60 protein-coding genes and 2 pseudogenes (2 of these 62 only partly in view) are annotated in these 55,892 nt (G+C 67.1%); 40 read left to right on the plus strand and 22 right to left on the minus strand.

The features are described 5' to 3' along the window. The 6 genes from ACZ42Y_RS06375 to ACZ42Y_RS06400 all read left to right on the plus strand — a co-directional run. On the plus strand, positions 1-64 hold the end of the coding sequence (locus ACZ42Y_RS06375; RefSeq protein ID WP_464735301.1) for an ABC transporter permease. 935 nt of this gene lie to the left of the window's left edge; only the last 64 of its 999 coding nucleotides appear in the window; its start codon lies off the left edge, out of view; it ends in the stop codon at positions 62-64. A gap of 33 nt (positions 65-97) precedes the next feature. Continuing rightward, the gene (locus tag ACZ42Y_RS06380) at positions 98-1,324 is read left to right on the plus strand and encodes an ABC transporter permease (RefSeq protein WP_070807824.1); all 1,227 of its coding nucleotides are present in this window, start codon (positions 98-100) and stop codon (positions 1,322-1,324) included. After that, positions 1,308-2,351: an ABC transporter ATP-binding protein gene (locus ACZ42Y_RS06385; RefSeq protein ID WP_464735302.1), complete on the plus strand. Its 1,044-nt coding sequence runs from the start codon at positions 1,308-1,310 to the stop codon at positions 2,349-2,351. The genes ACZ42Y_RS06380 and ACZ42Y_RS06385 overlap by 17 nt, the downstream gene beginning before the upstream one ends. A 71-nt stretch (positions 2,352-2,422) precedes the next feature. Further along, entirely contained in the window at positions 2,423-3,403 is a 981-nt protein-coding gene (locus ACZ42Y_RS06390; RefSeq protein WP_464735790.1) for an ABC transporter ATP-binding protein, read from the plus strand. Positions 3,404-3,777: 374 nt separating this feature from the next. Beyond that, positions 3,778-4,134, plus strand: a complete 357-nt coding sequence (locus tag ACZ42Y_RS06395) for a 6-pyruvoyl trahydropterin synthase family protein (protein ID WP_236698195.1) — start codon at positions 3,778-3,780, stop codon at positions 4,132-4,134. Then, a complete protein-coding gene (locus tag ACZ42Y_RS06400) occupies positions 4,085-4,798 on the plus strand; it encodes a 7-carboxy-7-deazaguanine synthase QueE (protein WP_168371280.1) in 714 nt (237 codons plus the stop codon). The genes ACZ42Y_RS06395 and ACZ42Y_RS06400 overlap by 50 nt, the downstream gene beginning before the upstream one ends. Here the strand turns inward: ACZ42Y_RS06400 and ACZ42Y_RS06405 are convergent. Together ACZ42Y_RS06405 and ACZ42Y_RS06410 are read right to left on the minus strand one after the other, a co-directional pair. Further along, complete coding sequence (locus ACZ42Y_RS06405; RefSeq protein ID WP_464735791.1) at positions 4,784-5,137, minus strand: prephenate dehydratase; 354 nt, start codon at positions 5,135-5,137, stop codon at positions 4,784-4,786. The genes ACZ42Y_RS06400 and ACZ42Y_RS06405 overlap by 15 nt on opposite strands. Positions 5,138-5,140: 3 nt before the next feature. Further along, positions 5,141-5,547: pseudogene (locus tag ACZ42Y_RS06410) on the minus strand (prephenate dehydratase domain-containing protein); the annotation flags it as partial. A gap of 168 nt (positions 5,548-5,715) precedes the next feature. On the opposite strand from ACZ42Y_RS06410, the gene ACZ42Y_RS06415 reads away from it, so the two are divergent. Then, entirely contained in the window at positions 5,716-6,780 is a 1,065-nt protein-coding gene (locus tag ACZ42Y_RS06415; RefSeq protein ID WP_464735303.1) for an NAD(P)/FAD-dependent oxidoreductase, read from the plus strand. Positions 6,781-6,788: 8 nt separating this feature from the next. Here ACZ42Y_RS06415 and gcvH read toward each other — a convergent pair whose 3' ends face one another. Then, positions 6,789-7,211, minus strand: coding sequence for a glycine cleavage system protein GcvH (gcvH, locus tag ACZ42Y_RS06420; RefSeq protein ID WP_058370759.1), 423 nt, complete (start codon positions 7,209-7,211; stop codon positions 6,789-6,791). A 159-nt stretch (positions 7,212-7,370) separates the two neighbouring features. On the opposite strand from gcvH, the gene ndhC reads away from it, so the two are divergent. Further along, positions 7,371-7,748 (plus strand): NADH-quinone oxidoreductase subunit A, encoded by a 378-nt coding sequence (gene ndhC / locus ACZ42Y_RS06425; RefSeq protein ID WP_464735304.1) that lies wholly within the window; start codon positions 7,371-7,373, stop codon positions 7,746-7,748. 3 nt (positions 7,749-7,751) lie between these two features. Next, positions 7,752-8,396, plus strand: a complete 645-nt coding sequence (locus ACZ42Y_RS06430) for an NADH-quinone oxidoreductase subunit B (RefSeq protein WP_236698130.1) — start codon at positions 7,752-7,754, stop codon at positions 8,394-8,396. Between the two features lie 15 nt (positions 8,397-8,411). On the opposite strand, the gene ACZ42Y_RS06435 is transcribed toward ACZ42Y_RS06430, so the two are convergent. After that, a complete protein-coding gene (locus ACZ42Y_RS06435; RefSeq protein WP_058370756.1) occupies positions 8,412-8,948 on the minus strand; it encodes an NADH-quinone oxidoreductase subunit C in 537 nt (178 codons plus the stop codon). A 254-nt stretch (positions 8,949-9,202) separates the two neighbouring features. Between ACZ42Y_RS06435 and ACZ42Y_RS06440 the strand changes: the two genes are divergently transcribed. The 8 genes from ACZ42Y_RS06440 to ACZ42Y_RS06475 all read left to right on the plus strand — a co-directional run bounded on the left by ACZ42Y_RS06440 (position 9,203) and on the right by ACZ42Y_RS06475 (position 17,987). Next, positions 9,203-10,435 carry an NADH-quinone oxidoreductase subunit D gene (locus ACZ42Y_RS06440; RefSeq protein WP_464735305.1) on the plus strand — a complete coding sequence of 411 codons (1,233 nt, stop codon included), beginning with the start codon at positions 9,203-9,205 and terminating at the stop codon, positions 10,433-10,435. 21 nt (positions 10,436-10,456) lie between these two features. Further along, positions 10,457-11,473, plus strand: coding sequence for an NADH-quinone oxidoreductase subunit NuoH (nuoH, locus tag ACZ42Y_RS06445; protein ID WP_070807823.1), 1,017 nt, complete (start codon positions 10,457-10,459; stop codon positions 11,471-11,473). A 6-nt stretch (positions 11,474-11,479) separates the two neighbouring features. Further along, complete coding sequence (locus ACZ42Y_RS06450; protein WP_058370754.1) at positions 11,480-12,013, plus strand: 4Fe-4S binding protein; 534 nt, start codon at positions 11,480-11,482, stop codon at positions 12,011-12,013. After that, on the plus strand, positions 11,997-12,512 hold the full coding sequence (locus tag ACZ42Y_RS06455) for an NADH-quinone oxidoreductase subunit J family protein (protein WP_464735306.1): 516 nt from the start codon (positions 11,997-11,999) through the stop codon (positions 12,510-12,512). The genes ACZ42Y_RS06450 and ACZ42Y_RS06455 overlap by 17 nt, the downstream gene beginning before the upstream one ends. 103 nt (positions 12,513-12,615) lie before the next feature. Continuing rightward, positions 12,616-12,930, plus strand: coding sequence for an NADH-quinone oxidoreductase subunit NuoK (locus ACZ42Y_RS06460; RefSeq protein ID WP_058370752.1), 315 nt, complete (start codon positions 12,616-12,618; stop codon positions 12,928-12,930). Between the two features lie 8 nt (positions 12,931-12,938). Then, complete coding sequence (locus ACZ42Y_RS06465) at positions 12,939-14,447, plus strand: complex I subunit 5 family protein (RefSeq protein WP_070807897.1); 1,509 nt, start codon at positions 12,939-12,941, stop codon at positions 14,445-14,447. A 22-nt stretch (positions 14,448-14,469) separates the two neighbouring features. After that, entirely contained in the window at positions 14,470-16,542 is a 2,073-nt protein-coding gene (locus ACZ42Y_RS06470; RefSeq protein ID WP_058370750.1) for an NADH-quinone oxidoreductase subunit 5 family protein, read from the plus strand. A 5-nt stretch (positions 16,543-16,547) separates the two neighbouring features. Next, positions 16,548-17,987 (plus strand): NADH-quinone oxidoreductase subunit N, encoded by a 1,440-nt coding sequence (locus ACZ42Y_RS06475; protein WP_464735307.1) that lies wholly within the window; start codon positions 16,548-16,550, stop codon positions 17,985-17,987. On the opposite strand, the pseudogene ACZ42Y_RS06480 reads toward ACZ42Y_RS06475, so the two are convergent. The 4 genes and pseudogenes from ACZ42Y_RS06480 to ACZ42Y_RS06495 all read right to left on the minus strand — a co-directional run. Continuing rightward, a pseudogene (locus tag ACZ42Y_RS06480) lies at positions 17,958-18,686 on the minus strand (energy-coupling factor ABC transporter ATP-binding protein); the annotation flags it as partial. The gene ACZ42Y_RS06475 and the pseudogene ACZ42Y_RS06480 overlap by 30 nt on opposite strands. Positions 18,687-18,756: 70 nt before the next feature. Then, positions 18,757-19,542 carry a CbiQ family ECF transporter T component gene (locus ACZ42Y_RS06485; RefSeq protein WP_083494494.1) on the minus strand — a complete coding sequence of 262 codons (786 nt, stop codon included), beginning with the start codon at positions 19,540-19,542 and terminating at the stop codon, positions 18,757-18,759. After that, the gene (locus ACZ42Y_RS06490; protein ID WP_236698128.1) at positions 19,539-19,832 is read right to left on the minus strand and encodes a PDGLE domain-containing protein; all 294 of its coding nucleotides are present in this window, start codon (positions 19,830-19,832) and stop codon (positions 19,539-19,541) included. The genes ACZ42Y_RS06485 and ACZ42Y_RS06490 overlap by 4 nt, the downstream gene beginning before the upstream one ends. 14 nt (positions 19,833-19,846) lie before the next feature. Beyond that, entirely contained in the window at positions 19,847-20,512 is a 666-nt protein-coding gene (locus tag ACZ42Y_RS06495) for an energy-coupling factor ABC transporter permease (protein ID WP_058370746.1), read from the minus strand. A gap of 108 nt (positions 20,513-20,620) precedes the next feature. On the opposite strand from ACZ42Y_RS06495, the gene ACZ42Y_RS06500 reads away from it, so the two are divergent. After that, positions 20,621-21,235 (plus strand): TTX_0299 family putative ATP pyrophosphatase, encoded by a 615-nt coding sequence (locus tag ACZ42Y_RS06500; RefSeq protein ID WP_464735792.1) that lies wholly within the window; start codon positions 20,621-20,623, stop codon positions 21,233-21,235. A 4-nt stretch (positions 21,236-21,239) separates the two neighbouring features. Beyond that, complete coding sequence (locus ACZ42Y_RS06505) at positions 21,240-22,019, plus strand: asparagine synthase C-terminal domain-containing protein (protein ID WP_464735308.1); 780 nt, start codon at positions 21,240-21,242, stop codon at positions 22,017-22,019. On the opposite strand, the gene ACZ42Y_RS06510 is transcribed toward ACZ42Y_RS06505, so the two are convergent. From ACZ42Y_RS06510 to cobT, 6 genes are read right to left on the minus strand one after another with little or no spacing between them, the layout of a single operon-like run. Continuing rightward, on the minus strand, positions 22,016-22,966 hold the full coding sequence (locus ACZ42Y_RS06510) for a cobalamin biosynthesis protein (RefSeq protein ID WP_464735309.1): 951 nt from the start codon (positions 22,964-22,966) through the stop codon (positions 22,016-22,018). The two genes, ACZ42Y_RS06505 and ACZ42Y_RS06510, sit on opposite strands and share 4 nt — an antisense overlap. 15 nt (positions 22,967-22,981) lie before the next feature. Next, positions 22,982-23,764: an adenosylcobinamide-GDP ribazoletransferase gene (locus ACZ42Y_RS06515; protein ID WP_464735310.1), complete on the minus strand. Its 783-nt coding sequence runs from the start codon at positions 23,762-23,764 to the stop codon at positions 22,982-22,984. Continuing rightward, entirely contained in the window at positions 23,703-24,779 is a 1,077-nt protein-coding gene (locus ACZ42Y_RS06520; protein WP_464735311.1) for a pyridoxal phosphate-dependent aminotransferase, read from the minus strand. The genes ACZ42Y_RS06515 and ACZ42Y_RS06520 overlap by 62 nt, the downstream gene beginning before the upstream one ends. Further along, a complete protein-coding gene (locus ACZ42Y_RS06525) occupies positions 24,761-25,294 on the minus strand; it encodes an NTP transferase domain-containing protein (RefSeq protein WP_168371278.1) in 534 nt (177 codons plus the stop codon). The genes ACZ42Y_RS06520 and ACZ42Y_RS06525 overlap by 19 nt, the downstream gene beginning before the upstream one ends. Before the next feature lie 17 nt (positions 25,295-25,311). After that, positions 25,312-26,394, minus strand: a complete 1,083-nt coding sequence (gene cbiS, locus ACZ42Y_RS06530) for a bifunctional adenosylcobinamide hydrolase/alpha-ribazole phosphatase CbiS (protein ID WP_058370740.1) — start codon at positions 26,392-26,394, stop codon at positions 25,312-25,314. After that, positions 26,369-27,463 carry a nicotinate mononucleotide-dependent phosphoribosyltransferase CobT gene (gene cobT, locus ACZ42Y_RS06535; RefSeq protein WP_236698126.1) on the minus strand — a complete coding sequence of 365 codons (1,095 nt, stop codon included), beginning with the start codon at positions 27,461-27,463 and terminating at the stop codon, positions 26,369-26,371. Before cobT ends, cbiS begins: the two co-directional genes overlap by 26 nt. Before the next feature lie 295 nt (positions 27,464-27,758). Here cobT and ACZ42Y_RS06540 point away from each other — a divergent pair, with 295 nt between their 5' ends. From ACZ42Y_RS06540 to ACZ42Y_RS06560, 5 genes are all read left to right on the plus strand, one after another. Next, positions 27,759-28,619: a hypothetical protein gene (locus ACZ42Y_RS06540; RefSeq protein WP_464735793.1), complete on the plus strand. Its 861-nt coding sequence runs from the start codon at positions 27,759-27,761 to the stop codon at positions 28,617-28,619. A gap of 234 nt (positions 28,620-28,853) precedes the next feature. Then, positions 28,854-29,273 (plus strand): hypothetical protein, encoded by a 420-nt coding sequence (locus ACZ42Y_RS06545; RefSeq protein ID WP_058370737.1) that lies wholly within the window; start codon positions 28,854-28,856, stop codon positions 29,271-29,273. Positions 29,274-29,397: 124 nt separating this feature from the next. After that, entirely contained in the window at positions 29,398-30,498 is a 1,101-nt protein-coding gene (gene amrS / locus ACZ42Y_RS06550; protein WP_168371277.1) for an AmmeMemoRadiSam system radical SAM enzyme, read from the plus strand. 71 nt (positions 30,499-30,569) lie between these two features. Then, positions 30,570-31,160, plus strand: coding sequence for a helix-turn-helix domain-containing protein (locus ACZ42Y_RS06555; protein WP_083494492.1), 591 nt, complete (start codon positions 30,570-30,572; stop codon positions 31,158-31,160). A 98-nt stretch (positions 31,161-31,258) separates the two neighbouring features. After that, on the plus strand, positions 31,259-32,041 hold the full coding sequence (locus ACZ42Y_RS06560) for a hypothetical protein (RefSeq protein WP_058370735.1): 783 nt from the start codon (positions 31,259-31,261) through the stop codon (positions 32,039-32,041). On the opposite strand, the gene ACZ42Y_RS06565 is transcribed toward ACZ42Y_RS06560, so the two are convergent. Both ACZ42Y_RS06565 and ACZ42Y_RS06570 read right to left on the minus strand, forming a co-directional pair. Beyond that, a complete protein-coding gene (locus tag ACZ42Y_RS06565; RefSeq protein WP_464735312.1) occupies positions 32,030-33,418 on the minus strand; it encodes a DUF711 family protein in 1,389 nt (462 codons plus the stop codon). The genes ACZ42Y_RS06560 and ACZ42Y_RS06565 overlap by 12 nt on opposite strands. Before the next feature lie 16 nt (positions 33,419-33,434). Then, on the minus strand, positions 33,435-33,740 hold the full coding sequence (locus ACZ42Y_RS06570; RefSeq protein WP_058370733.1) for an ACT domain-containing protein: 306 nt from the start codon (positions 33,738-33,740) through the stop codon (positions 33,435-33,437). Positions 33,741-33,842: 102 nt separating this feature from the next. On the opposite strand from ACZ42Y_RS06570, the gene cobB reads away from it, so the two are divergent. The 3 genes from cobB (at position 33,843) to ACZ42Y_RS06585 (ending at position 35,696) form a co-directional block, all read left to right on the plus strand. After that, a complete protein-coding gene (gene cobB / locus ACZ42Y_RS06575; protein ID WP_058370732.1) occupies positions 33,843-34,607 on the plus strand; it encodes an NAD-dependent protein deacetylase in 765 nt (254 codons plus the stop codon). Positions 34,608-34,797: 190 nt separating this feature from the next. Then, a complete protein-coding gene (locus tag ACZ42Y_RS06580; RefSeq protein ID WP_464735313.1) occupies positions 34,798-35,217 on the plus strand; it encodes an HIT family protein in 420 nt (139 codons plus the stop codon). Positions 35,218-35,288: 71 nt separating this feature from the next. Continuing rightward, positions 35,289-35,696 (plus strand): hypothetical protein, encoded by a 408-nt coding sequence (locus tag ACZ42Y_RS06585; RefSeq protein ID WP_058370730.1) that lies wholly within the window; start codon positions 35,289-35,291, stop codon positions 35,694-35,696. A gap of 3 nt (positions 35,697-35,699) precedes the next feature. Here ACZ42Y_RS06585 and ACZ42Y_RS06590 read toward each other — a convergent pair whose 3' ends face one another. Beyond that, the gene (locus tag ACZ42Y_RS06590; protein WP_168371276.1) at positions 35,700-35,855 is read right to left on the minus strand and encodes a hypothetical protein; all 156 of its coding nucleotides are present in this window, start codon (positions 35,853-35,855) and stop codon (positions 35,700-35,702) included. Positions 35,856-36,083: 228 nt separating this feature from the next. On the opposite strand from ACZ42Y_RS06590, the gene rbcL reads away from it, so the two are divergent. Both rbcL and ACZ42Y_RS06600 read left to right on the plus strand, forming a co-directional pair. Then, complete coding sequence (gene rbcL / locus ACZ42Y_RS06595; RefSeq protein WP_058371389.1) at positions 36,084-37,400, plus strand: type III ribulose-bisphosphate carboxylase; 1,317 nt, start codon at positions 36,084-36,086, stop codon at positions 37,398-37,400. 68 nt (positions 37,401-37,468) lie between these two features. After that, complete coding sequence (locus ACZ42Y_RS06600) at positions 37,469-39,925, plus strand: C25 family cysteine peptidase (RefSeq protein WP_464735314.1); 2,457 nt, start codon at positions 37,469-37,471, stop codon at positions 39,923-39,925. 9 nt (positions 39,926-39,934) lie between these two features. Here ACZ42Y_RS06600 and ACZ42Y_RS06605 read toward each other — a convergent pair whose 3' ends face one another. The 5 genes from ACZ42Y_RS06605 to ACZ42Y_RS06625 all read right to left on the minus strand — a co-directional run bounded on the left by ACZ42Y_RS06605 (position 39,935) and on the right by ACZ42Y_RS06625 (position 45,058). After that, positions 39,935-41,497, minus strand: coding sequence for a hypothetical protein (locus ACZ42Y_RS06605; protein ID WP_464735315.1), 1,563 nt, complete (start codon positions 41,495-41,497; stop codon positions 39,935-39,937). A 19-nt stretch (positions 41,498-41,516) separates the two neighbouring features. Next, complete coding sequence (locus ACZ42Y_RS06610) at positions 41,517-42,197, minus strand: hypothetical protein (protein WP_464735316.1); 681 nt, start codon at positions 42,195-42,197, stop codon at positions 41,517-41,519. After that, a complete protein-coding gene (locus ACZ42Y_RS06615; RefSeq protein ID WP_464735317.1) occupies positions 42,190-43,377 on the minus strand; it encodes a S24/S26 family peptidase in 1,188 nt (395 codons plus the stop codon). The genes ACZ42Y_RS06610 and ACZ42Y_RS06615 overlap by 8 nt, the downstream gene beginning before the upstream one ends. Before the next feature lie 139 nt (positions 43,378-43,516). Next, the gene (locus ACZ42Y_RS06620; RefSeq protein ID WP_464735318.1) at positions 43,517-44,233 is read right to left on the minus strand and encodes a hypothetical protein; all 717 of its coding nucleotides are present in this window, start codon (positions 44,231-44,233) and stop codon (positions 43,517-43,519) included. A 372-nt stretch (positions 44,234-44,605) separates the two neighbouring features. Then, positions 44,606-45,058 carry a helix-turn-helix domain-containing protein gene (locus tag ACZ42Y_RS06625; RefSeq protein WP_464735319.1) on the minus strand — a complete coding sequence of 151 codons (453 nt, stop codon included), beginning with the start codon at positions 45,056-45,058 and terminating at the stop codon, positions 44,606-44,608. A 579-nt stretch (positions 45,059-45,637) separates the two neighbouring features. Between ACZ42Y_RS06625 and ACZ42Y_RS06630 the strand changes: the two genes are divergently transcribed. The 11 genes from ACZ42Y_RS06630 to ACZ42Y_RS06680 form a co-directional block, all read left to right on the plus strand. Beyond that, entirely contained in the window at positions 45,638-46,384 is a 747-nt protein-coding gene (locus ACZ42Y_RS06630) for a phosphoglycolate phosphatase (protein WP_464735320.1), read from the plus strand. 226 nt (positions 46,385-46,610) lie between these two features. Further along, positions 46,611-47,888, plus strand: a complete 1,278-nt coding sequence (locus ACZ42Y_RS06635; protein ID WP_058370721.1) for an ArsR family transcriptional regulator — start codon at positions 46,611-46,613, stop codon at positions 47,886-47,888. Continuing rightward, positions 47,881-48,384: an exosortase/archaeosortase family protein gene (locus ACZ42Y_RS06640; protein WP_464735321.1), complete on the plus strand. Its 504-nt coding sequence runs from the start codon at positions 47,881-47,883 to the stop codon at positions 48,382-48,384. Before ACZ42Y_RS06635 ends, ACZ42Y_RS06640 begins: the two co-directional genes overlap by 8 nt. Next, positions 48,381-49,838 carry a glycosyltransferase family 2 protein gene (locus ACZ42Y_RS06645; protein ID WP_058370719.1) on the plus strand — a complete coding sequence of 486 codons (1,458 nt, stop codon included), beginning with the start codon at positions 48,381-48,383 and terminating at the stop codon, positions 49,836-49,838. Before ACZ42Y_RS06640 ends, ACZ42Y_RS06645 begins: the two co-directional genes overlap by 4 nt. A gap of 79 nt (positions 49,839-49,917) precedes the next feature. Then, a complete protein-coding gene (locus tag ACZ42Y_RS06650; RefSeq protein WP_464735322.1) occupies positions 49,918-50,076 on the plus strand; it encodes a hypothetical protein in 159 nt (52 codons plus the stop codon). 35 nt (positions 50,077-50,111) lie between these two features. Next, complete coding sequence (locus ACZ42Y_RS06655; protein WP_464735323.1) at positions 50,112-51,368, plus strand: DprA-like winged helix domain-containing protein; 1,257 nt, start codon at positions 50,112-50,114, stop codon at positions 51,366-51,368. Between the two features lie 152 nt (positions 51,369-51,520). After that, positions 51,521-51,814: a hypothetical protein gene (locus ACZ42Y_RS06660; protein WP_168371270.1), complete on the plus strand. Its 294-nt coding sequence runs from the start codon at positions 51,521-51,523 to the stop codon at positions 51,812-51,814. After that, positions 51,784-52,167, plus strand: a complete 384-nt coding sequence (locus ACZ42Y_RS06665) for a hypothetical protein (protein ID WP_168371269.1) — start codon at positions 51,784-51,786, stop codon at positions 52,165-52,167. The genes ACZ42Y_RS06660 and ACZ42Y_RS06665 overlap by 31 nt, the downstream gene beginning before the upstream one ends. 33 nt (positions 52,168-52,200) lie before the next feature. Beyond that, positions 52,201-52,608: a DUF120 domain-containing protein gene (locus tag ACZ42Y_RS06670; RefSeq protein WP_058370716.1), complete on the plus strand. Its 408-nt coding sequence runs from the start codon at positions 52,201-52,203 to the stop codon at positions 52,606-52,608. Continuing rightward, positions 52,605-53,390, plus strand: a complete 786-nt coding sequence (mobA, locus tag ACZ42Y_RS06675; RefSeq protein ID WP_464735324.1) for a molybdenum cofactor guanylyltransferase — start codon at positions 52,605-52,607, stop codon at positions 53,388-53,390. Before ACZ42Y_RS06670 ends, mobA begins: the two co-directional genes overlap by 4 nt. A 228-nt stretch (positions 53,391-53,618) precedes the next feature. Continuing rightward, positions 53,619-55,892, plus strand: the 5' portion of a protein-coding gene (locus ACZ42Y_RS06680; RefSeq protein ID WP_464735325.1) for a molybdopterin-dependent oxidoreductase. 1,521 nt of this gene lie beyond the right edge of the window; the window shows 2,274 of its 3,795 coding nt (coding positions 1-2,274); it begins with the start codon at positions 53,619-53,621; its stop codon lies beyond the right edge, outside the window.

The following is a 55,892-nucleotide window of genomic DNA, read 5'->3' on the forward strand; positions in this document are numbered from 1 at the left end:
CACCTCGGTCAACCTCGTGGTGGACGTGCTCTACGCGGTGATAGACCCGAGGGTAAGGTATTGACGAGGGGCTCCTCCGGGAGGGGTGCATCAGGGCTTGGCGGCGGAGGAGGTGTATGAGAAGAAGCTCCTGGACCACATGTCCGACCTGATGCTGGCCGGGCTGGCCGCGGTGGCCGACAGGATCCGCCCGGGCTGGAGCACGAGGAACCGGGGGAGGCTGGAAGAGTGGAGGCTGATGCTCTACACGCTGAACCGCTCCCCCCTCGGGCTCCTCGGCCTGCTCCTAGCCGCGGTATTCGTCGTGCTCGCCCTGCTCGGCCCCAGCATAGCGCCCCTAGGGTATGACACCCAGCTCTTCCTCTGCGACAGCCACGCGAGGCTCGCGCCGCCGGGCACGGTGGTGCACATACCCGATAACGCGTTCTGCCGGAGCCTCGGGCTCCACCCGGGCAACTTCACCATGCTCCTGGGCGGCGACGACTACGGTAGAGACCTCTGGAGCAGGATCCTCTACGGCGCCCGCACCAGCTTCATAGTCGCGGTCATAGTCATGGCTGTGGGCCCCTGGATAGGGATAGCGCTGGGCCTGGTGGCCGGCTACTACGGCGGCGTGGTGGACGAGGCTGTAATGAGGCTCACCGACATATTCCTCGCGTTCCCCGGCATGATACTGGCTATAGCGTTCTCCGCCGTGCTGCCCTACAGGATCCAGGACCTGCTCCAGGCCCACCCGCACCTGGCGGACTTCCTCCGCATGCTCTTCGCGGTCAAGCCCAAGGACGAGCCGGCTCTGGCCAGCCTGCTCTCGGTGATAATCGCGCTCTGGCTGGTCTGGTGGCCCGGCTACGCGAGGCTCGCCAGGGGCATGGTGCTGAGCACGAAGGAGAACACGTACGTCGAGGCGGCTAGGGCGCTGGGCGTGCCGACTAGGAGGATACTCTTCAGCCACATACTCCCCAACATAGCCGGGCCCCTGCTGGTGTTCCTAACGATAGACTTCGGCGGCGTGATACTGACGGAGGCCGGGCTCAGCTTCCTGGGCCTCGGCGCGGTGCCGCCGCTGGCGGACTGGGGCAGGATAATCTACGACGGCTCCCAGTACTTCCCCGACAGCTGGTGGCTGGTGTTCTTCCCGGGCCTGATGATATTCCTCACGGTGTTCGGCTTCAACCTGCTGGGCGACGCTCTACGGGACATAATGGACCCGAGGGTGAGGCGGAGCATAGAGTTCAAGGTGAAGAGGAGGGCTGGGGCCGCGAGCCCGGTCGGGGAGGCGGAGGCCGTAGCCGAGGAGTGGACCCGAGGTGAGGAGGGTGGCTGAGCGGAGGAGGCTCGACTGCAGGGACCCGATTATACTGGTGAGGGGGCTCCGCGTCAACTTCTACACCTACGCCGGCGTAGTTAAGGCTATCGACGGGGTGAGCTTCTGCATAGAGAGGGGTGAGACCTACTGCCTGGTCGGGGAGACCGGCTGCGGTAAGAGCGTGACCAGCCGCGCCCTCACCAGGCTCATAAAGCCGCCGGGGAGGATAGAGGGGGGCGAGATAATCTACTACCCCGAGCCCGGCAAGCCCGTGAACATCATGGAGCTAGGCGAGGAGGAGCTGCAGAGGATAAGGGGCAGGGAGATAGCCTACGTGTTCCAGGACCCTGGCGCCGCGCTTGACCCTCTCTACACGGTCGGCTACCAGGTCTCCGAGACCATGCTAGTCCACGGCATAATTAGGAGGATAAAGGACGGGTTCCAGAGGGCCGTGGAGCTGCTGAGGAAGACGCTGATCACCGACCCGGAGAAGAGGGTCCGGTCCTACCCCCACGAGCTCAGCGGCGGCATGAAGCAGAGGAGCGTGATAAGCATAAGCCTCTCCACTAAGCCGAAGCTCCTAGTGGCGGACGAGCCCACAACGGCCCTCGACACGACGGTGCAGGCGGAGATAATGGACCTGCTCCGCAGACTCAAGAAGGAGGAGGGGCTGACGCTCCTCCTAATAACCCACAACATGGGCCTAGTGGCGGAGATGTGCGACCGTGTAGCGGTAATGTACGCGGGCCAGATAGTGGAGGAGGCCCCCGTCGACGAGATATTCAAGAACCCGCTGCACCCCTACACCAGGGCGCTGCTGAGGGCCATACCAGACCCCACTAGGAGCGTTGAGAAGCTCGAGTCGATACCCGGCACCGTGCCCAACCTGGTGAACCCGCCTCCGGGCTGCAGGTTCCACCCACGCTGCCCCGAGGCTATGCCGGTCTGCACGCGGCGGCCCCCCGTGCTCAGGATGGGGGACCGCCACTACGTGGCATGCTGGCTCTACGCGGGCAAGGGCAGGAGCGGGGGTGGCGGGGCGTGAGCGCCGGCGAGGCAGGGCTCGCGGCCAGGGAGGACCCGGGCTATAGGGAGGCCCTACGGGAGCTGGGCAGGCTGTTCCCCGGCGAGGAGCCGCTGGTGGTAGCCCATCACCTGGCCAAGTACTTCCCCGTGAAGGGGCTCTTCTTCACCAGGGGCTGGGTGAGGGCGGTAGACGATGTATCCTTCATAGTGCCCCGCGGCAAGACGATGGGCCTTGTGGGGGAGAGCGGGAGCGGGAAGACCACCACGGGCCGGCTGGTGCTCAGGCTGATAGAGCCTACGAGGGGCACCGTGTTCTTCGAGGGCCGCGACGTGTTCAAGCTGAAGGGGAGGGAGCTGAAGTGGTTCCGCAGGCAGGCGCAGATAGTGTTCCAGGACCCCTATAGCAGCCTCAACCCCCGGATGACCGTCTACGATATCCTCACCGAGCCCCTCCGGGTCCACGGTATAGAGGTTGACGACCCATACAGCTACGTGGTGAAGCTGCTCGAGGAGGTGGGGCTGAACGAGAGCCACGTCTACCGCTACCCCCACGAGTTCAGCGGCGGGCAGCGCCAGAGGATAGCAATAGCCAGGGTGATGGTGCTCAAGCCCAAGTTCATAGTGCTCGATGAGCCCACCAGCGCGCTCGACGTCTCGGTGCAGGCCCAGATACTCAACATGCTGAAGGAGCTGCAGGCGAAGTACGGGCTGACCTACCTCTTCATAAGCCACGACCTGGGGGTTATACGCTACATGAGCAACTACATAGCCGTCATGTACCTGGGCAAGATCGTTGAGCTGGGGCCGGCGGAGGAGGTGTTCGAGAAGCCCCTGCACCCCTACACGGAGATGCTGCTCTCCGCCATACCTGTCCCTGACCCGGAGAGGGCTAGGAGCAGGAAGCGGGTGAGGATCGAGGGGGAGCCGCCGAGCCCCATCAACCCGCCGCCGGGCTGCAGGTTCCACCCCAGGTGCTGGAAGCGCCTCGACCACTGCAGCCGCGAGGAGCCGCCGCTGGTCGAGGCCGAGAAGGGCCACTATGTCGCGTGCTGGCTCTACGCCCGCCGCTAGCCCCTGAGGGGGCCGAGGAGAGGGAGTCTACACGAGATCCCGGGGGCGCCTCGCCTGGCCTGTAGGCCCTCCGGGGCCGGAGCCCGCGGCGGCTGGAGGGCTACTAGCCCCGGAGCCCCGGGAGCCCGAGCGAGCGGCATACAAGGGGGGCCAGGGGCCTAAGAGTCGTCAGGGAGGGCCCTAGGGGCCGGGAGTGAAGAGCGGGCTACCAGCCCGGGCAGGCCCGGGGCCGATGCCGGGGAGAACCTCGGGGGCGACCCGGCCGGGGCCCCTCCAGGCGCCGGGCTTATCAACCAGGGGCGCGGCGCCCCTCCCCCGCGAGGAACCGGGGCCAACGCGGAGGCCTGGCAAGCAGCTGCGGGGTGCCCGGCTTGGTGTTCAGGGTTAAGGCGTGCACGATGTTCTCAGCGGCCCACCGGATAGAGGGCCACCCCCGCTGCGGGCGGGTGCATGGGCACAACTATAGGGTCTGCATAGTGCTCCGGGAGGACAGGCCCATGGGGATAGACCTGGACGAGCTGGAGAAGTGGCTGCGCGAGAACGTCTACAGCAAGTTCGACCACCGGTACCTCAACAGTGTTCTCGCCGAGGGCGGCGGGGAGCTGCCGGTGGTGACCAGCGAGGATCTCGCCGTCCTGGTGGCCCGCGGCCTAGAGGAGAGGTTCCCCGGGAGGGTGGAGCTTGTCGAGGTCTGCGAGACAGAGGATCTCTGCGCAAGCTACCAGCCCTAGGCTCCGCGTCTCCGAGCTCTTCCTGAGCCTCCAGGGGGAGGGCCCCTTCACGGGCATGAGGGCCCTCTTCATAAGGCTCGCCGGCTGCAATCTCCGCTGCCCCTTCTGCGACACCAAGTACAGCCTCGACCCCAGGGCCGGCAGGCCGGTGGAGCTGGAGGAGGTGCTGGCTAGGGTGGAGGAGCTGAAGCCCAGCCTGGTGGTCGCGACGGGAGGGGAGCCGCTGCTCCAGCGCCGGGCTCTCAACGCGCTGGCGGAGCGGCTCCACGAGCGGGGCTACACGCTGCAGCTTGAGACCAACGGGACGCTGCCGGCCCCGGAGGCGGGGGAGCCCCTCTACAGGGCCTACCACGTGGTCTCCCCGAAGGACGTGCCCGTGGCGGTGCCGGGGGCCAGGACGCACCCTAGCTGGGTGAGCTACGCCAGGGAGACTGGCAGGGCCTGGTTCAAGTTCCTCGTCTCCGGCGAGGAGCACGTGAAGGCTGTGGAGAGGTACGTCGAGGAGAACGGCATCCCCCGGGAGAGGGTCTACCTGATGCCCCTGACGTCCGAGGACATGGGGCCGGAGGAGCTGCTGGAGGCCCACCGCCGGGTGGCCGGGCTGGCCCTCGGCAGCGGGTTCAACTTCAGCCCACGGCTCCACCTTCTCCTAGGCCTCCGCTAGGGGGCCGCGGAGCACCGGGTAGCTGCCCAGGACGCGGAGGAAGAGGCTCCTCTCCCGGGCCTCCTCCAGGGCCTCCGCCACCCTCTCATCGAGCCTGCTGCCCTCCATGTCTATGTAGAAGTTGTAGTGCCAAGGCTTGCCGTGGATGGGCCTGGAGTAGATCATCTTCAGGTTCACCCCGTGGCTGGCGAAGGGCTCGAGCAGCCTGTAGAGGCTGCCAGGCTCATCCGGCACCGCTGTTATGATGCTCGTCCTCTCCCCCCTCTCCGGCTGGTCCCTCCACGCCAGCGCTATGAACCTGGTGTAGTTGGGGCCGTCCTCGACGCTCTCGGCGAGCACCTCCAGGCCGTGGGCCGCCGCTGCCCGGTGGCTGCAGACGCACAGCGCCCCCTCCTCCGCGGCGCGGCGGCCCACGGCCTGGAGGTGCTCGAGACCGCCACCCTCTCCACGCCGGGGGCGAGCCTGTCGAGGCTCCTGGCCGCCTCCCGCAGCGCGTGAGGGTGCCCGTAGAGCCTCGGAGCGCCCCGCCGGCCGGCTAGGACGAGGCTTATCCTGGCCTCGAGCGCGGCGTAGACGTGGAGCATCGTGGAGGCCAGGTTGTCGAGCGTCTCGCCCACGGGCCCCTCGAGGCTGTTCTCCACGGGGACGACGCCGTAGTCGGCCTCGTAGCCCTCTACAGCCCTGAAGACCTCGGTTATGCTCCTGCACGCAATGTACTCGGCGCCGGGGAAGAGCCCCTCGGCAGCCATGTGGGTGAAGCTGTGCTCCGGGCCTAGGAAGGCGACGCGAACAATAGCGCCCCACCGGGGGCCCACCACGGGCCCCGGGGAGGTTATACTCCTGACGGCGCGGGGCCCGGGCGTCGGAAGCCGTTTAGCCAGCGAGACGGCGTCCTCCAGCAAGCCCCGGGGGAGGCTATGGCGCAGAGTACTGGGGGAAGGGAGGGCTCCGGGTCCCCGGAGCCGGAGAGGCACGACATAATAGTGATAGGGGCGGGCATGGCTGGGCTCACGGCCGCCCTCTACCTGGCTAGGCAGGGTGTCGACGTGCTCGTGGTCAGCAAGGACCTCGGGGGCCAGCTGCTCCAGGCCACGGTCATAGAGAACTACCCGGGTATCGAGGCTATAAAGGGCGTAGACCTGGCCATGAAGGTGGAGAAGCAGGCCAGGACCTTTGGGGCCAAGTTCAGGTACGGGGAGCTTATAACTAGGATAGAGAGGCTTGAGGACGGCAGCTTCCTCCTCGAGAGCGCTAGGGGCAGCCGCTACCAGGCCGAGGCGGTCATCCTAGCCTTCGGCAAGACCCCGAAGAGGATGAACGTCCCCGGGGAGGACGAGTACGATGGCCGCGGGGTGAGCTACTGCACTATCTGCGACGGGCCCCTCTACCGGGGCAAGAACACGGCGGTGGTGGGGATAGGCGACCAGGGGCTCGAGGCCGTGGCGCTCCTCGCCGGGCTCTGCCCCCGCGTATACTACGTGACCCCCACCAAGCTCTTCGGCGACCCCGACCTGGTGGCCAGGGTGCGCAGCGCCGAGAACGTGACCATACTGGAGAAGCATGAGCCTGTCCGCGTCCTAGGCGACGGCAGGAGGGTCACCGGGCTCGTGGTGCGGGACAAGGAGACCGGCGAGGAGAAGACCCTGGAGGTGGAGGGCGTGTTCGTGGAGCTGGGCTACGAGGCCAAGACGGAGTTCGTGAAGCACCTAGTAGACCTTAACGAGAACGGGGAGATAGTCACCGACTGCATGGGGGCAACCAGGACGCCGGGCCTCTTCGCGGCCGGCGACGTGACCCATATACCCTTCAAGCAGGCCGTGATCTCGGCTGGCGATGGAGCCAAGGCCGCGCTGGCCGCGTTCAACTATCTGCAGAAGAGGCGGGGCAGGAACGTGGAGATAAAGGGCGACTGGAAGAAAACCGGCCGCGTTAAGCCGAAGGTACAGCTCCGCGTGGGCCTCAAGAAGAGGAAGGAGCAGTAGGAGAGGGCCTAGTGGCCCTCCTCCTCCCTGCGTATCTTTTCCGCGTACTGCTCCGGCGTAAGCAGCTTCTCGAGCTCGCTCTCATCGCTTATCCTTATCTTGAACATCCAGCCCTCCCCGTAGGGATCCTTGTTGACAAGCTCGGGCTCGTCGTAGAGCCTCTCGTTAACCTCGACAACCTCCCCGGAGACGGGGGCGTAGATGTCGGCGGCGGCCTTCACCGACTCTATGCTCCCCACCGCCTCGCCCGCCTTCACCCTGGAGCCCGGCTCCGGCAGCTCCACGCCCACTATGTCGCGCAGCTTCTTCTGCGCATAGTCGGTTATCCCTACCACTACAACGCCGTCCTCCCTCTTAGCCCACTCATCGGTCCTCGTGTAGAGCCTGTCCCGGAGCACTATGTAGTTGCCCACACGTATCTCCTCGGCCAAGCCGGGGCACCTCGCGTGGCCGCGCTCCAGGCAATGCCCAGCCTGGGGAGGATAAAGAGGGCCCTGGCCCCGGGGGCAGGGCTATAACGCTGCCCCCGCCGCCCTAGAGGGGCCGGCGCCGCGGGGCCGAGCGGGGGAGCTGGAGGGGCGTGGATAGGGTTGGCCGCGGGCTATGCCGACGCTATAGTGTCTATAGCAGCTGTCCTCGTGCTCGTACCCGCCAGCATTATCCTCGCCTACCTGCTCCTCTCCCGGGCCACGCGGGGCCCGGAGCACGTCTTCAAGAGGCTCCGTTTCGAGGCCGGCAACCCGCCCGGCGGGGAGGCTAGGGTTCCGACGCTCTACCAGTACCTGGGCTACATACTCATATTCATAGCGCTTGACCCCGTGTTCATGCTGCTCTTCGTCCTCCCGGCGGCAGGGGGGAGGGGGTACCAGGTGGCTTTCCTCGTCCTAGCCTCGGTGGCGGCAATACTCCCGCCCATAGTGTACGCCGTAAGATATGCCAGGAGGCGGGAGTACTGGGGCCTGCCCTAGGGGGTGGAGAGCCGCATGTACCAGTACCGGGATTGGAGGCGCGGCCTCATACTGGTGGGGAACCTCGAGGAGGCTGCTGAGAAGGCGGCGCGCTGGCTGGTGGAGAAGACCCCTATCAAGACTCTCCGGGACTGGGCTACCAGCTTCAGCCTCTGGCCGGTGCACCTCACCACCAGCTGCTGCGGCGCCGAGTTCGCCGCCCTCTACGCGCCCAAGTACGACGCTGAGAGGCTGGGTAGCCTGCCCTTCACCCACGCGCGGAACACCAACCTGGTGATTATAGAGGGGACGCTCACCAGGAAGATGGCCAGGGTTGCAAGGATAACCTGGGAGCAGATGCCCTGGCCCAAGTTCGTGATAGCTATGGGGGCGTGCGCGCTCACCGGCGGCCTATTCTACAACAGCTACAATGTAGTGTTGGCCCACGAGGTGCTCCCCGTCGACTACTACGTGCCGGGCTGCCCGCCGCCGCCCGAGGCCGTCGCCCACGCGCTGGTGAAGCTGCAGCAGAAGGTCAGGCAGGGCAAGTGGAGGCCCAGGGACGTCGAGGACAAGAGCAAGCTGAAGGAGCTCATGGAGCCCATGTACAGGAGGGCTGAGGAGTACCAGCGTGTTGTCGCCGAGCAGCGGCTCCTGGCGGAGGGGTAGAGGGAGGGCTCCCCCTCAGCCTTTTCCGCCTCCCTCTCCAGCCCCGGCTTCGCCGCCGGGCTTCAGCTCGGGCTTCAGCACCCATATCGGCTTGCTCGGCTTGGAGGATATGTAGGGCTCCTCGGCCACGTGGAAGTCCTTGCGGAGCGGGTAGACACCCTCGGGCCAGTCCTCGGGGAGGAGCAGGTGGCGGAGGTCCGGGTTGCCCTCGAACACTATGCCCAGCATCTCGTGCTCCTCCCTCTCCTGGATCTGCGCCGCCGGGTAGATGTCGTATACCGAGGGCACGCGGGGGTCGTCACGCGGCACCATGACCTCGAGGGCGACTAGCTCGGAGGGGTTGCTGCTCCTCGTTATATGGTAGACTATTCTCATCCTCCCCTGCTTTGGCTCATCCACCCCGCTGACCATGAGGAGGTAGTCGTAGCCGGCCTCCCGCAGCCTCTCCGCAGCCTCGCGGAGCCGGCTAGGCTCCACGATAGCCACCTTCACTCCCTGGCGCTCCTCGACACGCTGAGCTAGGCCCGCTAGGAGCTCCTCTAGCTCCTGCAAGGGTCTCCTGCACCTCCCGCCTAGGGGCCGGAGGAGCCTCCCGGAAGCGCTGTGAAGCCCTCCCCCGGGCCCCTTCTTAGCCGCTGGCCCGCTGGGTGTGCGGGGTCCTATTGACCGATGCTGTACAATGGCTATTCCGTCTGGGGCTCAGTATTTTAGGGTGCTTGACGCCTTGGCCGGTGCTTCGGGCCGGGGGCGCCTAGCATTACGCGTCAGTAGTCGAACCCAGGTCTTCATGGTCTCAGCCGTCCGCCGTGCTGCGCGGGGTGGCTGACGCTATGGCCGCGGTGGAGCTTCCGGGGATGATGGGCCGGGAGCTCGGGACCCGGGAGGGCTACCGGGTGGTCGAGCTCTACATAGGGCCCCAGCACCCCGCCTCGGGGCATATGAGGCTTATCGTCTATCTTGACGGTGACAGGGTTGTACGGGTCGACCCGGATATAGGGTATGTGCACCGCACTATGGAGAAGCTCTCCGAGGTAAGAGAGTACGTCCGTATCATAAGCCTCCTGGAGCGCATGACAATAATCGACGCCTGTAACATTACCCTCCCCTACGTCGAGGCTGTGGAGAAGCTGCTGGGCGTTGAGCCCCCGCCCAGGGCCAGGTACCTGCGCACCATCCTCTGCGAGGTGAACAGGATAGCGAGCCACCTCTACGGCCTCGGGATAGGCGGGATATTCCTCAACCACTCTACCATGTACATGTGGGCCTTCGGCGACCGCGAGGTATTCGTCCACCTAGCCTCGCTGCTCACGGGCACGAGGCTTACCCACACCTACCCGATACCCGGCGGGGTCCGTCTCGACCTCCCCCAAGTGTTCCGCGAGGAGTTCGAGAAGGCGAAGCGCTACATGCTGCGCAGGCTCCGCGAGTACGACAAGGTGTTCCTCAACAACCCGGTGATAAGGGGGAGGCTCGAGGGAGTCGGGGTCCTCCCCCGCAGCCGTGCCGTGGCCCTCGGAGCCACTGGGCCTAACCTGAGGGCTAGCGGCGTCCGCTACGACGCCAGGCTCCTGGGCTACGCCGCCTACGGCGAGCTCGACTTCGAGCCCGTGGTCGGGAGCGAGGGCGACGCGCTCGAGAGGATATGGGTCCGGCTCCGCGAGATAGAGGCCAGCCTCGAGCTGATAGAGAGGGCGCTCCGCCAGCTCCCCGAGGGCCCGTTCATGAGCGAGCGGTTCATCCGCCAGGTGCCCCCGGCCATGAGGAAGTGGTTCGAGCGGGGCCGCGTCAAGCTCCCCGGGGGCTATGTGAGGCTGAAGGCCAAGCCCGGCGAGGTGGTGGGCCGGGGAGAGATGGGGAGGGGTGAGGTGACCTACTACCTGGTCAGCAGCGGGGATACGAAGCCCTACCGGCTCCGCGTGGTGACGCCGAGCGCTAGGAACGTGGTGCTCTTCGACGCCCTGGCCAGGGGCCACACGCTAATGGATGTGCCCGCTATATACGCGAGCATCGACTACTTCCCCCCGGAGGCTGACCGGTAGAAGGAGGGGGTGAAGGCTTCCATGCTGCTCGGCTGGCTCGCAGCCCGCCTAGGCGTGCCCGAGTGGGCTGTGAGGGCGGTGTTCGCGCCCCTCGTCTACCCGGGGCTCCTCACATTCACCCTCCTGGCCCTCTTCATAATCTGGGCTGAGAGGAAGATCGCTGCCAGGGCCCAGATGAGGGTGGGGCCCTACTATGTCTCGCCGAGGCTCCAGGGCGCGCTGCAGATGCTGGCGGATGGCGTGAAGTTCGCCTTCCAGGAGATAATAGTGCCGGTCGAGGCAGAGAAGTGGAGCTTCCTCTTCGCCCCGGTACTCGCCTTCACCATAGTGGCGCTCGCATTCACCGTAGTGCCTGGCGGCCCCGGGATCTACGGGTTCAGGACGCCCTTCAGCATACTCATCGCCACAGCCATTATTGGCCTAACCCCGATACTAGCGGTCATAATGGGCTGGGCGGCCTCCAACAAGTTCGCCTTCATCGGGGCCAGCCGTGAGGCCCTGGTCTCGGTGACGGGGGAGGCTACCCTACTCGCCTCCCTCCTAGCGACCACAATGATGTATGGTGTTCTGGACTTCAGCGAGGCTGTCGAGAAGCAGATGGCTACAGGGGTTATAGGGCTCGTGGCCAACCCTATAGCGGCGCTGCTCTTCTTCATAGCCGCGCTCCTGGTCACCGACAGGGTGCCGTTCGACCTGGTGCTGGGGGAGCAGGAGATAGTGCAGGGCCCCTACACCGAGTATAGCGGGCTCCTCTACGCGCTGGTAATGGCCCTGGACTACGCCAAGCTCTACGTGCTGATGCTCATGTTCACACTCCTCTTCCTGGGGGGCTGGATGCCCTTCACGAGCCCGCTGCTCGGCAGCATCGCCGTGCTGGCCAAGACGGTCGCCCTAATGCTATTCACGGTGTTCCTCCGCGCAGTATATGGGAGGATGCGGCTGGACCAGACGGCCGACATGTTCTGGTCGCGTCTCTTCCCCCTGGCCCTCCTGGCCTTCGCCGTCTCGGCTCTCGTGCGCTACATCTACACGGGGTGAGCCATCTTGGCTCCGGGCCTCAGCGAGAGGAGGGATAAGGGTCGGGCTGGCCGTAGGCCGCCGCGCGTGAACCCGGTTAAGGGCCACCTGGACGCCATACTCACTGTGGCTAGGCGGATGCTCCACCCGCCTATGACGCTCCAGTACCCCGACGTGGAGGAGGAGAAGCCGGAGTACTACCACGGCATAATACTCTTCGACTATAACAAGTGCATAGGCTGCACGCTATGCGCCCAGGTCTGCCCCTCCAGGGCGATCAAGATGTTCAGGGTGCCGGGCGATAAGAGGATGAGGCCCGGCTACGATATCGGTCGCTGCATCTTCTGCGGGCTCTGCGCGGACATATGCCCGACTGACGCGCTTGAGACGAGCATAGTGCATGACAAGGTGTTCGAGAAGCTTGAGACCATGGACCTGGACCCCGTGGACTGGGCTATATACTCCAGGAAGCTGCGGGAGGAGATAAAGAAGCCCTCAAGGCCCCGGGTTAGGGCCAGAGTTGATGAGAAGGCGGGGCTCCGCTATGAGCGTGCAAGCTAGCCTCCTCGATGCGGCTATAGTTGTGTCGCTGCTAGCAGCGGCCTCGGGCTCTGTAGGAGCCATTATGGCTAGGAAGACGGTGCATAGTATAGCCTGGCTTGTCATTGCCTCGCTCGGGGTTGCCGCGGTTCTCGCGCTGACGGGCTACGGCTACCTCTCGGTCTTCCACATAGTCGTCTACACGGGGGCGGGCATCATGCTCCTAGCCATAGTGGTTATGATGCTGGGTTGCGGCGTGGAGCCGAGGACTCTGAACCCTGGCAGGCTTGTGCTAGCCTTCTTCGCCGCGGCCGCGCTCGAGGCGCCGCTGGCGATGTATGCGCTCAGCCACCCCGTGTCAAGCAGCGAGCTGGCCTCCAGGAGCCTCAGCTTCACCCAGGCAGCCCGGGTGCTGGTGGACTGCTGGCTCTGCACCCTCCTAATGGTGGTGACGGTTGCAGCGGTGCTGATAGAGGCCCTCTCCATGGCGCGGGGCTCCGCCGCCCCCCGGGGGGAGTAGAGGGGGCCGGCGCGCCGACGCCGCGGCGTGGAGGCAGAGTAGAACTTTTTCCCAGCTGGTCCCCGAGCCGGGCTGGCACAGCCCTTGGGAGGATGGCGGGGCTGTGAACGGCGAGGCCCTTACGCTGCTCGTCTACCTGACCGCGCTGGTGGCCGGCATGTCCGGGCTCTACGGGGTTATGACAGCGCGTAGTCTCGTGAAGCTCTTCATATCGGTGGAAGTATTCTTCAACTCTGTGGTGCTTACCGCCGCCTACACGGGCCTCGTTGCAGGGGCCCGCCCAGGGTTCTACAGTGTCCTCCTCGCAACCATAATGCTCACTATAGCCGAGATCGCGGTGGTCGCTGCACTCCTCATACTCGTGTACCGTAAGAAGAGGAGCATGAGCGTCGACCTGCTGAAGGAGACCCGGGGGTGAAGGGGCTGATGGAGGAGACTGGGCTCGGCCTCCCTCTGCTCTGGGCCAGCGTGGCCGCCCCGGCCATAGCGGGTACTGTCAGCGGGCTCTACGCCTCGAGGATCGGGCGGAGGGGCCACGTGCTGCTCAACTCGGGCAGCTGGCTGATCTCCCTGCTCCTCCTCCTGCCCCCGGCCGCGGCCGCGCTGGGAGGCAGGGTTGTCCTAGACCCTCTCTGGGCGAGGGTGCCCGGCGTCGGGGTGTTCAGCCTCTTCCTCGACGCCGTGGGGGCTGCGATGGCCCTCACCATCGCGGTTGTGAGCCTGCTTGTGGCCCTCTACTCCAGCCCCTACATGGAGCACCGCTTCGAGGAGATGGGGCTGGATGAGAGGCACTGGGGCGTCTACTACCTGCTCTACCAGCTATTCACCGCGGGGATGCTGGGCGCTGTCATGGCTGGCAACGGTATACTCTTCTACCTCTTCCTCGAGCTCACGCTGATCCCGAGCGCGCTCCTCATAGTCCTCTACGGCTACGGTGACCGGGTGCGCGTGGGCCTCATCTACCTCGTCTGGACCCACCTGGGCGCGCTCCTCTACCTCCTGGGCCTCTTCCTCATCCACTCCTACGACTTCTACCTGCCTGGCTCCGGCTACGTAACCGGGGCCGGCGGGGGCCACGCGCTGGCGCTCGCGCTCATAGTCGTGGGGCTCGCGGTCAAGATGGCCATGTCTGGGCTCCACCTCTGGCTCCCCTACGCGCACGCTGAGGCCCCTACCCCGGTCTCGGCGCTGCTCTCGCCGCTGTTGATAGGGATAGGGGCCTACGCCATGCTCCGGGCCGGTGTCGGGTTCTTCCCCCGCCTCTGGGGCTCCGTTAGCCCCATCCTCCTCCTCTGGGCCCTGGCCACCATGCTCTACGGGGGCTTCCTGGTGCTCGCCCAGAGGGATGTGAAGAGGCTGTTAGCCTATAGCAGCATATCGCAGATGGGCTACCTTATGCTGGGGCTCGCGGCCGCAAACCCGGTGGGTGAGACCGGGACGGTGCTCCACTATATGGCCCACGCGCTGGGCAAGGCAATACTCTTCGGCGTCGCCGGCGTCTTCATAGTGGGTCTGGGCACCCGCGACCTCGGGGAGCTGGGTGGGCTGCTGCAGCGCATGCCCTACACGGCTGCCGTAGCCCTCCTCGGCTTCATGATGATATCCGGTATACCCCCGACGCTGGGCATGTGGAGCGAGGTCTACCTGGTCTTCGGATTCGCCAGGTGGGCCAGCGGCTACGGGCCCGGCGCCTTCGTGGTCCTCGCGGCAGGCGTCGCGGCGGCAATGACGCTCACTGCTGTCTACAGCTTCCTCGCCTTCAGGAACATGTTCCTCGGCAGGCCGGGGAGGGCGTACGAGAGGGCTGGGGAGGAGGGCGTGCGGGGCCTGCTCGCGCCCCTCGTGGCCCTGGCGGTGCTCGGCGTAGCCCTCTTCATACTCGTCAACCTGGTTGCCGGCCCGGTGCTCTCCCTGCTGAGGCAGGTCTACGGCTGATCCCCGGCGAGAGGTGGGCTGGATGGCCTCGCCCGGGCTGCTGGCGCTGGCGGCGGTGGCGTCCGAGTACCTGGCGGCCCTAGCCGTGGTGCTGCTCGCCGTGCTCGGCTCCGGCTGGAGGAGGATTGCCTGGACCGGGGTGGCGGGCGCCGCAGCGGCCACCGTGTTCTCCTGGCTCGCGCTCGCCGCGGGGGAGGGGAGGCTCAGCTATCCCTGGGTGCCCGGGCTCGGCGTCGACCTGGCGCTCCGGGTGGATGCGCTCTCCGGGATAGTGGGGGTGGTCGTCTCCACCCTCAGCCTGCTGATAGCCCTCTACAGCGTCGACTACATAGGAGAGTGGGGGGCGGCCAGGTACTGGCTGTTCTACAGCTTCTTCGTGGCTAGCATGCTGCTGCTCGTCTACGCCGACGACCTTGTTGTAATGTTCATAGGCTGGGAGGGCACCGGGCTCTCCAGCTGGGCCCTCATAAGCTTCTACCACGACGACCGGGAGGAGGCGTGGGTGGGCGACCCCGGCCGCTCCAGGCTCGGGGTGCCCATGTGGTTCACGCCAACTCATAGCGGGCTCCGGGCACTCTCATTCACGCGGCTCGGCGATATGGGCATGCTTATAGGCATGGGCCTCGTGGCCGCCTCCCTCGGCTCCACGAGCATGTCGGGGATGGAGGGGCACGCCGCCTGGCTGCTCTCGGACCTCAACATGAGGGGGCTCCTGGCTGCGTGGCTCGCCCTCTTCTACCTAGGCGCGCTGGCGAAGAGCGCCCAGTTCCCCTTCCACGAGTGGCTGGTAACCGCCATGACGGGCCCCACCTCGGTGTCGGCGCTGATACACGCGGCAACCATGGTGAAGGCGGGTGTCTACTTCGCGCTCCGCTTCACCCCCGCCATAGCGGCGGGGCTGGCCCTCTTCCACGGCGCCGGCGCCGGCGTCTATCGGGGGCTGGCCTGGCTCGCCCTGCTCACAGCCTTCTCGACGGCTACAATGGCTATAGTGGCTAGGGAGCTTAAGCTCATACTAGCATTCTCCACGGCCAGCCAGCTATCCTACATGATGGCCGCCGTCTTCGCCGCCGCGGCCGCGGGGAGCCCGGCCCTCGGCAGCCTCGGGGGGCTGGCCCACCTAATCTCCCACGCCGTGTTCAAGGCGGCGCTCTTCCTCGCCGCCGGCGCGGTGATACACGAGGTGGGCAGCCGCTACATAACAGACATGGGCGGGCTGCGGCGCTCAATGCCCTACACGTTCCTAGCCTTCCTCCTGGCCGGGCTGAGCCTGGCCGCGCTGCCGCCCTTCTCGGGCTGGTGGAGCAAGGACCTGGCCGTGGAGGCGATAGGCCTGCTCGGCGGCTGGGCCAGCCTAGCCGCGCTGGCCACCGCTGTGCTCACAGCGTTCTACACAGTTAGGATGATCTACTACGTGTTCCTCGCCCCGCCCCGGGGGGAGCGCCACGCCGGGGAGCCCGGCTGGCTGATGCTGGGCCCCTACCTGGCCCTCGGCCTGGCCTCCCTGGGCCTCGGCCTCGCCTGGCCCTGGCTCGCGCGCCTCCTGGAGGAGGCCGTGGGGCTCCATGCTTTCAGGGAGGAGCTGGGCGTGGTGGCCTACGGCACCCTCGCTGCAGCGCTGGGGGCGTCGGGGATCCTGCTCTACCGCGCCCGCCTCCTCCCCCTACGGGGGGTTGAAGAGAGGCCCCTGCTGGGTGCTCTCCACGGGTTCCTCTACGACAGGTGGCTGGTGAACCCTCTGATATACAGGCTCGTAGTCTACCCGGGCGCGTGGCTCTCGCGCGCCCTGGCCCGTGTGGAGGAGCTGCTGGACCTGGCTGTGCACGGCGGCGTGGCCCGGGCGGGCTGGAGGATGATTGGGGCGCTGCAGGAGGGGGCTGAGCTGAGGCTGGACCGGGCGCTCCACGTGGAGCTGCCCGCCGCGGCTGCGGGGCTGAGTGCGGCCGTTAGGAGGCTGCAGAGCGGGGACGTGAGGATCTATATCGTGTACTTCATGGCTGGAATGGTGCTCGCGGCGATCCTCTCCACGGTGGTGATATTCTTCATAGCCCACGCGGCCTGGCCCGCGCTGGCAAGCCTTGCTCCAGGGTGGTAGCCGTGGTGCCGCCCGTCCTCACTGGCGTGGCCGACTACAGCTTCCTCGCCGTGCTCGTGGGCTATGCTTTCACCGGCCTGGTGGCCCCGCTCTGGGGGCCGCGGGCCGCGAGGGTGAGCCTCTACGCCGCCACCGCCGTGGCTCTCGCCGCAGCGCTCTACATGAGCCTGGCCTTCGCGCCGGCGCAGGGCTATACCACAGCGTTCAACGGGGCCCTGGTTATCGACACTTACTCCGTGTTCCTACTCTCCACAGTGGTTATCGTGTTCGCCCTAGCGGCTATGGCGGCGTCGCGTATAGTCGACTACTGGGAGGCGGGCGAGGCCTTCTACGCCGTCATGGGGCTTATGGCGCTCGGCGTCATAGTGCTCGGGCTCGCCCGGCTCCTCTACCTCGTCTACGTGGGCTGGATACTCGCGGCCGTCTCAAGCTACATCCTGGTGGCCCTCTACCGCGACGCCATATCGGCGGAGGCTGCTATAAAGTACGCTGTAAACGGGACCATTGCAACCATTATACTCCTACTGGGGCTCACGCTCTTCTACATCGTGCACGGGGACGCCGCCATATCGCCGGGGCTCCTGATCCGCGATGCGCTGCTCGTGACCCCCACAGTCGCAATGGTGGCCGTGGCTGTAGGGTTCAAGATGGGTGTTGTCCCCTTCCACGGCTGGCTAATAGACGTCTACGGTAACGCGAAGCCCCTGGTGATAGCTGTCGCGAGCGCAGCCGCGAAGATAATAGCGGCGCTTATGATAGCCAAGCTGGTCGCGCCCTTCGCGGTGGTGGAGCCACACATAGTGCTCTGGACCATGGGTGTGCTCGCCGCCCTTACGATGCTCTACGGCAACCTGGGGGCGCTGCTCACGGTGAGGGACTCGCCCCAGAAGCTGCTAGCCTACAGCAGCGTGGCCCAGGCCGGCTACATCGTCGTCGGCTTCGCGGCGCTCGCCCGGCTCCCGGGCATAGATAACGTGGCCGCGCTGGCGGGTATAGCGCTCCACACGGCTGGCTACGCGTTCTCCAAGCTCGCGAGCTTCCTGGTGCTAGACACGGCCTGCGAGGACGATAGGCCCTGTAGCTGGGAGAGGCTGCGCGGCCTCGCCTACCGGAGCCCCGTGGCGGCGGCAGCGCTGGTGCTGGCCCTCGCCTCGCTGGCCGGGGCGCCGCCCACGCTAGGGTTCTGGGGGAAGCTATACCTGCTCATAGCAGCTGTCTCGGCTAGCCCCGCCCTGGCGGCCCTCATGGTTATCAACTTCGCTGTGGCGGTATTCTACTACGGCTACATGATATACATGGTGTTCACGGGGCCGCGGGAGGCGGCCGGGGGGAGGCCGGGGGCCCGGGAGGCGGCCGCGCTGATAGCGGCGCTCTTCACCGTGCTGCTCGGGCTGGCGCCCTGGGAGGGGTACGGGCTAACCCTCTACGCCTACACCACCGCCTAGCCGCCGCGCCGCCGCCAGCTCCTCCGCCACCCTCCTCCAGCCGCCGAGCCGGTCACGGAGAAGCCTCATGGATATCGGTATGGGGAGCGAGGTGTCCTCGAAGAGGCCCTCGGCGAGCGCCTCCAGGGTAGGGTGGCAGTCGAGAGCCCCCTCCCTGACCATGCACGTCTTCGTGGACAGCTCCAGCACAGCGTCCAGGTCGTGGCTGGCCATAATCACTGTCTTCCCCCTCGCAGCCGCCTCGCGCACTATGCTGAACAGCTTCTCCACCCCGGCCCGGTCCAGGTTGGCAGTGGGCTCGTCCAGGAGCAGCACGTCGGGGTCGTAGACAAGTATGGAGGCAAGGGCTACCAGACGGCGCTGCCCCACGCTCAGCCTGTAGGGCGGCCGGCTCAGGAGCCCCTGGATCCCTAGCCTCCGGGCAACCCTCTCCACCCTCTCCTCAATCACGCGCCCGGGGAGCCCGAGGCCGCGGAGAGCGTAGGCTATCTCATCGTACACCGTGGGGTTGAAGAGCTGGTCGTCGGGGTTCTGGAAGAGCAAGCCTATCCTCCTTCTAGCCCCCGGCAGCTGGCTCCACAGCGGCCTGCCGTCGAGAAGCACCTCCCCCCGGCTCGGCCTCAGCAGCCCGGCCAGGATGAGGAGGAGCGTCGACTTCCCAGAGCCCGTGGGCCCGGCCAGCGCCACAACCTCGCCGGGGCCCGCCCGGAGGCTGGCGCCCCGCAGCACCGGGCTGCCGCGGGAGTACTCGAACCAGACGCCACGGGCCTCAACAACCGGCAAGCAGGGCCGCCACCTCCACCGCCACTACCGCTGCCGGGGGGAGATAGGCGAGAAGCTCCGCGGCTGAGCCTGCCCACCCCCCTCCACGCCCCCGGCCCCGGGTCAGCGGGGACAGGCTTCTAGCCTCGATAGCCATGCCGAGCAGCGTGGCGCGCTGCATACTCCTCTCCAGGAGCTCCCCGGCAGCACCGGCCAGGAGCCTCCAGGCCTCGCGGAGCCCCGGGCGCCCAAGGCTCCTGGCCCTCCTGGCAGCGAGGAGCCGGAGCATCTCCGAGGCGAGGAGGGGCACGTAGCGGGCCACCAGGCTGAGGCCCTCCACGATCTCTCCCGGGAGCCCGAGCTCCCCCAGGCCCTCGGCCAGCCGCCTCCACCCCACCAGGGCCGCCACGGAGGCCACCATGGCGGAGGCCGCGGAGACCCGCAGGAGGAAGAGGAGCGCCTGAGACCCACGGTGGAGGGGCAGCAGGGGGAGGGCGACCAGGGCTGAGGCCCCCACCACGTAGGCTGCCGACCTGACCACCGGGGCTACGGGGCCTCGGCGGGATAGGGCAGCGTAGGCGAGCACGGGCATGGAGGCGAGGAGCCCCGCGGCTGCTGGGAGCGGCGGCGAGTAGGAGACGAGGGCCACGCCCACGACGAGGAGAAGAAAAACGAGGCCAGGGTGGCGGGGCTCCACTGGGCCCTCGCCGGCCGCCAGGTAGAGAGCCGCCTCCCTAAGCTCGCTGAGGAAGCCCGCCAGTGCCTCGTCCAGCAAGCCCCGTCCTCTGCTCACCGCCCGACGCGCCTCGCAGCCACGTAGCCTATGGCGAGGATCACTGCTACACCTACGGCGCCGGCGACTATGTAGCCCAGCGTGTCGGGCAGCCCTGGGAACGTGTAGTCGCTGAACGGCGTCCACTCGCCAAGGCTCCTCTCCTGGAGCCCTAGCTTCTCGGCGGCGACGTCGAGGGGCTCGTGGTAGCCTAGCTTGTCCGCCAGTATCACGCCGAAGACCGGGCTCACCACCAGCAGCACGGCCATGGCTATGAACGCGCCCCGGTACCTCGAGAAGAGGCCGGGCACGGCCCCCACCCCCTCTAGGCTTTGACTGTTAGGGTGGCCCTCTCAGCCGCCTCGACCAGCGGGCTGCGGTGCTGGTACAGGTAGTCCACAACCAGCGCCGTTATCACACCCTCTATTATACCTAGGAGGGCGTGCCAGCCAGCCATTACAGGCACAGTTATCTTCACACCGTAGGGGAACGACGGGCTAAGCCCTATCTCGACACCGGCCATCGCTCCAGCCAGGGTTATGCCTAGCCATCCCCCCAGGAAGGCACCCAGCAGCCTCGCTCCACGCGTAGCCCCCAGCGCCCTCACCGTGGCCCGGTACACCGCGTAGCCCACAAGACCGTCTATGATAGCCATGTTCAGTATGTTGGCGCCCAGCGTTGTTATCCCGCCGTCGTGGAAGACGAGCGCCTGGGTGGTTACAACCAGGGCTAGCACGTAGGGGCCGAGCCAGGGCCCGAACAGTATGGCGGCGAGAGCGCCGCCCACGAAGTGGAGCGAGGTGCCGCCCGGTATCGGCCAGTTCAGCATCTGCGCCACGAATATGCCGGCCGCCAGCACCGCCGCGGCTGTCACCTGCTCGCGTGTCAGGCGGCCGCGGAGCCTCCTCCACGCAGCCGCCAGGTAGGCCACGCTGACGGCGTAGGTGGCTGCGCACCAGTATGGATCCAGGTAGCCGTCGGGTATATGCAACCCGTCACACGCCCCCTGGTACACCTTTCCGGGGCCAGCAGTGCACCATAACCAGTATTATTTAAGGATATTGCTGGAAGGGTGCCGGTGGGCAGCCCATTGGTCCGAGTGGCCCTGCTATCCGGGGGCAAGGACTCCCTCTACGCAGCGATGCAGAGGTGGCCGGTGGACCTCGGCCTGGTGCTGGTCTACCGCTTCCCCAGGCCCAGCCCCCACCTGCTGAACCTCGGGAAGACCGTGGAGACCCTCAACCTGGCCGGGATACCGGTGGTGGTGGCGAGGCTCCACAGGGGGAGGGAGAGGGAAGAGACTGTCGAGATCCTACGCAGGCTAGGCGCGGACGAGGTGGTCGCGGGCGACGTCTATGTCGAGGACCACCTCCGCTACATGGAGGCTGTGGCTGCAGACGCGGGGGCCAGGCTGAGCGAGCCCCTCTGGGGCATGGATCCCGCGGAGCTGGCCTACCGGGAGGCCGAGGCGGGGATAGAGGCGCTCTTCACCGGGGTTGACGCCAGGCTTAGCCGGTGGCTGGGCAGGGTCTTCTCACGCGATACTGTGGAGGAGCTAGTGGAGGACGCCAAGCGGGCCGGGGTAGACCCCCTCGGCGAGCAGGGAGAGTACCACACCCTGGTCATCGACAGCCCCAGGCACGAGGAGAGGCTCCCCTACCAGGTGGTGGAAAAGCTGGAGATCCAGGGCTATCATCTCCTCAGGGTGGTGTAGCTGGGTGGCCGGGCTCTCCTGCAGAGCGGCTGAGGAGCTTGTGCTAAGCGCCCTGCGCCGCTACGTCGGGAGCGTGGGCTGCGACTGCATAGCTATGAGCGGCGGCATCGACACCACCGTGGTGGCGCTCGCCGCGAGGCTGGAGGCCCTGCCCCTACGCGGGGTCACGGCCTTCTACACCCGGGGGCTGCCGAGAGACCTCCCCTACGCACTCTACGTGGCCGGCAAGCTGGGGATAGAGCTCCACGTTGTCCCCGTAGACCCGGGCTACATAGCGGGGCACGCACCACTGGTCATAAGGTGCACGGGCAGGAGGGACCACGTGGAGCTGAGGAACGACATTGTATTCCTCCGGGCGCTCGAGGAGGCTAGGAGGCTTGGCTGCCGCTGCATCCTCCTAGGCGACGGGGGCGACGAGGTGTTCGCTGGCTACCGGTTCATGCTGAGCCTAGGCCCCGGGGAACTGAGGGATACAATACTCCGGATGGCCGCTAGGGGCAGGTACCCGGGCATGGAGCTGGCCGAGTGTATCGGCGTGGAGGCCCACGCACCCCTGCTCAGCGACGAGGTGCTCGAGACTGTTATGAGCACGCCCCTCGAGTGCCTCCGGCAGAGCGTGTGGGAGGGGAAGGAGCTGCTCCGCAGCATCCTCCGCCGCCACGGCCTCACGCTCGTCGCCGACAGGCCGAAGACCCCCGCGGAGCAGGGAGCCGGCACCGAGGCGCTGGGCAGGACGGAGCTGGAGGCCCTCACCGGCATAGAGCTGCCGGACTGCCACTGCTAGGCCAGCGTGAGGGCGAGCAGTGCCAGCAGGAGCCAGGCAGCGGCCACCAGCAGGGCGACGCGCACAGCGCGCCTCATCTCCCGGGGACCGGGTAGCTGGGCCTCCCCGAGCGCGTAGCTGCTGGGCTTCTCCAGCCTCACTCCCAGCGCGCCCGCCATGGCGCTCATCGGGTGGCCGGCGTTCCTGCTCTCGGTGGAGGAGGCGTAGCGGCTCCAGACCCGCAGCGCCGCCGCCACGCTGCCCCCGGCGGCGGGGGAGGCCAGGGCTATCAGCACGGCGGTGACGCGGGCGGGGACGTAGTTGAGCAGCGTGTCCACCCATGCGCTCGCCCAGCCGGCCTCCAGGTACTCCGGCGTCTTGAAGCCGAGGGCGCCGTCGAGCGTGTTAGCCAGCCTCTGGAGGAGGCCGCCGAGCGGCCCGAGGAGCAGCGTGTAGAAGAGCGGCGAGGTGTAGCCGTCCACCAGGCTCTCCGCGAGGCTCTCCACCGCCGCGCTCGCCACGTGGCCAGGGCCCAGCCTGTAGACGTCGCGGCGCACCAGGCCCTGGACCAGGCTGCGGGCCTGGTCGACGCAGCCCTTCTCCATGAGCGCCGCGGCCCGCCAGACGGTCTCCAGTAGGAGGCGGAGCGAGAACGAGGTCTTCAGCACCCAGGAGGCGGCCAGGAGCCAGGCCAGGGGGCTGAGCCTCCACGCGGCGTAGAGGAGGAGCGCGTAGCCCGCCAGGTGGGAGCCCACCACAGCCGCCCAGGCCGCAGCGCCCCGGAGCCTGCCCGAGCCGGGGGGAGCCAGCCGCTTGGCCATGAAGTAGGAGGTGTGGACGGGGTGCACCCGGAGCAGGAGGCCCCGGTGGAAGGGGTAGATGAAGTCGAGCACATGAGCCAGTAGGATAGCCTCGGCCAGAAGGACTCTCCCGGGATAGAGCCACACGGGGAGCCACGCGGGAGCCATGGCGCCGCGGCACCCCTAGCCGGCGAGCAGCGCGGCCGCTAGGAGGGCGGATGTATGGGCGAGCTCGTAGGCGAAGCCGAGCACGTCGCCCGAGGCGTAGCCGAGCCTCCCCCGAGCGTCCCGGGCCGCCACCAGGGCGGCCGCCACGCCCCCAGCCAGCGCCGCGGAAGCCCCCAGAGGATCCTGGAGCAGGAGCGCCAGGGCCGCAAGCGCGTAGACGGCCATGTTAACCGTGGCCGCGCCTCCCCCGGTGCCGAGCCTCCGGAAGAGACTGCCGAGCCCCTCGTAGCCCGGGGCGGGGAGGAGCAGGGAGACCATGTACATGGCCTCGGCTGCTGCCAGGTAGGAGGCGAGCACCACCGGCCAGCGACGCCACGCCGCCATGAAGCCCGCGTACTTGGCCAGCAGGAGGGTGGCCGTATAGGCTAGCGCGAAGCCTCCGCGCCTCGGATCCTTCATTACCTCCAGCGCCCTGTCGCCGCGAGCGCCGGCGCCGGCAGCGTCGCTGTAGTCGGCGAAGCCGTCCAAGTGGAGGGCCCCGGTCACCAGCACGTGGGCCGCCAGCCCGAGGGCGGCCGCTACGCCGGGGAGCCGGGAGGCCAGCATGGCAGCGTAGACGAGCACTCCCTCGACTAGCCCGACTAGGGGGACCAGGGGGTAGCCCCTGGCAGCCTCCTCGATATCGTGGCAGCCCAGAGGGAGCCGCGTGAGGAACGACGCCAGGCAGGCCAGCCTCCTAGCAGCCCCCCGGAGGCCTAGCCCCCTCGAGCGCCCTCTCGAACGCGCGTAGGAGGACATCGTTCTCACCAGGGGTTCTGATCGAGACCCTGCTGTAGCCCGGGCCCAGCCCGTGGAAGCTCGAGGCATCCCTCACGTAGACCCCCTGGGCCGTGAGGGCCTCCTGCATCGCGGGGTGGGGGAGCCAGGGATGCCCCAGGAGCAGGAAGGGCGCCCTGGAGGGGTAGACGCGCAGCCCCATCTCCGCGAGCCTCCGGGCGAGCCTCCTGGACTCCAGCGCCGCCAGCTCGCGGCCCCTGGCGACGTAGTCCCGGCTCCGGGGGTCGTGGAGCAGCCTGGGGTAGACGCAGGCCTCGAGACCCCCTACGGGCCAGGGCTGGCGAGCGCCGTCCAGCTTCCTGGCCAGCCACTCCTCGGCGTAGATGTAGCCCAGCCGGAGCCCCGGGGAGGCGAAGGTCTTGGTGAGGCTCCGGACCACCACCAGGCCGGGGCCCGGCTCCAGCGGCTCCGCGCCCGGCGAGAGGTCGATGAAAGCCTCGTCCACCACAAGCCACGAGCCCCTCTCCGCGAGCCTGCGGGCGAGGTCCGCGAGGAGGTCGGCGGGCGCCAGGTAGCCGGTCGGGTTACTGGGCCTGGAGAGGACCACCACTGAGCCCTCCTCCGCCGCCTCGAGCACACGGGCCTCGTCGATAGTGAAGCCCTCCCCGCCCCTCTCCATGACCACCCTTGCCAGCCCCAGCCCCATGGCCGGCGCCTGGACCCCGTGGTCCCCGAACCCGGGCTCGACCACGACGAGCCTCTCCGCGTGGAGGAGGAGCGGGAGCACCGCCAGCGCCTCGGCTGCGCCGTTAACCACCACTATCATCCGGGGGTCGGCGCGGTGGAACCAGGCTATAGCCTCCCGCAGCTCCTCGAGGCCAGGGCTCGGGTAGCGGAGGTGAACCCTCCTCGCCATGCACTCCTCCAGAAGCTCGCCCAGCCAGGCCGGGGGCCCCAGCGGGTTGGCAGGAGCGCTGAAGTCGTGGCAGCAGGGCGGCGGGCTGCCCCCGTGGATCCTCAGGCTAGCCGCCGGCAAAGCCTCTCAGCCTCCACAAGGTCCTCCGGGGTGTTCACGTTGAGGAGGTCGGGCCCCCACTCCTGCCGGATCGTCACCCAGGGCTCCCAGCCGCCGAGGAGCAGGGAGACGCCCAGCGGCCCCCGGCCGCCTGCCTCGAGGGTGGCCAGGCCCGCGGCCGCCGCCACAGCCTCCCTGACAAACCTCCTGAGCCTCCGGGGGCTGAGGAAGGGCGTGTCCGCGGGGAGGAACAGGAGGGGCCTAGCCCTCACAGCCTCGGCCGCGAGCCTCATGTCGGCTGGGTAGCCGGCGCCCGGGAGCTCCATGCACGCGTCTACCGGGAGCCGGGGGCAGAGAGGCTTGGCCGCGGGAAGCGTGTAGGGGGAGAGAGCCACCGCCACCCTCCGCGCAGCCTCAAGGGCGGCGGCCGCTACGCGCTCGAGAATCGTGGAGCCGCAGACCCGGAGCAGGGGCTTAGCCACGCCCCCCAGCCTCCTAGCCCTCCCGCCGGCCATTATCACCGCGGCCGCGGCCATCAAGCCGGGTCCACGCCCTAGACGCCGGTGCCCAGCAGCCGGTCGTAGAGCCTGGCGAGCAGCGCCCCCGCGAGCGCGGCGGCCGCGTCATCCCCGAAGACGGGCAGGCTGGCCAGGCGCAGGCCAGCCTCGTGCTTGGAGCGGTCGACCCAGTAGGCTGCAAGGAGCCCGCGGAACCCCGCCAGGTAGAGCGCGAGCGCGGCTGCGAGCGCCTCGTCAGCGACTATGCCCCTGCTGTCCGCCTCGAAGCCCCCGCGGCTGAGCCCGGGCAGGGTGCCAGAGACGCCGTGGATGTCAAGCTCCCTGGCGGCGACGAGGAAGGCCCAGACGTTGGGGTCGCGGAGCACCCTGTCAAGCATCTCCTGGAGCAGCCTGGAGGCCTCCTCCAGGCTCACCCCGGGCACCGGGGCGCGGCGGTACATCCGCAGCATGTCCTCGAGCAGCTCCTCGGGGCCGAGGCCCAGCGCCCCGCGCAGCCTCTCCCCTAGGCTCCTCCTGTCGCCCCGGAGCACGGCCTCGCGGACAAGCCTCGCCACGGTGTTGCCGAGCCTCGTGGCCATCCCGGCCCAGGGGAGGCCCTTCTCATCCACCCTGGCCGCCACCGCCACCGCGTCGGTGGCTGTGCCGGAGGCGCGGCCCCTGCAGGGGAGCAGGAGGAGGGAGGCCGCGAGCGTCTTAGCCTCCACGGCCACGCGGAGGAGGTCCACGAGCCCCGCCGGCGTGAGGACTTGCTCCTCCACTATCACTGCTATGTTTATCGTGCCGGCCATGGGGGGCTCGTAGAGCCGCTCCTGCTCCACGCAGACCGGGGGCTCGAGCCCCACCGTGGCCACCACGTGGACGCCGCCGCTGCTCAGCACCTGGTGGCGGCCGGGCTCCACTGCTGTGAGGAAGACCGGCGTCTCCTCCGGGAGCCCGTGGCTTCTAGCCACCTCGCGGCGGTAGGCCTCCACGTCGCGGACGCTGAAGCCCCTGGGCACGTGGTGGAACACTATGTGCTCTGAGGAGACCAGCCCTGAGATGCTGGAGAGGACCTTGTACCTGCCCCCCAGCTCCACCACCAGGGTGTCGCCCTCAAGCCTGGCCCCGGGAGCCGGCATCCCCGGCACCACGGGTTATCCTCTCATACTCCTCCTCGACCGCCTCCAGCATCTCCCTGGCCGGGAGCCCGCGGGCCGCGCCGAGGACTAGCGCGCCGCCGGCGCCCACACCCTCCTTCACGTAGCCCTTCTCGTAGGCCCGGAGCCCAGCGTGCCTCGACCCGGCCATGGAGAACCTGGCGGCTAGCACCGCCACCCTGGGGGCTATGTCGCGCACCAGGCCCAGGAGGTCGGCCGTCCCGTCCCTGATTATCCACGGCGTGGTCGCCACAGCCACCCTCTCCAGCGCCTTGGGCTCCGCCCTGGAGAGTATCGCCAGCACCGCGGCCATCTGGGTGCCGCCGGCCAGCACGGCCCACGCGCCCGCCTCCACGGCGCCGGCCGCCAGGCCGGCGAGGGAGACGTGGACCGGGTCCCCGATCTCGTCTACAGCCTCGAACACGTCGCCGGCGCCGTGCAGCCTGGAGAGGGCTGCCCTCACAACCCGCTCGCGGAGCCCGTGAGGGTTGCTCGCGGAGCTGCTGCTCACCCTGCCCAGCGCCCGGTAGCCTAAGGCCTCCATAACCGCTGCCGCCACAGTGGTGCCGCCGGGTATGGTCTCGCCCGCCACGAGCGCGTCGAGGCCCCGCGCAAGGCTGGAGCCCAAGAGCCGGGCCTCCATGTAGAGGCTGCGCGCGGTGCCCCTGGGAAGCGCGGGCTCCTTGTCTATCCTCCCTCCAGGCATCCTCGAGGGGAGGGCTGCGTGAGGCACCCTCGGTACCTGCTTGCAGCCCGCGTCGACGACGAGCAGGGGCAGCCCAAGCCTGTTAGCCACTATGGCCCTCGATATGACCGCGGGCGTCGGGAGGCCCTCGGGCGAGACGGGGACCACGCTGAGCGTTAGGGGGCGGCCGGCCAGCAGGTACTCCGCGTCGAGCGTGGGGGTGAGGACGGTGGCTTCCGGGCTGGGCCCGGCTATGCTTATCCCCGGTATGGTGGACGTCGCCGTGCTCCCGGCCACCACGGAGAAGAGGACCCGGCCTCGCAGCGCCTCCAGCACCTCCCCGGCAGCGGGGCCGTAGGCGTCCAACCCCTGAGAGGTGTGCATGGCCTAGGAGCCCCGAAGGATGTTGGCCCTAGGGTCCAACTATTTACCTCTACCCGCGGGGCTGGCCGGCGGCTACAAGCTTATAGAGCGCCCCGAGGATGCGGGGAAGGCCCTCTGGAGGCCGCTGACGTGTGCACGTCAGCCCGAAGCCCCCGGGGCGGAGGGGGCGGTGTGGGCTACGGCCGTGAGCCGAGGCCGCCCACGCGGCGCCGGCAGCCACATTATCCCAGCCGCCCCTCCTTTGCGAAGCCCTGGTGGCCGCCGGGCCTTGTGCCGCATGCTGGCGGGTGCCGCGTGGAGCAGGGACGGCGCCTGGCTCCTGGCAAGGCTGCTACGGCTCCTCGCGAGGACCGCATCGGGCGACCCCTACCTTGCCGAGGTTACCGGGGGCGAGGCCAGGCACTGCCACGGCTACGGCTTCCTCATAGCCGCCAGGCTGGCGGGCTCCTGGAGGCTCCTCTACGAGAGGTTCGACGCCAAGACCCCCGCCGCCGGCGAGGAGGAGGCCTGCAAGGCCAACCTTGAAGCGCTGAGCGGCGCCGCAGAGCGGGCGGCGGGCCTCATAGCCGCTGCCGAGGAGGCCTACGTGGTGGCCCATGCCAGGAGGGCTGGGCGGAGGGAGCCCCGGGGCACGCTGAACGCCCACCCCTACCCCGTCACGCTGGAAACGCCCGGAGGCAGCCTCGAGCTCTACCTAGCCCACAACGGTGGGCTCGATAAGGAGAAGCTGGCCGGGGCTCTAGGGCTGGAGGCAGACATGTACACTGACAGCCACATGCTAGCCGTGCTACTCGCAAGAAGGATTAGAATGGGCGTTGGGCTGGCGGAGGCGCTGGCAGAGGCCACGGCGTTCACCAGGAACGCCCTCGACCTCGCGGTAGTGGTTCTGGAGAGGAGGCGTGACGGCATCGAGCCGAGCCTCTACGTTACCGGCTACCTCAGGCCAGGCCTCGACGAGGCCAGGAAGAGGTACTACCAGCCCATAGGCTTCCAGGCGGAGGGCGCCGCGGGATACATATCAAGCACGCTCCGCGACCTAGCCCTTGAGGAGGGGCTGGCCCTCGAGACGGTCGAGCTGGAGGGCGTCTACAGGGTGGAGCCCGGCAAGGGGCTCGAGAAGCTAAGGAGCCTACCCTAAGCCCCGGAGGGCCACGGCTATATTAGCACCGGGTGGGCGGGCACCCTGGACCACCAGGGGGCGGGTGAGGTAGTAGGGACGTGCCGACGCCAACACCCCCTGGATGAGGAGTGGTGGAGCGACCCTGACGCCCCCTACACGCCCGAGCCCCCGGGCGCCAGGGGCCCGCGGGCCATAAGCGCAAAGCTAATTGGAAATCTTGCGAAAACCTCGCTGAAATTCGCGGGAGCGGCTTTGGCTGAGGCCCGTGGACCGCTACTGTGCCCGGAGCTGGAGGAGGGCGTCTTCAGCTACGATCCAGAGCATGGCTGGCAGCGCGTCAAGGGGCAGCCGGGCCTCGATAGCGCGATACTCGTGTTCGTTAATGTTGTGTGCAGGCACTCCTGCAACGAGGTGCTCCAGAAGCTCTCCGAGAAGCTGGGAGAGGCCCTGGGCACCAAGCTGAAAGTATACCTGGTGGTGTGCACCAGGTTCCACAAGACGTGCCTAGACGCGGACGCCCGGAGCCTCTTCTACCACCACCACGTGATAGCGAGCCCCGCGGTGGTGCTGTATATTGGAGGAGAGCCGGTCATGAGGCTTCAGGGCCGTATGAGGATTGAGGAGGGTCTAGACCGGCTTGTAGAGGCAGCGGCTGGCCCGAGGGATGTGTAGAGAGGGGCCGGCGCGCGGGCCCCCTTCTCGGGGGCGCCAGGGCTGGGGTATCGTTGATACGGGGCCGGCGCCCATCCGTAAGGCTGGGTAGCAGGCTGTGGCGTCCACTACCTCCGGCGGGCAGGTGAGGCAGGAGAGCCTGCCCCGGCGTCCCTATGTGCGTGAGGCCGAGCTGTGGGTGCCGCTCCGGGATAGGCCGGGCTACGTGCGCTGCGACCTCTGCGCCCGCCGCTGCATCATAGCGCCGGGCAAGTATGGGGTCTGCGGGGTCCGGAAGAACGTAGGGGGTAGGCTCTACACCCTCGTCTACGGGCTGCTCACGGCGATGAATATTGACCCTATAGAGAAGAAGCCCATGTTCCACTTCGAGCCCGGGAGCCAGGTTCTCTCGATAAGCACTGTGGGCTGCAACTTCTACTGCCAGTTCTGCCAGAACTGGGAGATAAGCCAGTCCCGGCTCGAGAGAGGGCTCTACGGCCGCTACGTGGAGCCCGAGAAGGTCGTAGAGAAGGCCCTAGAGTATGGGGCCGACGGGATAGCCTACACCTACAACGAGCCTATAATATTCTTCGAGTACATGAGGGATGTAGCTAAGATAGCTAAGAAGCACGGGCTCTTCAACATGATGGTGACCAACGGCTACGCCACCCCCGAAGCGATAAGGGCGCTAGCCCCCTACATGGACGCCGCCACGGTGGACTTCAAGGGCGGCGGGAACCCCGAGTTCTACCGCAGGTTTATGGCTGTCCCCGACCCCTCCCCAATCTACACCGCGCTGCTGGAGATGAAGAAGGCCGGCTGGTTCATAGAGGTCACCAACCTGGTGGTGCCCAAGTATGGGGACCGAGTGGAGGATATTAGGAGGCTCGCACGCTGGATAGTCGAGAACCTCGGCCCGGAGACGCCCTTCCACCTGCTCCGCTTCCATCCAGACTTTAGGATGAGGGATGTGCCGCCCACACCCGTGGAGACCCTGGAGAGGCTGGCCAATGCGGCGAAGGAGGAGGGTCTACAGTACGTCTACATAGGCAACGTGTGGGGCCACCCGCTTGAGAGCACCTACTGTCCACGCTGCGGCTACAAGGTGATAGAGAGGAGGGGCTTCGCTATACTGGCCTGGAGGCTCACCCGGGACAACCGCTGCCCCAAGTGCGGCTACAGGATAAACATAAGAGGCAGGTTCCATGGCGGGGGCGGCGACATACTGCCCCTCATGATATACTAGGGTGGGCCCGAGGGCATGGAGGACAGCTTTTTATTTCAAGGAGCCCCCTACACCATATTACGGGTGTACGTATGGCCGCCCAGGAGTCTAACCAGGAGGAGGGCCTCAAGCTACGCGAGGTCTCCCTGCCGGTAGAGGTTCCGGTCAAGCCCGTCTCCAAGAGGGAGGTTAGGCAGCTCGAGGCAATGCTCATAATAGGCACCATGTTCAGGCCGGACGTTATAAAGGCTGCTCTGAACAAGGAGGAGTTCCTCACCTGGGTCGACAGCCTCGCGGTGGCGGCGGCAGCGCTCGCCATGGAGAAGGCCGGGTACACTGTGAGCCAGATAGCCGAGGAGCTGGGCCGCACCGAGGCTACGATACGCCGCCACCTCCGCGGGGAGACCAAGGCGGGCAAGCTGGTCCGGGAGACCTACGAGATGCTGACGCGGGGCGAGTTGAAGCTGGCGGTCCCCATAGTAAGCCCGGAGGCCGAGACGGAGCTGAAGCAGCTCCACGAGCAGGTGAAGAAGCTGGAGGAGGAGCTGAAGCAGCTACGCGCCGAGAACACTGAGATGCGGGAGAAGCTCGGCCGGCTTAGGGAGGCGGTCCGCCAGGCCTCCGGCAAGCTAGAGGAGGCCGAGAAGGCTATCCGCGAGGCCAGGGAGGCCCTCAGTCTCTAGCCCCGCTTTCTCCTCCTTAGCATCCTTAGGCGCCACGGCTAGCCTTAACAATACCCGGTCTTCTCCGCGGGGAAGCACTAGAACACGGTGCGCACGCCTTGCCGGGGGAGTATAATAAGTATACGCTCTACATCCACCCGACGTGCGCCAGCAGCTACGAGGTCGTGAAGCACCTGGCGGGCAAAGGGCTGCTAGACAGCGTGAGGCTTGTCTCCACGGCGGAGCCCGCCGCCTCTCAGGTTCTCGGGCGCTCTGTATGGAGCGTGCCCTGGCTGGTGGTGGACGAGGTACCCGTCGCAACGGACCCGGTGGAGCCTGCCGAGGTTGAGGCCATACTGCTCGGCGAGGGCCCGCTGGAGGCGGGGGACCCGGTGGAGGAGTTCATGGAGGCTGTGCTCCACAGCGCCTACGCGGCTGCAGTGGCCTATCTGCACGGGAGCGTTAAGCCCGTCGCTGATACCGCGCTGATCTCCGCCGCGACCCGGGCGCCCCTCCGGGGCCTCGACGTGGAGGAGGTGGCTAGAGAGGTGCTGGAGAGGGCTGACGAGCTCTACGCCGGTTGGGAGGACAAGATAATGAGGGCTCTCGGCATCTCCTTCGTCCGGGAGCTCTGGTGGGCTCATGGCGGGGAGCTGGAGAAGGAGCAGGTCAGGGAGCTGGCGACACCGGGCAACGTGGGGCTCTGGCTGGTGGCTAAGGCGAGTATCGGGAGGAGCGGGCTCCCCTCGAGGCCCATGCCTCCGAGGGAGAGGCTTGAGCGGCTAGCCGGCTTCGTGAGGCGTGGCGCGGCGGGGCTGCTCTTCAAGGTGAGGAGGGAGCAGGAGACTATACTGGGGGACGAGGAGTACTGGAAGCTGCTGGGGGAGAGGCTAGCCGGCTAGGAGCCTGCGTAGGGGCGGCGGTATCCTCCCACCCCTCTCGATGAACTCCTCCACCCTGCCCGGCCCCGGGTCCATGACCGGGGCCTCGCCGAGCAGGCCTCCCAGGCTCACCGTGTCGCCGGGCTTCTTCCCTGGGGCCGGGAGGAGGCGGACTCCAAGCACCTTCCCCTGCGCCATGCCTAGGGCGAGCACGTCCGCCGTGAGGGCTGCGAGCCTCCTCCAGTCAGTGTCGCCGGGCACCGGGACCATGTCGAGCCCGGTGCTGCAGACACCCGTCATAGCTATCAGCTTGTACATGGTGGCCAGGCCCCGGGCCGCTGCCTCTGCGATGCCGCTGTCCTCGGAGACGGGTATCATTGCGCCGCTGTAGCCGCCGGCGCAGCAGACTCCCATGCCGCCCCCCTTCCGAAGCGCGTCTATGAGCATAGCTAGCGCCGCTATGCTGCCCGGGGCGCCGAACTCGACGCCAATGGCCTCCAGCACTGCGGCGATGCTGTCACCAGGCTCGGGGGTGGGCGCCAGGGAGAGGTCGACGCTGCCCAGCGTGTAGCCGGCCTCCGCTGCGACCCACTCCGCCACGAGCTGGCCCAGCCTGGATATCTTGAAGCCTATCCTCTTCAGCTCCTCGTAGAGCCTCTCTAGGGGCGTGTCCTGCGGGAGGGGGCGGAGCACAGCCGCCACGACACCAGGGCCGCTTATAGCAACGTTGACCGCTCCATCAGCCTCTCCGAGGCCGTGGTGGGCGGCGGGGAGGAACGGTATATCGGGCGCAACGTTGACCGTGACCAGGAACTTCGCCCCCGGCAGCGGGGAGCCCGCCGCCTCCACCGCCCTCAGCAGCGCCTTCACAGCCGCCGCCACCGCCTCCATGTTCAGCCCCAGCATCGTGGAGGCAGCGTTGACGAAGCCCATCACCCTCCCGGTCTCCGCCAGCACCCTGGGGAGCGCCTCCACCACCGCCCTGCCGCCGGGCCCCACACCCCGGTCGGCGAAGGCCGAGAAGCCGCCGATGTAGTCAACGCCGGCCCGCTCCGCGGCCCGCTCCATCTCGGCCGCGGCCTCAAAGCCCGCCTCGGCTGCCTTCTCCACGCCTAGCGAGCCGGCCACGGGAGCAAGCAGCTGCTCCATTGGAGTGAGCGCGAGTCTGGCCGTGGTCACGGGTACCCCGAGCCTGGAGGAGACCCGCTCCACAGCCCGGCGTAGGCGGCGGCCATGCTCCTCGACGAGGCGGGCCAGGCAGTCGACCAGCTCCCTGGGCCTGGGGGAGGAGCAGACACCGGCGTCTATGCTCAGAGTGACGCTCCTCACATCCAGGCTGCGGTAGCGTATCATCTCGGCTACTTCGCTTATCTCCGACACGCTGAACCTCGTAGACAAGCCCAGGCAACCCCCGCTAGGGCCTCTCCAGGTACCTTACCACGTCTATGTGGTGGACGCTGACCTCCACGCCAAGCTCCGCCGCCTTCTCCTCGAGCCGGCGGCGTAGCTCCTCGACGCCGAGCCTCGCATCAGTGACATCGACCACCATAGCCATGGTGAATATGCCCCTCATAACAGTCTGCGAGATGTCCATTATGTTTGCGTTCGCCTCCGCAAGCACCCCAGCTATCCCGGCTACTATGCCGGGCCGGTCCCTGCCGTGGACGAAAACCGCTATGTACTCGCGGCCCCTCTCGAGCCCCCCGCCACAGGAGTCCATGACTGGTCCTCCGCCCCTCCCCGGGGGAGGCGGGCCTAGGGGCATGGCCCCGGGCTTATAGGGCTCCAACCCCATCCCCCGGGAGGAGGGGCGCCGCGGGCCATGGGCCTAGCCGAGGAGGCCAGGAGGCTGGCCAGGCTACTGGCAGGCTCCCGCTACGCAGTAGCCTTCACCGGGGCGGGGGTGAGCACCGAGAGCGGCATCCCCGACTTCCGGGGCCCCCAGGGGCTCTGGCGCCGCGTGGACCCGGAGGTCTTCAGCATAGAGTACTTCATGGAGGACCCGCTGGGCGTCTGGAGGCTCTTCGCAGAGCTCTTCGCAGGGTTCCGCGGAGCCCGGCCCAACCCCGCCCACCACGCCCTGGCCAGGATGGAGGAACTCGGCGTCGTAAAGACTGTCATAACCCAGAACATTGACGGGCTCCACCAGGCGGCGGGGAGCAGGAGGGTTATAGAGCTCCACGGCAGCCTCCGCTGGGCCCGCTGCACCCGCTGCGGCCACCGCGTCCCCCTCGAGGAGGCGCTGAGGGAGGTGGAGGAGGGCAGGCTCCCCCGCTGCCCCCGGTGCGGCGGCGTCCTCAAGCCCGACGCCGTGTTCTTCGGCGAGCCCCTGCCGGACGATGCGCTGCGGGAGGCCTACCGGGAGGCCGGGCGCGCGGACCTCGTGCTAGTGGTCGGCTCCAGCCTCACAGTCTACCCCGCCGCCCTGATACCAGAGTACGCCGCCCGGAGGGGCGCGAGACTGGCAATAATCAACCTGGAGCCGACCAGCCTCGACAGCCTCGCAGTCTTCGTATCGAGGCGTAGGGCCGGCGAGATACTGCCAGCCGCCGCCAGGGAGCTCGAAGCCATGATGGGGGCCCGGTAGGGGAGGCGGCTGGGCAGCTCGGGGCGGGGTTGCAGCAGTCGAGAAGCCCCGCCACCCGCCTCTCCGCCCAGCGGGGGCCGCAGCCTCCGGTGCAGAGGAGCGGAGCCTTTAAGAACGATTGAGCCCGGCGGCGGGATTAGCCTCTACACGGATCCTTGAAGAGCTTCTCCCCGCGCAGGGGTGGAGGGCTGTGGCGGAGGACTGCGTGTTCTGCAAGATAATCCGCGGCGAGCTGCCCTCAGTGAAGGTTTACGAGGACGAGAACGTGGTGGCGTTCCTCGACATATACCCGATAAACCCAGGCCACACACTGGTCGTGCCTAAGCGTCACGTGGAGCGGCTCGAGCAGCTCAGCGACGAGGAAGCGGCTGCACTGATACGGGTGGTTAAGAAGCTGGCGCCGAGGATCGTCGAGGCCGTGGGCGCCCAGGGCTACAACGTTGTAGCCAATAATGGGCGGGCCGCGGGCCAGGTTATATTCCACGTGCACTTCCACATAGTGCCGAGGTTCGAGGGCGACGGCTGCCAGATGGACTGCAGCCGCTCCAAGCCCAGCATGGAGGAGCTGCGGGAGATAGGGGAGAAGATAAAGAGGCACCTGGAGCACTAGCTCCAGGGGCTGAGGGCGCCACGTTATTACTCTCACCCACCCTCTAGGCCCTCCTCCCCCGGGGCGCCGGGATGACGGCGGGCAAGAGGGCCATAGCCGAGCTGAGAGAGGCGCTGCAGCGGCTCCTAAAGGACTTCCAGGAGGCGGGCAGGAGGGGGAAGCTTCTCCTAACCCTCGTCGCGGCGCTTAAGCTGCGGGAGAAGGAGAAGCCCATAACCCCGGCGAGCGTGGCCGAGGAGGCTAGGAGGATAATAGAGGAAACAAGGGGCGAGATCAGCTGGGGTGTGGAGAGCGCCCAGTACACCGCCGCCCTGGCGGCCGACCTGCTGCAGGAGCTAGTCGAGATGGGGGTCCTCGAGCCCGGCCCCGAGATACTGAGGGAGCTGGGCAGGCGCTACCGGTTCCGCAGCTACGGGGAGGGGGACGCGGAGGCGGAGGCCCGGAGGATACTGGCGCCGGTGCTGATGAAGATGGCCTAGAGGCTACCTGCCCGAGAAGAGGGACAGGACGCTCTGCACCGCGAACAGCGCGGCGAGGAGAGCGCCCGCGAGGTTGTTCTCGAGCGCGAAGGCTAGGGCACCGGTTATGGAGAGGAACAGCGCGAGTACGTGGAGGCGGCGCGCCCCCATACCAGGCATTGCCCTCTATCCTCCGCCCTCTGCTAGCAGGGGCCGGGGTTTTAAAGCTACATGGCCTTGGAGCAAGAGGCCTGCTCCATGGCCGCGCTAATACCCCGGGATGAGCCCGTAGCACGGGCAGGCTTCTGCCAGGGTTTATGAGGGCTCGTGGTGCCGGCTCTACGTGGAGCCCCCCGGGCTCCTCCTACACCATGCAGGGAGCAGAGCGTACGTGCGTGGGTGCCCAGCGTGCCGCGCGACGCTTACCAGGAGTTCGTGGATGAGGGCTACGAGCCCGGCCCCGGGGACCTCGTCGCCGTGTTCCGCGTCGCGCCGGCTGAGGGGCTCAGCGTGCGCGACGCCGCCGCCCGGGTGGCGGCTGAGAGCAGCGTGGGGACCTGGACCACGCTTAGCGTTAAGCCGAGCCTCTACGACCGGCTCCGCGCCAGGGCATACCGGTTCCACAGCCTGGGGGATGGGAGCTGGCTCGTCTGGATAGCCTACCCCTCGGAGCTCTTCGAGGAGGGGAGTATACCGAACCTGGCAAGCAGCGTCATGGGCAACGTTTTCGGCATGAGGGCTGTCGAGGCCCTGCGGCTAGAGGAGATAAGGCTCCCCCGCGGCTACGTCGCCAGCTTCCCGGGCCCCGGCCACGGGGTAGAGGGCGTGAGGAAGATACTCGGCGTCGAGAGCCGCCCCATCCTAGCCACTGTGCCCAAGCCGAAGATGGGGTACACCCCCGAGGAGTATGGGAGGACGGCCTACGAGATACTCGCGGGCGGGGTGGACCTCGTGAAGGATGACGAGAATGTTGCCGGCCAGCGGCTCTGCAGGTTCGAGGCAAGGCTCCGGGAGGTGATGAAGGCCGTCGAGAGGGCTGAGAAGGAGACGGGGGAGAGGAAGGGCTACCTGGCCAACGTGACCGCGCCAGTGAAGGAGATGGAGCGGAGGATCAAGCTGGTCGCGGATTATGGCAACAAATTCATAATGATAGACTTCCTCACCGCCGGCTGGGCCGCGCTCCAGCACGCCAGGGAGCTAGCCGGGGAATACGGGCTAGCGATCCACGGGCACCGCGCCTTCCACGCCGCGTTCACCCGGAACCCCCGGCACGGCGTCTCCATGTTCGTGGTGGCGAAGCTCGGGAGGCTGGCGGGGCTCGACCACCTCCACGTGGGCACGCCCGGCGTCGGCAAGATGGAGGCCCGGGCCGGGGAGGTGGTCGAGTACGCCCGCGTGCTCCGGGAGCCCGTCTACAAGCCACGGGAGGGCGACATCATCCACATGGAGCAGGACTGGGCCGGGCTCCGGCCGGTGCTCCCCGTCTCCAGCGGCGGCCTCCACCCGGGCAACATCGAGCCCGTCATAAGGAGCCTGGGCCTGGACATAATCATCCAGGCGGGCGGCGGCGTCATAGGCCACCCCGACGGCCCCAGGGCGGGCGCGGCGGCGATGAGGCAGGCGGTGGAGGCTGCTGTGGAGGGCGTGCCCCTCGAGGAGTATGCCGAGAAGCACCGCGAGCTGGCCCGGGCGCTGGAGAAGTGGGGCCACACCCGCCCCGTCTAGCCCCCGCTGCAGGCCGGCGCCCCCTTCTTATACTGGGCGGGGCCCCTTCCCCCAGGGGCTGGATGGTTTTGAGGCGTCTACTCCCGCCGGCGCTCCTCATCCTGCTGCTCGCCCTGCTAATCCACGCCCACGCAGGGGCCGCCACGGGCGGCCAGCAGGGCAGGGTGGTACTGACGGCCAGGGTGGGTGGCGACGGCTGGGCCTACATCCACGCCGTGCTCCCACCCGGCAGCTACCGGGTGGCAGGAGTCCAGGGCTGGGAGCCCAGGGCCGCCAACCCAAGGCCGCTGCTCCTCAGCTTCACACCAGACCCCGAGCTATGGAGCAGGCTCAGCAGGCTCGCAGTAGCCGCGCCCGCGGAGAGCCTGGGGCCCAGTGTTAGGCTTGTCCAGCGGCCCTGGGGGGTGGAGCTCTACGCCTGGGTGCCGGGCAGGCCAGGCTCCACCGTAGAGGTCGTGCTGGAGGAGGCGGGGGCCGGGCGCCAGGCCGCGGGCGGCGCAGCCTCGATGATAATAGTCGTGCCCGGTGAGCCCGCCGCCCTGGAGGCCGCCGGGGAGATAGCCAGGATCCACGAGAGCCAGGGCCTCAGCGTCAGGATAGTGACCGTGGACGAGATACGCTCCAGCTACAAGCCGGCGCCGCAGCCCCCCGGGGCGTGCAGGCCGGGGAAGAACGGACCCAAATACGACATGGACCTGGCGCTCAGGATAGTATCCATGCTCCGGGAGGCCGCGGGGAAGGGGGCCAGGTACGTGCTCATAATAGGCGGCGCCAGGGACGTGCCCCCCATCTACTACTGCAGCCCCATCCTCCGCGAGCTAGTGGGCCCCGACGAGGCGGCTGTGCCCACCGACTACTACTACGCAGACCCCAACTACGACGGGCTGGCGGAGCTCGCGGTCGGCAGGATACCCTTCACCGACCGGGGCATGCTCCAGGCCTACGTCGAGGCCCTGCGGAGGTGGGTCGAGGGGGGCAGCTGGCAGGGGGAGGCGTTCCTAGCCGGCGGAGCCCCCTTCGCCACCGACCTCATGGTGGGCGAGGCCGCGGTTGTGAAGGCCCTCGAGGAGGCCTCGGGGCTCCCCCTGAAGCCCGACGTCATGATGCTCAGCCTGGGGGGCTACACCGGGACGGGGTTCGCCAGCCGCCTGGGAGACTACGGGCTCTACTATCTGGTCACCCACGGGGCCGGGAACGCGCTCCTGGACTACGTGCCGGGCGGGCTGTGGAACTACGACTTCGAGGAGAAGCTGCGCAGCGACCAGGTCACCGCGGCGGGTGAGCCCGGGGTCTTCGTCACCCCCGCCTGCCGCTCAGCGTTCTGGGACTACGACCTCGTAGACCCGCCCTTCAAGCCGCCGAGCCTCGCAGACGCGCTCCTCGGCCGCGGCGACGCGGTGGCCTACCTGGGCTACACCAGGATAGCCGTGGAGGTGATAGACGGGGTCAGCGCCGGCGACAGGGGCGTCGAGGTGAGCCTGGCGGGGGCCGACGCGCCCCTCCTCCTCTTCCTCCGCAGCCTTGGCTCCGCCGACACCCTCGGCGACGCCTGGCTCCAGGCGCTCAACGCCTACGCCGTGTCGCCCGCCAGCCACTACCGGGCCTACCTCACCAGCGGCCAGGAGGACATAGGCGAGCTGGTGCTGCGCGAGGCGGCGTTCCTCGGGGACCCGGCGGCCCCCAACCCCTGGAGGAGCGGCGGGGCCGGCGGCGAGGGGGAGCCGCCGGGCCTGGTGCCGCCCAGGGGGAGCATACGGGTCGGGGCGGCGCTGCTCGCGATGCCGCTGGCCCGCTACGCCTCCGGCAGCCTGCCGGCCTTCAACCCCGGCGGCTCCACGGAGGTAGCCCTGGGCTTCCAGGGGGCCTGCCCCGACAGCATCGCGGCCAACGCGGTCTACCGGGTGGAGGGGGTCTACCTGCTGGGCCTCCGGAGGCTCGACGCCAGCGTCAAGAGGAGCGGCGGGGAGTGCGTGGCCAGGATAAGGCTGCCCCTCGACTCGCCCGGCCTAGTCAGGATAGTCGCCATGTGGGGCGGGAGGGCCACGGCCTACTACCTGGTCGCGGCCGGGACCTGGCTCGACGCAGGCAACGGCACGCTGGTGCTCCGGGGCCTAGACGTGCTGGAGACCGTGGGCGACGAGCCGCTACTCCTAACCCTCAACGGTACAGCCGCCACCCTGCTGCCGGGCGGCTCCACGAGCTACACCCTGCCCCTCGCGATGCTCGGGCCCCGGGCCCGGGGCGCGGTGGCCGCCGTGGAGCCTGTCCACCGCTACGACGCAATCTACGGCGGCGAGTTCGTGGAGAGCGTTGAGGCCAAGCTGGCCAGGCTATTCCGGGTGGAGCTGCCCGCCGGGGAGTGGAGGACTATGACCACGCCCTTCACCGCAAGGCTGGCCGAAGCCAGCCCCGCCGAGAAGCCCAGCCCGCTCCCGCGCGCGGGCGCGGGCACCGCGCTCCTAGCAGCAGCGCTGGCGGCAGCGGCTGCAGCCGCGGCAGCGGCCAGGAGGAGGGCAGGAGGCTAGAGGGGGGCTCTACCGGGCGCTAAAGACTATCCTGGCGCGGCCGTAGGTGTAGACGCCGGGGGCCACCTCAAACACCTCCCTAAGGTCGACGAAGCAGCGGGCCCCGCCGGGCAGGTAGGCGGTGGCCCATATCCAGCCGGCCAGCCAGCTCCCCCCGGAGCCCGTAGGCGCGGCCGGGACCTGGCCGGTGCTGCTGGACACTATGACCCCGTCCACTACCTCTATGGGCGCCGCCGCGGCCCCCGACGAGTTGTAGAGGAAGATGTAGACATGGCCGCTGTCCAGCAGGGTGCAGTTGGTGTCCACGAGCTCGAGCCACGTCACGAAGCCCTGGGCGAGGTCCGAGTAGATGTCTAGCACCCTGCCGGCGAAGCGCTCAACCCTGTAGACGTCGCCGCCGACAACGTAGCTGAAGCTCGCCCTGGCCACCAGCCGGCCCTGGTCGTCGTAGACCTCTATCGAGGCGTTGGGGACTATCAGGTAGCCCCAGACGCTCAGCGAGGCAACGCCATCACTCCCAGCGGTAGCCTCGTCCACCACCCCGCCGGTAGAGTTCAGCAGCACAACCCTCCAGCCGGGCAAGAGCCCCGTGACATTAACCAGCCAGGGATAAGCGTCAACAGTGACAACAAAGTTGTCAAAGTATATGTATGGAAGTCCATCGAGGGTATAGGCGTAGATATACTCTGTGTCGACGCCCACGCCGACGCGATTAGGCGTGAACCTATACGACTCGTTTATATAGGCTTTGAGCGCTCGCAGCGTGCTCGAAGAGTTCACGGTAAGGCCTATGCTCCAGAACCCCGCATCCCATACGTTGAAGTCTATACCGGCACTCATGTTATGGTGGTATAGTCCCTCGAAGCCATACGCGCCGCTTGGGAGAGACGACTCGTTCAGCAACGAGACGTAGTACGTCCCCTGAGAATAATTGTAGTAATACGCTGTAGCATTAGCATTATCGCCGGTAAGATTGGCGAGAACTTCATCGCGTAGGCCTATGAGGTAGCTATCCCAGGTGGTGTCGTTAGCGTATGCGAAACCCACGCGCAGCCAATCGCCAACATAGTAGTATCCATTACGCCACATTATGGCTGCCGCGTAGACCCCGCTACCGTTGGCCACGTAGCTGCTTATATCGAGGCTTGACGGGTAGAAGTAGCAGTACCACCTAGGAAGCTGGTAAACACCATACCACCAGTCATAATACCATCCAAGGGCACTTATGTTTACCACCATGTAGTGGCCCGTCTGGTTCCACTCCAGGACGCCGCTACAGTATGGTGAGGATGTGAAGTTGGGCTGCTGGTCGAACGTGTCGTAGTAGATTGCGTGCCTCTTTTCAAGCACTATGCCCGTCGGCACCTCCACGGTCGCGCTAGCTTCCAGCCCATCTATGCTCGTTACCACGCCCGGGGTGCCGGGATCCTGGTACCATATCAGCCAGGTTGGCTCGGCGTGGACGCTCCCCTCTAGGCTCCTGACAGCGAAGAGCGTGGCGTCGGCCACAAGCGCTAGCATGGCTAGAGCCAGGGCCGCGAGAGCTAGCCTCCTGCGCTCCCCGCGCATCACGGCTCTCCCTCCTCCCCGGCTAGCTGGTATTGTAGACGAGGGGTTCTTCGAGGAGGTCCTCGTAGTAGCGTGCCAGGTAGTATACGAGGGCCGCGGCGGCGGCTATGAGGAGGGCTGCGAGCAGGGGGTAGAGGCTCCAGAGGCGTAGGGCTAGGAGCCCCGCGTCGGTGTACCAGCCGCTCGAGCCGCGGAGGGTGAAGACCCCGTAGGCTGTGGGCAAGCGGCCGCCGAGGGGTATGGAGGGTATTATGTCCCTGAAGAGGACGCGGAGGAAGGATATGAGTAGGGCTACTGTGAGCCCGGCTACGGCGTAGCCGGCCGCCGCCGCCTCGAGGTAGACCCTGGGCACCTTGGGGCTCATGATTGTGGAGGCCAGGGCTAGGGAGACGAGGGCTGTTGAGAGCAGGGGGCCGAGCACAAGGGTGAAGGAGAGCCTCACGAGGGAGTCGAGCACGGGGACGCGGAGGGGGGCGTCGTAGAGGGCCAGCTGGTACCCGGTGAGCCTGATCCAGCCGCTGAGCATAATCCCCTGGAACCGGTAGAGCGGGGTGAGGGCCAGCAAGAGCACCAGCAGGGAGGATGCTATGGCCAGCAGGGAGGCCGCTGCAACTCCCAGCCGGGCGGCTCTGCCCAGCATGTAGTATCTGGAGGCCCTGAGGGCTGCCTCCCGTGCCTCGTACACGTTCCAGCCGCTAGCCATGGAGGGTCACCCCTACGCTCCTAAAGTGGCCTAGGAAGGTGTAGCGGACGTAGGCGCGGAGGCTCCCGGGGAGCTTGGAGAGGTCGAGCCTCTCCACGGTGAAGGGGTCTAGGACGAGCCTCTCCCGGTGGACCAGCCTATACCCTCCCCCGGGGCTGGGCGCGTAGACTACGACCTCCACGGGGATTGGCACCGGGTTGTGGTTCCCGAGGACCAGGGTCTTCCCGGAGGCCTCCACCACGGGCTCGGACCATGAGAAGGCTACGGGGTAGGTGTCCTCGAGAACCCCCTTGTCGAAGTCTAGGCTGCAGCGGAGCATGAGCCCGGTAGCCACCTTCGCTGGGGGAGGCGGGAGCGCTGTCCTGGAGACCCGCCTGGTGTCCAGGAGCCATAGCTCCATGAAAGCCTCCTGGGGGATGCGTATAGCCATCACCGCCTCCCCGGGCTGGGCGCTGAAGCCCTCGACCACCGGCGACGCGTTGAACCCGCCCACGAGGCTGCAGCTCGGGAGCCCGGAGGGGTGGAGGCTAGTATTGTAGCTCAGCTTCACCGTCAGGAGGCCCGCCGAGAGGTTGAAGGATAGATGCTCCCCATAGACCCTCGGGAGGTCGATGATGACGGGCGAGGCGTCTAGCATGCCGGAGCCCACGTAGGCGATGTTGAAGAGGGCGTAGGCGAGCACCATGAGCAGCGCCGGGGCCCCGGGCTCCAGCGCGTAGCGGCGGTGGGTCACGTAGGGGAGGTAGAGGTAGTAGTACCCTGCAGCCGCGGCGGCTGCAGCAGCGAGCAGGGGGAGAACGAGCCTCCGGGGAGCCCGGTAGACTACAACATATGCAACCCTCTCCATGGGGACCGGCGGGTCGCTGACATCCAACGCGTCGCCCTTAGTGACCACCAGCACCCCCCTGCTTGTGTTCACCAGGTCCACCACGCGGTGGACGACGCAGCTGCTCCTCCAGAAGTCGCCCGGAAGGCACCAGACCACTACATCGCCCTTCTCCACGCCCCCAGCCAGCCAAGGCTCCACCCCGAGAACCAGGTCCAGGGGCTCAAACGTAGGCTCCATGGAGGTGCCGTAGACAATCATGAGGGCCACGGGTAGGCGGAGCATCTTACCCGCGAGGAGGACTAGCAGCACACCAGCCGCTAGGTAGCCCAGAGCCCTGGCAAGCCCCGGCATGGCGTCTCTGCACCATCAAGCACCCCTGCTGGGGCCGGCGCCCCCGAGACCCTCTGGGAGCCGCGCGGTGAAGCAGATGCAAGAGGCGGCAAAGACCGTGGAAAAAGAGAGGGAGCTAACCCCGGCCACCGGGTGCCGGCTACCTAGGCTGCTCGCTGCTCGGCGATATGTAGAACCTCACTGTGAAGCTGTCGGATGATACAGCACCGGTGGCGGAGAGATCCAGGTCTATCTGGACTCCCTGGCCGGGCGTCAGCGTGAAGTTGATGTAGTCGCCGTTGTTCTTCAGGTCTATCTGCCCTATGAGGTTCCCGCTACTAGCATCGTATATCTTCAGTAGAGCTTTAGTTATGTTGGTGTTGCTGAGGGCTCCCTCGACACGCACTATCACGTAGGCGGGGCTTGGGCTGCTCGTTATGTTGGGGTAGCCGAAGCCGAGTATGTCCTTGAAGTACCAGTCACCGTTAGTGACGTTTATATACACTGTCGCTGTCTTGTAGAGCGTGTTGGTGTTATTGGTGCTCGTGTTTGTCCAGCTGCAGGCAACGTCTCCGGGGACTACCTTCACGCCGTACCAGCCGCCGGTGCTCGTGGTCCCTATCGGCGCAGCGTTGTAGTTCGTGCCCGCGGTGGGCAGCACACCCCGATCCTTTATAGAGTCGCTCGTGTAGAAGCCTACGCATGCCAGGCCATACTGCGTTATGCTGGTCTGGTCCTGGCCCTGCGTTATATCAGCTATCTTGACGTTGCCATAGAGTGTCCGGTAGGCGAAAACGCTCGCGTTAGCTACCGACAGGGCTGCCACCGCCGCCAGGATGACTAGTAGGGTTGCCCTGCGCCTGCCCTGCAGCCTCATCGCCAGCCACCTCCGAACTCCATGGCCGCCGGGGCCTCTGGGAGGCTCTCAGCCAATATAAGGGGTATAGTACGGCTCTCGAACACTACTGCTCTAGAGCCCCGGGGGAGTGCCCAGGGGTGCCGCAGGGGAGGGCTGCCTCCAGCGGAGGCCGGCTGCGAGCCCCCTAGACTGCCGCCAGGGTGATGCAGTGGAGGCTCCCCGAGGGGAGGCCTGGGGGCAGGGGCCTCATCCCCCTGGCCGCCGGATACGCTGCCCCTAGGGGACGTGTCTCCAGCCCCCTATCCCTTCGGGGCCCCTCCACCCCCGCCCGGGCAGGGGCCTGGCTGGGGGGTCGGGCGTGGAGAGCCCGGGGATTGGCCTGGGAGCCATTCACTCGCCTACATTCTGCTCCTCGCCGCAGACCTCATCGAGCCTGCCCCGGAGCCTCCTGGCGAGCTCCCGCAGGCCCTCTAGCCCCCTGACGCTTATCCCGTAGCGAGCCGCCACCTCCTCCGGCCGGGCGCCCGCCGCCAGGTCGCGTAGAACGCTGCAGAACAGCCTATCCCTCCCAGCTATACTCCTGACGGCCTCGAGCTCGCGGCCCCGGAGGTAGTAGATGGTATACCTACGGTACCGGATGGCCCCTATACGCCCCTCCCGCAGCAGCACGTAGAGGTGCCAGCTGAGCGTAGCCCGCGGGGCCTCAAGGCTGCGCAGGAGCTCGCTATAGTATACCGCGCCATGCTCCTTGAGCAGCTGGAGTATCCGGGCCCGGAGCGGGTGCTCCTCCACGAATATTACCTCCATCACAACCATCACAACTGTAATGTTAGTACTCTGCACACTCTAATCTATGCAACTCCTAATCCGCCAGGAAAGCTGGGGCACACCATTATATGTAGGCTAGACGGTTTCTCGAACAATCAGCTTCGAGACAGCTCCACAAGCCCGCAGGGGAGGCGCATGGAATCCCGGGGCATCCTTCACTAAGGAATAACATAATTTATAAAGGGAGAGAGGAAGGTCCTGTAATGCGGTGTGAGGCGCCTCCCCAGGAGCCCGGAGGCGATCGATCGCCTCCGGGCTCCTGGGGTGAGCTGCCCCGGCTGCCGCCCTCGCCGGGTGACACCCGGGGTCCTGGCCATTCCGTTTATAGCTTATAGTCGGTTATTAGGCCGCGGTATCTCGAACCGAATTATAAATACGTATTAAGGCTTGGAATAAACTATTATGAGATTTACCATGTAATTGTTTGGTTGCCTGTAGGGGTCTACAGGGCTGCTCGGCGCCGGCATCACGTGTTCCGCGCCAGTGCTCCACCTAGGCGTCTTCGGGGCTGCCGTGCCTGCTTCCTGGGGGCTTGAATCCTAATTACTGCGGGGCAGGGGCCGGGGGCGCCTCCTGGGGGCTGTGTTGGCGGGTGTGGCTAGTGCGAGTGAGCTGGCCCGTCTCCTCCCTGGGAGGGTTTGCGGGGTTGCGGTGGATATTGACGGGACGATTACGGAGAGGAGGGTTAGCGGCGACTTCCGCCTGAGCCTGGAGGCTGTGGAGGCGCTGAGGAGGCTGGAGGATGCCGGGGTTCGGGTTATGCTTGTCACCGGGAACTCCGTCATGGTGGCTGCGGGGGTCGCGCGGTACATAGGGGTGCGGGGCCCGCATGTGGCGGAGAACGGGTGCCTGGTCTACCAGCGTGGCAGCGTTGTCCACGCCTGCCGGGGGACTGCGAGGGCTGCCGCGGAGGCGCTGGAGGAGGAGCTCGGGGGGCTGCTGGAGCCGAGCTGGCAGAACCGGTGCAGGATCCACGACTACGCGTTCCTGGTGCGCCGCGTGGGCCCGGAGGAGGCCTGGAGGATGGCGGAGAGGGTGCTCCGGGAGAGGGGGCTCCGGGCCAAGCTGAGCCATAGCGGCTACGCGCTCCACGTGAGGCCGCTGGAGGCGAGCAAGGGTCTGGGGCTCCGGGTGGCCATGCGCATGGCGGGGCTGGAGCCCGGCTGCGTGGTGGCCGTCGGGGACTCGGCCATGGACCTCGAGATGAGGGATGCGGGCGTAACCCTGGCCGCCGTGGGGAACGCGGACCCGAGGCTGCGGGAGGGGGCGGACCTGGTCCTCCCCGGCGAGAGCGGTAGCGGCGTGGCCCTGCTCGCCAGGGCCATCCTCGAGAGCCTCTAGCCCCTCGGGCCCCCGTACCCCTGGGTGTTCGAGCACCGTTCTATCCCCGCTATAAGGCCGGTCGCGCACAGCTATACCAGAGGGCTCCCCGGGGGCCCGGGAGCCGCACCGGCGCTGTGCTGCATTACGCTCGCGGGAGGGCTAGGAGGGGCCGAGGCCCCGGGGGCAGCCTCGGCCGCCAGGAGGACTGGGGCGCTGTTCGACGGAGCCTAGGGTGTACACGGCTATGGGCAGGGTGGGGGCAAGGCTCCAGCCAGTGGCGGTGGCGCTGGCCGCCGCGCTTGCGGCCGCTGCAGCCGCGCCGGCCCTGGCGGGGCAGGGGGCAGTATTCCTGGCGAGCGACCGGGGCGATCTACTCTTCCTCGAGGAGCTTGGGGCCGGGTTCACGCCCGCGAAGTGCGTGCTGCCGGACACGGTCCCCGGCTACGTGTACGTGCTCGACTACAACGCCCCCAGCTGCGGCGGCTGGCCCCGGGGCCTCGGGGAGAGGCTGCTAGAGCTCGCGGAGAAGGGCGCCACCGTGGTGCTCGGCTACAACACGCTGCGGGCTATCAGCGTCTACGAGCCGGGCGTGCTCGCAAGAGTAGGGTTGGTGGCTAAGGATGAGGGGAGCGGTGTTCACGCTATCCACGCTTCCCTCGGCCTCCAGCTCCACGGTGCTCCGGCGAGCATAGTGTACAAGACGTGGAAGTACCGCCGTTTCCGCGTCCTGCCTCAGGCGGGCTGGAGGGTGCTGGCGCGGTTCAGCGACGGCGACCCGGCGATAGTTGCGATGCATTATGGCCGTGGGAGGCTGGTGCTCCTCTTCTTCAACCCGGTCTGGCCCACCATCGACGGGGAGAAGGGGTTCACCAGGCTGGTCCGGGCCCTCCACAGCTACCTGGCCGGGGGCCTGGGCACGGCTCTGGCCGCCGCAGCTGTCGCCGCCGCCCTCAGCGCTGCCGCCGCCCAGTCTAGCTCCAGCAGCAGCCGTGGAGAGAGGATGCTCCGGCACCTCATGAGGCCCTGGGCGGCTGTAGCGGTACTGGCCCACCGAATACGCGGGGCGGACGCCGCCAAGCACCCGGTGAGGGCTAAGATCCTGGAGCTGGCTGAGAGGCGGGGCTACGTGACGCTCGGCATGGTTGTGAGGGAGCTGGGGCTGAAGAGGACGCCGGCGCTCTGGCACCTAACCCTGCTCGTGGACGCGGGGCTCCTCGAGACCCGCAGGGTGCTGAACACGCAGATATACTATAGGAGGGGGAGAGCCGTTGAAGCCGTGCTCGCATTCCTCCTCGAGGCTGAGCCGCGGCGCCGGATAGCGGAGGCGCTGCTCCAGTCGCCTGCCAGTATATCTCAGCTCGCCCGCGCTCTGGGCATGAGCAAGTCCACCGTTAAGCACCATATCGATGTTCTACGCGTGCATAACGTCGTGGAGGAGGCCGGCTACGGCTACCGGCTCTCCGACTGGGCCCTTAGGCTGGTACCCAGGCTTCTAGCCCGCGGTGGCGAGGCCTATGCCTAGGCTGCTGGGCAGGCTGGCCGGCCGGGCGGCTGCCGCCCTAGCGGCCGCGGTCCTGGTCTGGGCTGCGGCGGGCCTGGCCGGCGACAGGCCGTTGGAGGTGGAGGCGGCCAGCCTGAGCGCCATACTGGACCTGGCCGGGGTGAGCCATGTAAGGGTGGGGAGGACTATCTACATCATCCGCGGCGGGGAGGTGGTCGGGCTTAGGATAGACTGGCATTGCAGCGGCCTGGTATCCTACACGATATTCCTAGCCGCCTCGCTGCTCCTCCCCATGAGGCCCTGGAGGAGGCTCTACTGGCTCACGGCAGGCTTCCTCGTCATATACCTCGCCAACATACTGCGCATACTCCTCGTAGCCGCTGCCGCTGAGAAGCTTGGCGTGGAGGCTGCGGCATCGATGCACAGTATTGCCGGGCCCCTGCTCCTCCTCGGCAGCGTGGCGCTACTCCTCTCGCTTGAGGCGGCAGAGGTCATTAGGAGAGGGGGGAGGCTGTGACCGGTAGCGTAGAGGGCTCAATGACCGCGGGGAAGGGCTACAGGCTGGGGAGTGCAGCCAGGTGGCAGACCAGGCTCGTGGGGATAGCCGGGGGCGTACTCTGGTTCGCCCTAGGGCTCCTCCTAGCCCGCGTGATCATGGACCGGCTGGTGGAGGCCCTCCACCTCGGCCGGGGCGCGGCTAGCCCGGGGCTCCCCTTGGTCGTCCTCCTCTACAGCCTCATCGGGGGCGTGACGGCAGCCTTCTACGCGTCGAGGGTCTTCAGTAAGCTCGTGCTGGCCAGGGTCTACAAGGCTCATCCCGGGGGGCGGCTGCACCCGGGGATACCGGCGAGGGTCTCGGTAGAGATCCCGGTGTTCAATGGCGAGCAGGTTATCGGCCGTGTCCTGCGCGCCCTCCTCCATCAGGACTACCCGAGGGAGCTGATGGAGGTGATAATCGTTGACGACGGCTCCACGGACGGCACCTGGTCTATAGTGAGCAGCTATGCTAGGAGGTACCCGTTCATAAGGGCTGTGAGGCACGAGGTCAACCTGGGGAAGGCCGAGGCGCTAACCACGGGTATACGGAGAGCCACTGGAGACGTCATAATCGTCCTTGACGCTGACACGGTGCCGGAGAGGGACGCGGTCAGGAGGCTCGTGTCCAGGCTCCTCTACGAGGACGGGCTGGGGGCCGTGTGCGGCCGCCTCATCCCGGCCGGGCATGGGGGCCTCCTCTACTGGATGCAGCGCATAGAGTACTTCCTCGGCTTTGAGCTGGGCCGCTTCATGGAGGACGCGGTCAGCAGGGCCACGCTGATACTCTCGGGCGCGTTCAGCGCCTTCCGCTCCATAGTATTGAAGCCCCTGGCTGAGCGTGGCATACCGGAGGACACTCTAGCGGAGGACTTCGACCTCACCGTAATGGTGTGGAAGAGGGGGCTGAGGACCGGCTACGAGCACAGCGCCGTGGCTTACACCATCACGCCCTCGAGCCTCCGGGGCCTCTATAGGCAGCGGATACGCTGGTATGCTGGGGGCCTCCAGGTTCTCCTCAAGCATGCAAACCTGCTGGGCCTCCGGAGGGCTGGGCACGCCTCCTACCTCTATGGGCGGCTGCTGGCTGTCTACCTTCTGGGCGTCGAGTATCTCCTCCCCCTGCTCCATGTAGCCGGCTACATAACGCTGGCAGCTATAGTGGCTGTCTACGGGCTGCTCGGGCTAGAGGTGCTGGCCCTCCCCCTGCCGGTCTTCCTGGCAGCCTATCTGGCCGCGCTGGCTTCCACGGTCATAATGGGGTCTCTCAGCATTATAGTAGCGTATGGGGCCGAGTACGGGGCAGGGAGTGCCGTGAGGATAGCGCCCTACGCGTTCATATACACGCTCCTCTACATCCCGCTGCTGGCGGTGGCTAAGACTGATGCCATGATAAGAGCGCTGCTCCGCGAGAGGATTACATGGGGCGCTGCATGATTGCTGGAGAGCCGTGCTGGCAGCTTTAAAGCCGGAGGCCGCCTAGAGGCTCTCCAGGCTCAGGCGAAGGGTGTAGTATTTGCCTAGGAGCGCTGCCCCGGTTCTAGTGGTGCTGGCAGCCGCTATCCTAGCCTGCAGCGTCTCCGCCGCCTCCGCTGCCGGGGGCCCGGGCCGCCCCCGCTCCATGCTAGTGGTGGCCAGCGATTTTGACGAGACATACTATGGGCCCGCAGCATAGCCGACAGCGCTGCCGCCGCCGGGCTCCAAGTGGATGTGAGAGTGCTGTACCTGAGCAAGAGCTACCCCTCCGCCGGCGCGGAGCGCGCAAGGCTCAGCGATCCCGCGTTCCTCTGGCGCTACGACGCAGTGCTCATACCAGACCTTAACAGGCTCTTCACCTACGGCGGGCGGCTTACACCAGCTGAGATAGAGGCGCTGGCGGAGTATGTTAGGGGAGGCCACCTGCTCTTCATAGGCATGAACACCTTCGTGCAGCACTGGCACCCTCTTCTAGAGTCCATGGCTGGGGCCAGGGTAGCCGGTGTAGCATCCAGTAGCGCCGACACGCCCCTCTACGACATAGTCTACCGGGGGCGGGTATACGCCTACAACGACACCTACGGCGCCATGCACCTCGAGCCCCAGGGAGCCCGTGTGCTCGCCGCCTTCCAGGAGGGACACCCAGCCATACTGGCCAACAGGTACGGCCGCGGAGTCGTTGTCACTGCCGCGTTCAACCCGGTTAAGGCGGTGGTGAGCCAGGGCAACGGGGCGGAGATGGCAGGGCTCCTAGCAGGCATAGTGGTGGAGGAGATGCAGGCCGTCACCCCGGAGCCCCCTCCGGCAAGGCACCGTGTGAAGGCTGTGCTGCACAACGCGGCCCTGGCCCTCCTCAGGCCTTTCGGGAGAGTGGCGGCTGACGCGGGAGGCGGGCTGCCCGGAGCCCTGGCCGCGGCAGCCCTCGTGGCATTCCCCGCCTACCTGGCGTTGCTCGCCGCCTCGCTGGCCTGCCTGGCGCCCCGCAGGATCCGACTGCTGGTGCTGAGGCCCCTGGCCAGGCTCTACAAGCCGCGCGAGATGGATGCGAGGATAGTCGAGCTGCTGAGGGACTCGGGGCCTATGAGCCTTGAGGAGCTGGCGGCCAGGCTGGGGGCGGGCTGGCGTAGGCTGTGCCGCCGCCTCACCCTGCTCGAGCTGCGGGGCGCCGTGGCCTCGGTGCCGGAGGCCCGGGGGCGGCTCTACGTATACCCCGAGGACCTGCCGGCGGCGCTACTGGCCGTCGACCCGCTCTACGAGGAGATAGCCCGCCTGGCCGCCCGGGAGCCCGGGGTAACGGTGCACGAGATAGCGGCCAGGCTCTCGATACCGCCCGGCGCGGTGCTGAAGGCTTGTAGGAGGCTGGCCGGCTACGGCCTCCTCGAGCTGCGCAAATCCCTCTTCGAGTACGAGGTCTACCCTACGAGGCTGCTCTACCGCTACCACTACGTCCTCGGGGAGGGCTCGGCGGCCCTGGGGGCCCCCAGGGGCTAGGAGCGGTGCCAGCGGGGCAGGCTGGAGGACGTGTTATAGACCATGGTGTTCCTCTCCACGGCTGTGCTGCTTGCTCTCCTCCTCGCCCACAGCTACCTCGGCGCCGGGTTCCCCCGCCTCCAGGGCCGGCGATATCTAGCCCGCCGAGCTCGGTGCCCGGCGCCGCTGGCTGGGAGGCCGAGTACAGCTACCAGGGAGACGCATGGGTCGCCACGGTCTACAGCGGCGGGTCCTGGAACTCCGTGCTCCTGGAGGCTAACGGGACCCCCGTGGTGGCGGCGAGGAGGGCGGGCAGGGGGCTGGCCGTCTTTGTCTCGCTTAACATGTTCTACCACGCCTCTACAGCCACAGCAGGGCCGAGGAGGAGTTCCTGGGGGAGCTGGTGTACGCGTTCTACCGGCCGCCCAGGCTTCATGTGTCGGGCATGCACGTCGGCGACGGGCTGATAGAGTTCAGCGTGGAGCCCGATAAGCCTGCCTGGCTCCTGGTGAGCCAGGCCTGGTACCCCCACTGGAGGGCCTACTTCAACGGGTCGCCGGTCCCCCTGGCGAGGGATGCCGAGGCCAACGTGATCCTCGTCCGCGTCCCGTCGGGCAGCGGGACGCTCGTGCTCCGCTTCGAGGACCCCTACCAGGGGCTCTGGGGGCTGGAGCCCCTGGCCCTGGCCGGCCTTCTCGCAGGCCTCGCCCTCTACGCGGCCTCGGGGAGGCGGGGGCCCGGGGGTATGCCGGCGGCTCGGGGCAGCCAAGGCGGCTTCTATGGCCGGGGCCGCCCCTGGGGCACTAGGCTATCTTCTTAGCCTCTCGTCCCCGGGCTCCTCCGGGGCAGCTGGATGGGCTCTAGGCTGGTGGAGGGCAGGAGGGCCCCGGGCTTCGGCGAGGGCGGCCGCTACGTCTCCCACCCCTACTACAGCGGGTGGTTCGAGCGGCTCCTCGGCTGCAGGCCCTTCCCCGGCACCCTGAACATAGAGGCTGGCGTCGACTGGAGGCAGCTGGCCGGGGAGTGCGAGCCCCTCGTCATCCCCGAGACCATCTGGGAGGGTAGGAGGCTGGGCGCCGTCTATGCCTGGAGGGCCCGTGTCAGGACGCGGGAGGGCAGCGTGGAGGCTATGCTTATCCGCCCGCTCCTCAGCCGGCACGGGCCACGGGTGCTGGAGCTGGTCGCCTGCAGGCGCCTCGAGCCCCTCCTCCCCGGCGATCGGGTAGTGGTTGAGGTGGAGTGCGGGGCGCGCAAGGGATGAGGATAGGCCTGGTGCTGGCCGGGGGCGAGGGGAGGAGGTTCGGGGGCGACAAGCTCCTAGCCCTCGTCGACGGCGAGGTCTCCATAGCCAGGGTGGCTGAGGCGCTCCGGGAGGCGGGCGCAAGCCTCGTCTACGCGGCCACCAGGAGCGGGGAGAGGTGCCGCCTCTACACCGAGGCCGCGGGGCTCGACGGCTGCATCTACGACCCCCCGTGGCTCGGCTGCGGCGGCCCCGCCGCCGCGCTGGCAGGGCTCGGGGGGCTCCGGGGCAAGGTGCTCCTGGTAGCGCCGGGCGACATGCCCTGGCTGGAGCCGGGGGTGCTCCGGGGCCTGGAGGCGTTCATGGAGGAGGCGGGGGCGGAGGCGGCGCTCCCCCTCCACGCCGGGGGCTACCTGGACACCTTGGCGGCGGCTATGAGCTGGAGCCTGGTAGAGAGGCTCCCGGGCGTGCTGGGGCGGCTCTGCAGGCTCCGCGGCGAGCTGCGCGCCAGCGACCCGGCCAGGGCGGCCGAGAGGCTGGTTCTCGTAGGCTCCGGGCTCCTCGCCTCAAGCCCGCTGGCGTTTGCCCACATAAACACGAGGGAGGCCCTCCGCAGCAGGGAGCCCAAGAACCCCCTGGGCCCCAAGCAGGCCTATATTCTGGAGCCGGGCCTGGACCCTGCGGCGCCCCGCGGCAGGCTCTGCACAGGGCTGAGGATGGAGCTGGAGGAGTACAGGAGGCTCGGCATACGCCACCTCGAGAGGCAGGCTGCGAGGGACATGGAGAGGCTCTGCAGCCCATAGCCCTCGGGGGGCGGCCGGCGCGAATCCTCCAAAACACCGTGATAACCGCCTATTTCACGTATATAACGTATACTATGTGTGATTCGAATTATAGGTTAAATTACATGCTAATACGATAGCTGCCTTAAACACCGGTTATCCACTAAAATAGGCGCTGATGCCGAAAATATATTTTATACAATAGCGATGAATAATGTCCAATGGGCCACGTGGGGTGAACTGCCAGCCTTGGCACAGTCTGGCCATGGCCTCCGCCTGGATAGGCGAAGCTTCCTGAAAACCGCCGCGACGGTTGCCACGCTCGCCGCGCTGCCGGGTAGCGTTAGGAGGGCCCTCGGCTACAGGGCCCCGAAGCGCTACCGTCTCGGCGAGATAGGGGGCAAGAACCTCGAGGAGACCGTTGAGGTCCGGGGTGTCTGCACCTACTGTAGCGTGGGCTGCGGCATCATATTCTACAAGAGGGGCGACAAGGTAGTCTACCTCGAGGGCGACCCCGATAACCCGCTTAACGAGGGCAAGCTCTGCGCCAAGGGCAAGGCCTCCATCCAGCTCTTCGGCGCCTACAACGGGCTGCGGGCGAGGAAGCCGCTGATACGTGTAAACCCCAAGCCCCGGCCCGAGGAGATACTCGCCGCCAGGGACTCCAACGAGCTCCGGAGGGTGCTGGAGAAGTACAAGCCCGTCTGGAAGCCGGTGACCTGGGAGGAGGCGTTCGCCTACATAGCGAGGAGGATGAAGGAGATACTCGGGGAGAATGCTGGCGCGGTGCGCTCTTACCACCCCTACGACGGGAAGCTGTGCGACAGCAGGAAGGGCTGCTACTTCCGACTGGGCAATCAGTACCCGCTCATGATAATGGCCGGGGCTAAGATGCTGAACGAGGAGGCATACCTGATAAGGAAGATCTCAATGCTCCTCGGCAGCAACAATATAGACCATGATGCGCGCCGCTGCCACTCCACCACCGTGGCCGGCCTAGCGGGCACCGTGGGCTTCGGGGCCCAGACTCAGAGCTTCCCCGACACCCAGTACATCAGTGTCTACCTCATCCTAGGCGGCAACCCCGCCGAGGCCCACCCGGTCTCCATGAGGCACGTGATGAAGGGTATTAAGCGCGGCACCCTCACCCTGGTTGTGGTAGACCCGAAGTACGGCCGCACAGCCTCCAAGGCCCAGGTGTTCGCCTTCCACAGGCCCGGGACCGACATACCCGTGATGTACTACCTTCTCCACTACGCGTTCTACGAGCGCAACCCGCCCGTAGACCAGCTCCCCACGTTCAGGGAGTACGCCAAGAGGTTCAACATAGACCTGGAGGAGATCTCGGAGATAAAGGATATAGCAAAGAGGTTCACCGCCGAGGAGGTCTCGAGGATAACCGGTATACCGGTCGAGAAGCTTAGACAGATAGCGAAGCTCTTTGTCGAGAACAGCGGTGTAACAACAAACTTCAAGAGGTTCGCCTCCATAGAGTGGGCTATGGGGCTCACCCAGCACCACGTGGGGACCCAGAACACCCGAATGGCCGCGCTGGTCCAGCTGGTCCTCGGCAACCTGGGCTTCCCCGGCGGCGGCCTCAACCCCTACCGCGGCCACAGCAACGTGCAGGGCACCACCGACCTCTGCATACTGAGCCACATATTCCCAGGCTACGTGAAGATACCAACCAACAGTAAGCAGGTACGCGCCTACCAGGAGTGGAAGCTCAAGGGCTTCCCCGACGCCTTCAACTGGCGCCCCAGCATGAAGACCTGCAAGGCCCTGGGGCTGAAGTGCAGCGGCTGCGACGAGAAGGGCGACAACTGCAGGCTCACGGTCAACAGCACGGCGCTGCTCTGGTCATGGTGGTTCATGAACTGGCGCCGCTACGAGCTGTCCATGGGGATCTTCGTCGGCACCGACCCCGAGGACAGGCCCTGGGACGAGGACAGCGTGGTTATCAGCGACCTGCCCTTCAACAAGGGCTACACCGAGAACAACTGGTGGATGGGCGTACTATTGCCCGATGACCCGAGGACTAGGAAGCTGGGCGGCAAGATTGAGGCTATGTGGCTGTTCGGCGAGAACATAGCGATAAGCGACGCAGACTCCAAGATGACTATGGCAGCGCTCTCCGCGCTCAAGTTCCTAGTCGTCTCGGACATCTTCCTCACGGAGACAGCCTGGTTCGCCGACGTCTTCCTCCCCGCAGCCTTCCAGTACGAGAAGGAGGGCAGCATAACCAACAGCAACCGCTGGATACAGTGGCAGCACCGCGTGGTCTCGCCGCCCGGCGACGCCAAGCCGGACCTGTGGATAATGTACAAGCTCTGGGAGCACATGAGGAGGGCTGGGCTGGCGAAGCTGCCCAGCGAGGAGTACGGCAAGCACGTGGAGCGCGTGCTGGTGAAGCATCCCGAGGCCGATACTCTTGTGGAGCTGTACAGGCGGAGGATAGCCCCCTACATGAACTACAGCAGCGACAGGTACCCGTGGAGCGACTACCAGGAGGTAGACCCAGTA

Source organism: Pyrodictium brockii (assembly GCF_055379715.1).

Excerpts from the sequence above, each read along its gene's own strand:
- ACZ42Y_RS06415 (WP_464735303.1), top strand. The coding sequence starts at position 5,716 with ATGGCGCAGAGTACTGGGGGAAGGGAGGGCTCCGGGTCCCCGGAGCCG.
- nuoH (WP_070807823.1), top strand. The coding sequence starts at position 10,457 with ATGCTGCTCGGCTGGCTCGCAGCCCGCCTAGGCGTGCCCGAGTGGGCT.
- ACZ42Y_RS06455 (WP_464735306.1), top strand. The coding sequence starts at position 11,997 with ATGAGCGTGCAAGCTAGCCTCCTCGATGCGGCTATAGTTGTGTCGCTG.
- ACZ42Y_RS06465 (WP_070807897.1), top strand. The coding sequence starts at position 12,939 with ATGGAGGAGACTGGGCTCGGCCTCCCTCTGCTCTGGGCCAGCGTGGCC.
- ACZ42Y_RS06470 (WP_058370750.1), top strand. The coding sequence starts at position 14,470 with ATGGCCTCGCCCGGGCTGCTGGCGCTGGCGGCGGTGGCGTCCGAGTAC.
- ACZ42Y_RS06510 (WP_464735309.1), bottom strand. The coding sequence starts at position 22,966 with ATGGCTCCCGCGTGGCTCCCCGTGTGGCTCTATCCCGGGAGAGTCCTT.
- ACZ42Y_RS06515 (WP_464735310.1), bottom strand. The coding sequence starts at position 23,764 with ATGTCCTCCTACGCGCGTTCGAGAGGGCGCTCGAGGGGGCTAGGCCTC.
- ACZ42Y_RS06525 (WP_168371278.1), bottom strand. The coding sequence starts at position 25,294 with ATGGCCGCGGCCGCGGTGATAATGGCCGGCGGGAGGGCTAGGAGGCTG.
- cbiS (WP_058370740.1), bottom strand. The coding sequence starts at position 26,394 with ATGCCGGCTCCCGGGGCCAGGCTTGAGGGCGACACCCTGGTGGTGGAG.
- ACZ42Y_RS06540 (WP_464735793.1), top strand. The coding sequence starts at position 27,759 with ATGCTGGCGGGTGCCGCGTGGAGCAGGGACGGCGCCTGGCTCCTGGCA.
- ACZ42Y_RS06555 (WP_083494492.1), top strand. The coding sequence starts at position 30,570 with ATGGCCGCCCAGGAGTCTAACCAGGAGGAGGGCCTCAAGCTACGCGAG.
- ACZ42Y_RS06570 (WP_058370733.1), bottom strand. The coding sequence starts at position 33,740 with ATGGACTCCTGTGGCGGGGGGCTCGAGAGGGGCCGCGAGTACATAGCG.
- cobB (WP_058370732.1), top strand. The coding sequence starts at position 33,843 with ATGGGCCTAGCCGAGGAGGCCAGGAGGCTGGCCAGGCTACTGGCAGGC.
- ACZ42Y_RS06585 (WP_058370730.1), top strand. The coding sequence starts at position 35,289 with ATGACGGCGGGCAAGAGGGCCATAGCCGAGCTGAGAGAGGCGCTGCAG.
- ACZ42Y_RS06590 (WP_168371276.1), bottom strand. The coding sequence starts at position 35,855 with ATGCCTGGTATGGGGGCGCGCCGCCTCCACGTACTCGCGCTGTTCCTC.
- ACZ42Y_RS06610 (WP_464735316.1), bottom strand. The coding sequence starts at position 42,197 with ATGGCTAGCGGCTGGAACGTGTACGAGGCACGGGAGGCAGCCCTCAGG.
- ACZ42Y_RS06615 (WP_464735317.1), bottom strand. The coding sequence starts at position 43,377 with ATGCCGGGGCTTGCCAGGGCTCTGGGCTACCTAGCGGCTGGTGTGCTG.
- ACZ42Y_RS06620 (WP_464735318.1), bottom strand. The coding sequence starts at position 44,233 with ATGAGGCTGCAGGGCAGGCGCAGGGCAACCCTACTAGTCATCCTGGCG.
- ACZ42Y_RS06635 (WP_058370721.1), top strand. The coding sequence starts at position 46,611 with ATGGGCAGGGTGGGGGCAAGGCTCCAGCCAGTGGCGGTGGCGCTGGCC.
- ACZ42Y_RS06640 (WP_464735321.1), top strand. The coding sequence starts at position 47,881 with ATGCCTAGGCTGCTGGGCAGGCTGGCCGGCCGGGCGGCTGCCGCCCTA.
- ACZ42Y_RS06670 (WP_058370716.1), top strand. The coding sequence starts at position 52,201 with ATGGGCTCTAGGCTGGTGGAGGGCAGGAGGGCCCCGGGCTTCGGCGAG.
- mobA (WP_464735324.1), top strand. The coding sequence starts at position 52,605 with ATGAGGATAGGCCTGGTGCTGGCCGGGGGCGAGGGGAGGAGGTTCGGG.